At 73.6% G+C, this 45,539-nt stretch carries 29 protein-coding genes; 17 read left to right on the top strand and 12 right to left on the bottom strand.

Going from position 1 to position 45,539, the window contains the following annotated elements; translation table 11 throughout:
* Window positions 1-217 precede the first annotated feature (217 nt).
* Window positions 218-2,887 (bottom strand): DUF7824 domain-containing protein, encoded by a 2,670-nt coding sequence (locus tag ACZ3J7_RS37250; RefSeq protein ID WP_465627702.1) that lies wholly within the window; start codon window positions 2,885-2,887, stop codon window positions 218-220.
* Window positions 2,884-4,305 (bottom strand): SWIM zinc finger family protein, encoded by a 1,422-nt coding sequence (locus tag ACZ3J7_RS37245; protein ID WP_465627701.1) that lies wholly within the window; start codon window positions 4,303-4,305, stop codon window positions 2,884-2,886. The genes ACZ3J7_RS37250 and ACZ3J7_RS37245 overlap by 4 nt, the downstream gene beginning before the upstream one ends.
* Before the next feature lie 99 nt (window positions 4,306-4,404).
* On the opposite strand from ACZ3J7_RS37245, the gene ACZ3J7_RS37240 reads away from it, so the two are divergent.
* From ACZ3J7_RS37240 to ACZ3J7_RS37220, 5 genes are all read left to right on the top strand, one after another.
* Window positions 4,405-5,334 carry an acyl-CoA thioesterase gene (locus tag ACZ3J7_RS37240; RefSeq protein WP_465627700.1) on the top strand — a complete coding sequence of 310 codons (930 nt, stop codon included), beginning with the start codon at window positions 4,405-4,407 and terminating at the stop codon, window positions 5,332-5,334.
* A gap of 113 nt (window positions 5,335-5,447) precedes the next feature.
* Window positions 5,448-6,077 (top strand): TetR/AcrR family transcriptional regulator, encoded by a 630-nt coding sequence (locus ACZ3J7_RS37235; RefSeq protein WP_465627699.1) that lies wholly within the window; start codon window positions 5,448-5,450, stop codon window positions 6,075-6,077.
* Between the two features lie 124 nt (window positions 6,078-6,201).
* Window positions 6,202-7,854, top strand: a complete 1,653-nt coding sequence (locus tag ACZ3J7_RS37230) for a BCCT family transporter (protein ID WP_465627698.1) — start codon at window positions 6,202-6,204, stop codon at window positions 7,852-7,854.
* 188 nt (window positions 7,855-8,042) lie between these two features.
* On the top strand, window positions 8,043-8,234 hold the full coding sequence (locus ACZ3J7_RS37225; RefSeq protein WP_465627697.1) for a hypothetical protein: 192 nt from the start codon (window positions 8,043-8,045) through the stop codon (window positions 8,232-8,234).
* 69 nt (window positions 8,235-8,303) lie between these two features.
* Window positions 8,304-8,519 carry a cold-shock protein gene (locus tag ACZ3J7_RS37220; protein ID WP_465627696.1) on the top strand — a complete coding sequence of 72 codons (216 nt, stop codon included), beginning with the start codon at window positions 8,304-8,306 and terminating at the stop codon, window positions 8,517-8,519.
* On the opposite strand, the gene ACZ3J7_RS37215 is transcribed toward ACZ3J7_RS37220, so the two are convergent.
* Window positions 8,509-10,026: a DUF2398 family protein gene (locus ACZ3J7_RS37215; RefSeq protein ID WP_465627695.1), complete on the bottom strand. Its 1,518-nt coding sequence runs from the start codon at window positions 10,024-10,026 to the stop codon at window positions 8,509-8,511. The two genes, ACZ3J7_RS37220 and ACZ3J7_RS37215, sit on opposite strands and share 11 nt — an antisense overlap.
* An 88-nt stretch (window positions 10,027-10,114) precedes the next feature.
* On the opposite strand from ACZ3J7_RS37215, the gene ACZ3J7_RS37210 reads away from it, so the two are divergent.
* Together ACZ3J7_RS37210 and ACZ3J7_RS37205 are read left to right on the top strand one after the other, a co-directional pair.
* Window positions 10,115-10,999 (top strand): sterol desaturase family protein, encoded by an 885-nt coding sequence (locus ACZ3J7_RS37210; protein WP_465627694.1) that lies wholly within the window; start codon window positions 10,115-10,117, stop codon window positions 10,997-10,999.
* Complete coding sequence (locus tag ACZ3J7_RS37205) at window positions 10,996-11,670, top strand: lysoplasmalogenase (RefSeq protein ID WP_465627693.1); 675 nt, start codon at window positions 10,996-10,998, stop codon at window positions 11,668-11,670. The genes ACZ3J7_RS37210 and ACZ3J7_RS37205 overlap by 4 nt, the downstream gene beginning before the upstream one ends.
* A gap of 108 nt (window positions 11,671-11,778) precedes the next feature.
* Here the strand turns inward: ACZ3J7_RS37205 and ACZ3J7_RS37200 are convergent, their stop codons facing one another.
* The 4 genes from ACZ3J7_RS37200 to ACZ3J7_RS37185 form a co-directional block, all read right to left on the bottom strand.
* Window positions 11,779-12,366, bottom strand: coding sequence for a hypothetical protein (locus ACZ3J7_RS37200; RefSeq protein ID WP_465627692.1), 588 nt, complete (start codon window positions 12,364-12,366; stop codon window positions 11,779-11,781).
* Between the two features lie 238 nt (window positions 12,367-12,604).
* Window positions 12,605-14,896, bottom strand: coding sequence for an FtsX-like permease family protein (locus tag ACZ3J7_RS37195; RefSeq protein WP_465627691.1), 2,292 nt, complete (start codon window positions 14,894-14,896; stop codon window positions 12,605-12,607).
* Entirely contained in the window at window positions 14,893-15,579 is a 687-nt protein-coding gene (locus ACZ3J7_RS37190) for an ABC transporter ATP-binding protein (protein ID WP_465627690.1), read from the bottom strand. The genes ACZ3J7_RS37195 and ACZ3J7_RS37190 overlap by 4 nt, the downstream gene beginning before the upstream one ends.
* Window positions 15,576-16,103 carry a PadR family transcriptional regulator gene (locus tag ACZ3J7_RS37185; RefSeq protein WP_465627689.1) on the bottom strand — a complete coding sequence of 176 codons (528 nt, stop codon included), beginning with the start codon at window positions 16,101-16,103 and terminating at the stop codon, window positions 15,576-15,578. Before ACZ3J7_RS37185 ends, ACZ3J7_RS37190 begins: the two co-directional genes overlap by 4 nt.
* A gap of 112 nt (window positions 16,104-16,215) precedes the next feature.
* Here ACZ3J7_RS37185 and ACZ3J7_RS37180 point away from each other — a divergent pair, with 112 nt between their 5' ends.
* Window positions 16,216-16,740 (top strand): hypothetical protein, encoded by a 525-nt coding sequence (locus ACZ3J7_RS37180; RefSeq protein WP_465627688.1) that lies wholly within the window; start codon window positions 16,216-16,218, stop codon window positions 16,738-16,740.
* 96 nt (window positions 16,741-16,836) lie between these two features.
* On the opposite strand, the gene ACZ3J7_RS37175 is transcribed toward ACZ3J7_RS37180, so the two are convergent.
* From ACZ3J7_RS37175 to ACZ3J7_RS37165, 3 genes are all read right to left on the bottom strand, one after another.
* Window positions 16,837-17,640: an exodeoxyribonuclease III gene (locus ACZ3J7_RS37175; RefSeq protein WP_465627687.1), complete on the bottom strand. Its 804-nt coding sequence runs from the start codon at window positions 17,638-17,640 to the stop codon at window positions 16,837-16,839.
* Between the two features lie 117 nt (window positions 17,641-17,757).
* A complete protein-coding gene (gene ggt, locus ACZ3J7_RS37170) occupies window positions 17,758-19,554 on the bottom strand; it encodes a gamma-glutamyltransferase (protein WP_465627686.1) in 1,797 nt (598 codons plus the stop codon).
* Between the two features lie 154 nt (window positions 19,555-19,708).
* Window positions 19,709-20,767: an ROK family glucokinase gene (locus ACZ3J7_RS37165; protein WP_465627705.1), complete on the bottom strand. Its 1,059-nt coding sequence runs from the start codon at window positions 20,765-20,767 to the stop codon at window positions 19,709-19,711.
* 288 nt (window positions 20,768-21,055) lie between these two features.
* Between ACZ3J7_RS37165 and ACZ3J7_RS37160 the strand changes: the two genes are divergently transcribed.
* A complete protein-coding gene (locus ACZ3J7_RS37160) occupies window positions 21,056-22,192 on the top strand; it encodes an alpha/beta hydrolase (RefSeq protein ID WP_465627685.1) in 1,137 nt (378 codons plus the stop codon).
* A gap of 60 nt (window positions 22,193-22,252) precedes the next feature.
* On the opposite strand, the gene ACZ3J7_RS37155 is transcribed toward ACZ3J7_RS37160, so the two are convergent.
* On the bottom strand, window positions 22,253-23,848 hold the full coding sequence (locus ACZ3J7_RS37155; RefSeq protein WP_465627684.1) for a PucR family transcriptional regulator: 1,596 nt from the start codon (window positions 23,846-23,848) through the stop codon (window positions 22,253-22,255).
* Window positions 23,849-24,131: 283 nt separating this feature from the next.
* On the opposite strand from ACZ3J7_RS37155, the gene ACZ3J7_RS37150 reads away from it, so the two are divergent.
* The 5 genes from ACZ3J7_RS37150 (at window position 24,132) to ACZ3J7_RS37130 (ending at window position 30,762) form a co-directional block, all read left to right on the top strand.
* Entirely contained in the window at window positions 24,132-25,019 is an 888-nt protein-coding gene (locus ACZ3J7_RS37150) for an FAD binding domain-containing protein (protein WP_465627683.1), read from the top strand.
* A complete protein-coding gene (locus tag ACZ3J7_RS37145; protein ID WP_380329167.1) occupies window positions 25,016-25,501 on the top strand; it encodes a (2Fe-2S)-binding protein in 486 nt (161 codons plus the stop codon). The genes ACZ3J7_RS37150 and ACZ3J7_RS37145 overlap by 4 nt, the downstream gene beginning before the upstream one ends.
* 11 nt (window positions 25,502-25,512) lie before the next feature.
* Window positions 25,513-27,858, top strand: a complete 2,346-nt coding sequence (pucD, locus tag ACZ3J7_RS37140) for a xanthine dehydrogenase subunit D (protein WP_465627703.1) — start codon at window positions 25,513-25,515, stop codon at window positions 27,856-27,858.
* Window positions 27,859-28,066: 208 nt separating this feature from the next.
* Window positions 28,067-29,530 (top strand): NCS2 family permease, encoded by a 1,464-nt coding sequence (locus ACZ3J7_RS37135; RefSeq protein ID WP_465627682.1) that lies wholly within the window; start codon window positions 28,067-28,069, stop codon window positions 29,528-29,530.
* Window positions 29,531-29,595: 65 nt separating this feature from the next.
* Window positions 29,596-30,762 carry an XdhC family protein gene (locus ACZ3J7_RS37130; protein WP_465627681.1) on the top strand — a complete coding sequence of 389 codons (1,167 nt, stop codon included), beginning with the start codon at window positions 29,596-29,598 and terminating at the stop codon, window positions 30,760-30,762.
* Between the two features lie 323 nt (window positions 30,763-31,085).
* Here the strand turns inward: ACZ3J7_RS37130 and ACZ3J7_RS37125 are convergent, their stop codons facing one another.
* Window positions 31,086-37,256: an RHS repeat domain-containing protein gene (locus ACZ3J7_RS37125; protein ID WP_465627680.1), complete on the bottom strand. Its 6,171-nt coding sequence runs from the start codon at window positions 37,254-37,256 to the stop codon at window positions 31,086-31,088.
* Between ACZ3J7_RS37125 and ACZ3J7_RS37120 the strand changes: the two genes are divergently transcribed.
* The 3 genes from ACZ3J7_RS37120 to ACZ3J7_RS37110 form a co-directional block, all read left to right on the top strand.
* Window positions 37,246-37,707, top strand: a complete 462-nt coding sequence (locus ACZ3J7_RS37120; protein WP_465627679.1) for a hypothetical protein — start codon at window positions 37,246-37,248, stop codon at window positions 37,705-37,707. The two genes, ACZ3J7_RS37125 and ACZ3J7_RS37120, sit on opposite strands and share 11 nt — an antisense overlap.
* Before the next feature lie 728 nt (window positions 37,708-38,435).
* Window positions 38,436-43,004 (top strand): LamG-like jellyroll fold domain-containing protein, encoded by a 4,569-nt coding sequence (locus tag ACZ3J7_RS37115; RefSeq protein WP_465627678.1) that lies wholly within the window; start codon window positions 38,436-38,438, stop codon window positions 43,002-43,004.
* Between the two features lie 310 nt (window positions 43,005-43,314).
* A partial coding sequence (locus tag ACZ3J7_RS37110) for a hypothetical protein (protein ID WP_465627677.1) occupies window positions 43,315-45,539 on the top strand: 2,225 nt, incomplete at its 3' end.

Here is a 45,539-nt window from a genome sequence, read left to right as displayed (position 1 = left end):
TAACGAGCCCAGTTCATCCGGAGTCATACCTCCAGAGAACAGCCGAAACCCACCCGGGACCAGAGCCCACGCACCACCTAACAAAGCACTACTAGGGGGCCCGGGAGTCAGCCCAGCAGCCCCGCCGGCCTCCGCGGCCGCCCGCCGCCACGACCAGGTCGCCCGTGTTGCGCTGCGTTCCTCTCTTCCGGTCGGGTCCCGTCGAACCGGCAGGTCGTCAACCGTCGAGCAGCGCCGCCAGGTTGCGGGTCTCCGCGAGCAGTTTGGTGCCGCCCTTGCGCGCGGCGGTGCGGGTGACCGCGTCGATCGGACCGCGGGCGCCGCTGCGGCGGGCGGTGTCGACGGCGACGGCGACCAGGTCGGCGGCTCCGCGCGGCGGTGGGCCGTCGAGCAGGCCGGGGAGCAGGACGGCCAGCACCCGCCAGGTCAACCGTGGTGCGGGGTCGGCGAGTTCGCCGAGGGTTGCGGCGAGGCGGTTGGGCTTGACGGCGCCGATGGCGAGCAGTTCGAGCGTTTCGCGGGCCAACTCGCCGGGGTCGAGCTGCTGTTGGGCGGCGAGCGAGAGCAGGGCGTCGACGGTGGCGGCGCGGTCCTCGGCGTGGCCGGCGCCGAGGCCGTAGGCGAGCGCCTGGTGGACGGCGAAGCCGCAGGGGCCATCGGCTTCGGCGAGCAGCGGCAGCAGGCGGGCGTTGCCGCGGACGGGGGCGTCCCGGGCGGAGTCGGCGAGTTGGCCGGTGATCCGGAGGGCCAGTTCCTCGCGGTGGTGCGGGAGCAGTGCGGTCCAGCGGGCGCTGGCCGTGCTGTCGTCGACGGCCGAGCGGCGGTGGAAGGGGGCGGTCGGGCCGAGCAGGAACCGGACGGCCTCGGGCGGCCCGGCGTCGGGGTCGACGCCGGGCACGTCGAGGGCGGGGATCGCGAGCCGGGCCAGCTGCGGTGCGTCCAGGTCGGGCTGTTCGGGGTAGCGGCGGTGCTCCCAGTCCTGGACGCCCGGCCGCCGGGTGCCGGCCGGCACGGGGACGGAGGTCCGCCGGGGCAGTCCGCCCTCGCGCAGCCAGGCCGCCAGCTGCCGGCCGGCGTCCGAGGTCAGCCGCTCCGCCCGCTCGTCGCGGCCTCCGTCCGCCGCCGTCCGCAGCAGCGCCTGCGCGAAGTCCACCGGCCCCGGCCGGACGCCCAGCTGCTCGTAGCGCTCCAGCCGCGCCACCAACTCCCCGGCGTCCAAAGCCCCGTTGACGTGGGTGGGGGTGGCGAGCAGGAACGGGACGGGGTCGGCGGCGAGGCGCCAGGCGGTCTCGTGCAGGCGGGCGGCGAGGAACTCGCCGAGGGGGCCGCGGAATTCCCAGTGGCTGAAGATCCGGCCCCGGCGGGACCGGAGGGCGTTCAGGACGCGCGGCGCGGGGATGGCGCCGGTGGCGACGGCGGCGAGACGGCCGAGCACCTGCCAGTCGTTGTCGGGGCGCAGGACGGGGGCGAGGGCGGCGGTGAGGGCGGACCGATCCGCCCAGACCTGCCGGACCAGGCCGTCCAGGACGCGTTCGAAGCGCACGCTCTCGTCCTCGGCGGCCAGGGCGGCGGCGAGTTCCTCGGCGACCTCCGCCGGAGTCTGGGGCGGCGCGGGCACCGCCACCGGACCGGGCAGCTCCGGCAGCCGGTCCTCCCCCGCCTCCACCGCCCCCGCCGACTCGACCACCACACCCAGCAGTTCGGCCGCCACCGGCGCGTTCGCCGGGTCCAACAGCAACGCCGCCGCCCGCAACTCCACCAACAACTCCCCCTCCGCACGCCCTACATGACGCTTGAGCACCTTCAGCGCCCGCTCCTGCACCTGCCGGTCCGGATGCCCGAAGCACCCCGCCACCCCGCGCAACGCCACCCCCACCCGGCCACTACCGGCCACCCCGTCCAACCACCCCAACAACGCCCGCACCAGCTTCTTCTCCGGACGCACCGCCACCACCCCCGCCGCCTCCGCGACCTCCCCCTCCCCCAACAACCCCGCACCGTCCAACGCCACCAACCACTCCACCGCACACCCCGCGACCACCGAATCCCCGTCCAGCAACGCCAACAACGCCCGCCGGTTGTCCGACAGTTCACCCACCTCGGGCGTCAACCCACGCACCAGCTCCAGGTACGTCCGCACCTCGCCCCGGCCACCACCCCGCACCAACCTGGCGAAACCCCGTGCCAGGAACGGCCCCCGCTCGATGACGCCCTCGGCGACGAGCCGGGCCAGGACGGCGGGCCAGCGCTGTTCGGGGTCCTTGGCGGCCCAGGGGCCGGAGAGCTGCTGGACGGTGTCGGCGTCGAAGACCAGCGGGGCGAGGACGGGGGCGAAGCTGTCGGCGCGCAGCCGGGCGTACAGGTCGGGGCCGGGCGGCAGCGGGTTGCGCCAGCGGCGGGGTTCGGGGTTGCCGCGGTCGCGCATCCACTCCTGGACCAGGCCGGATTCGGCGGGCGGCGGGGTGTCGCTGCGGCGCAGCAGGTACTCGGCGACCTCGTAGGGGACGGAGGTGCCCCAGCCGATCGGGTCGGCGGGGCGGGCGGAGAGGCCGTGGGCGAGCCGGAGGGCGACGTCCCGCTGCCAGTGGGCGGGGCGGGCGGCGAGCAGGGCGAGCAGCGGGCGCTGGGCCCAGTGCGGGACGTCGAAGTCGCGACCGGCGATCCAGTCGGCGGCGCCGGAGGGGGCGGTGTGGCAGACGGCGCCGGCGACCAGCAGGGCGGTGACGGCGCCGGGCCGCGCGTGCTCGGCGGTGCGCAGTTCGCGGCGGAGCTGCTTGAGCCGGGGCAGTGCGGCCCGGCGCTCGGCGTCCGTCATCGGCTCGACCAGGTCGGCCACCACCGGGAACCTGCCCTCCCGGATCGCCACCAGCAGGTTCTCGACGCTCACTTCGACTCCTCCCCTTCCGAACCCTGCGGCCCCTGCGGCCCCTGCGAACCTTCCGGCCCCTCCGGACCTCCGAGGCCTTCGGCCCCGCCGAGCATCCGCACCGCGAGCACGTGGCTGCACGGCCCGCGGCCGCCCCGGTGCCGGGCCCACCAGCGGCAGGTGCAGCCGAGGGCCGTCCCGTCGGCGCCGACCCGGACGTGGTGGGCGTGGTCGCCGACCGTGACGACCCGGACGTCGCCGGCCACCGGGCCGACGGCGTCGGCGGCGAGCAGGGCGCGGGCGGTGCGCAGGCGCGGGTTGCGGTCCTCGATCCGTCCGGCGTCGTACGGGAGGCGGCGGTGGAAGTGGGCGGCCTCGGCGAGGTCGTAGCCGAGCCGGCCCGCGGTGGCGAGGTGGGCGAGGGCGGCCCGGACCCGTTCGGCGGTGAGGCCGGTGTCCGCGGCGAGGTCGGCGGGGTCGATCCGGGGTTCCCAGGCGAGCAGGGCGGCGAGCGCGTCGACGTCCGCGGCGGGCACGTCCTGGGCGAGCAGGTCGAGCAGGCCGCCCTCGCCGGAGAAGCCGCGGGAGCTGTCGGGCGACAGGGTGAGGGTCAACCGGCCGCCGGGGAAGGCGAGTTCCCAGGCGGAGGCGGTGGGTTCGGTGGGGGTGCCGGGCGGGGCGTAGACGCGCAGCGCGGTGGTGTGGCGCAGCAGCGGGCGGAGCGCGGCGAGGCGTTCGGGGCCGGGCAGGCAGATCGCGCCGGGGCCGGGGCGGGAGGTGGCGCGCAGGCCGGGCCCGGCCGGGACGACCCAGCGGACGGTGCCGCGTCCGGCGGCGGGCAGGGTGCGCAGGAAGCGGACGGCTTCGGCGGCGGGGAGCCCGGCGCGCGGGTCGAAGCGGGCGGTGAGCAGCTGGGTCTCGGCGAAGCCCTTGAGCCAGCGCGGCGGCAGCGGGACCTTCCGTTCGACGATCGTGCCGCCGTCGGTGCCGACGACCATCTCCTCGGCGCCGACGGCGAGTGTCAGCCGTTCGCCGGGGGCGCGCAGGCGCAGGGCCTCGCGCAGCGGGGGGTTGACGTCGACGTTGGTGGTGCCGTGGCCGGTGGCGGCGCCGTCGAGCCCTTCGGGCAGGACGTCGAGCCGGGCGTGCACGCCGCCGCAGCCGGAGAAGGACTCGAAGCGCAGCCGGTCGCCGTCGGCGGTGACCACGGGGTCGAGCGAGGGGCCGCCGCCGGAGCGGTGGTAGCGGGTGGCGGCGACGTCGGCGACGGCGAGCAGGGCGGCGGCCGCGGCGTCGGGGTGGCGCAGCGCGCCGTCGAAGAACCGGGGGTGCTGGACCGCGCCGCGCGGGGTGGCGCCGCCGCTGGTGGCGAGCTCCAGCCGACTCGGTCGGAGCGCGGAGGAGCGCAGGTAGCGCAGGGTGTGGACGGTCGCGGTCATGGACGGAACGCTAACCTCCGCCCCCGACAGGCCCGGCGGGCGCCCGTGGTCCGGCACGTGACGCGCCCCACGGTCCCCGCCGCTGCAACGTGTTCTAGCATGAGCCGGGTGACCGTCCCCGCCGCTCCGACCCCCGATTCCCGCGCCGGGCTGCGCTCCTTCGCCGAGCTGCTCGGCATCGAGGAGTTGGAGCGGAACCTGTTCCGGGGCCACTGCCACGCGGGCGCGCCGCTGCGCGCGTTCGGCGGGCAGGTCGCGGCGCAGGCGCTGACCTCGGCGGGGCGGACGGTGGATCCGGAGCGCCGGGTGCACAGCCTGCACGGGTACTTCCTGCGGCCGGGCGACCCGCGCCGTCCGATCGTCTACCAGGTGGACCGGGCCCGGGACGGGCGCTCGTACGCGACCCGGCGGGTGTCGGCGGTGCAGCGCGGCGAGGTGATCTTCACCATGTCGGCGTCGTTCAAGCTCCCGGAGCGGGCGGGCGACCGGCAGCGCACCATGCCGCCGGTGCCGGGCCCGGAGGAGCTGCCGGACCCGTACCTGGCCTGGCAGCGGGACGCGCCGGAGGAGTTCGCGGGCGCGGCGGCCTTCCGGTCCCTGGAGATGCGCTTCGTCCCGGCCGACGCGCCCGGTCTGCCGCCGGAACTGCCGGGCGTCCCGCAGCAGTTCGTCTGGCTGCGGACGGGCGGCGCGCTGCCGGGGGACGATCCGCTGCTGCAGGTCTGCGCGTTGACGTACCTGTCCGACCTGACGCTGGCCTCGACCACGGCGCTGCACCTGCAGCCGCACCGGGTGCACCGGGTGGCGGAGCCCCGGGTGGCGCTGGCCTCGCTGGACCACGCGATGTGGTTCCACCGGCCGTTCCGGGCCGACGAGTGGCTGCTGTTCGCGCAGCGCAGCCCGTCGGCGTCGGACGGGCGGGGGCTGGCGATGGGCGAGTTCTACGACCGGGACGGGGTGCTGGTGGCCTCCGCGGTCCAGGAGACCCTGCTGCGCGAGCTGCGCCCGGCGGAGCCGTCGGCCCGCTGACCTGGGCCGCTCCCGGTCGCTCCCGGCCGCTCCCGGTGGGTGGCGGGTCCGTCACCCACCGGTGACCTGTCGTGTCATACCGCGGCGAGGGGCCGCCCCGTATCATGGTCCGGGTGACCAAGGTTGACCTGTCACCTCGTCCGGTGGAGGCGATGTCCCCCCGTCAGCTCGAACGCCGCGGCTCCCTCCTGTCCGCCGCCCTGGCCCTGGTGACCGAGATCGGCGTGGAGCGGCTCCAGATGAAACAGGTGTCGGAGCGTTCTGGCGTGGCCCTCGGCACCGCCTACCGGTACTTCTCCTCGAAGGACCACCTGCTCGCCGCCGCGATAGCGGACTGGCACCGGCTGCTGCTCGCCGACCTGGTCGGCGAGGTGGGGGCGGGGCGCAGCGCCTCGCCGACCGAGCGGGCGGTGCGGTTCGTGCGGCGGGGGATGCGGGCGTACCAGCGGCAGCCGGAGCTGGCCCGGCTGCGGGTGGCGGTGGCGACGTCCACGGACCCGTTCGCCAGCGAGGCGCTGCAGGGCCTGGCCCGGGCGGACCGGGCGGCGCTGGGGACGGTGCTGCCGGAGGTCCCGCCGGCCCCCGGGGAGCTGGTGCGGCACATGGTGGGGCACGCCTGGCAGGGCGAGTTGACGGCCTGGGTGACCGGCCGGACGACGCTGGACGACGCCCGCACCCGGCTGGAGGAGATGGTCCGGCTGGTGCTGACGCCGTACGAGCCGCCGCCCCCGCTGTCGACCTGAGCCGGGCCGGCGCGCCGTCCGGCGGGCGGTCCGCCGGCCCGGCCCCGCGCCGCCCGGGCCGACCGCCCGGCCGGTCCGGCGCGCCGCGCCACCCGCATGCCGGATTGTGGACATAGTGCCTGGTATGTCCACATCTGCCGAACCTGCCGAGCCCCCGACGGACCGTCAGCCCACCGGGCCGGACCCGGACGCCCTCCCGCTGGACCGGGTGGTGTTCGGGATCGGCGCGGCCGCCGTGCTGGCGGTGGTGGCCTGGGGGGTGTTCGCGGAGGACTCGCTGGGGCGGGCCTCGGACACCGCGCTGGCCTGGGTGCTGCACAACTTCGGCTGGCTGTTCGTGGTGGCCGCGGACGTGTTCCTGCTGCTCGCCGTCGTCATCGCGGTCAGCCGGTTCGGCCGGATCCCGCTGGGCCGGGACGGCGAACGGCCGGAGTTCTCCACGCTGGCCTGGATCGCGATGATGTTCTCCGCCGGCATGGGCATCGGCCTGCTGTTCTACGGCGTCGGCGAGCCGCTGCAGCTCTACGCGCAGCCGCAGCCGGGCTCGGGCGTCCCGGCGCAGACCCCGGCGGCGGCGCAGCGGGCGCTGGAGTTCTCGCTCTTCCACTGGACGCTGCACCCGTGGGCGATCTACGCGGTGGCCGGTCTGGCGCTGGCGTACACCACCTTCCGCAGGGGCCGGGGCAACCGGATGTCGGCGGCGTTCGTGCCGCTGATCGGCGAGCGCGGGGCGAACGGCTGGCAGGGGCGGCTGATCGACCTGCTGTCGGTGTTCGCGACGGTGTTCGGCTCGGCGACCAGCCTGGGCCTGGGCGCGATCCAGGTGGCGGGCGGCCTGGGCTACGTGACCGACGTCCGGGCCACCGAGGGCGTGGAGCTGGTGGTGATCGCGGCGCTGGGCAGCGCGTTCGTGCTGTCCGCGATGTCGGGCGTCCACCGGGGCGTGAAGTGGCTGTCGACCACCAGCGTGGTGCTGGCCTGCGTGCTGATGCTGTTCGTGTTCGTGGTCGGCCCGACCGTCTTCGTGCTGGACGCGCTGCCCTCGACGGTCGGCGGCTACCTGTCCGACCTGGCGGTGCTGGCCACCCAGACCGGGGCGTTCACGGACGAGGACTGGCTGGGCTCCTGGACGGTCTTCTACTGGGCGTGGTGGCTGTCCTGGGCGCCGTTCGTCGGCACCTTCATCGCCCGGATCTCCCGTGGCCGGACGGTGCGCCAGTTCCTGGTGGGCGTGCTGCTGGTGCCGAGCGGGGCGACCGCGGTGTGGTTCGTGGTGATGGGCGGCTCGGCGATCCGGCTGCAGGAGACCGGCGCGGCCGACCTGGTGGCGACCATCCCGCAGGGCGCGGACGCCGGGCTGTTCGAGATGCTGGAGGCGCTGCCGCTGGGCGCGGTGACCAGCGTGGTCGCGGTGGTGCTGGTGATGCTGTACTTCATCACCTCGGCCGACTCGGCGTCCCTGGTGCTGGGTTCGCTCTCCTCCGGCGGCGCCCTGCACCCGCGCACCTGGCTGGTGGTGGTGTGGGGCGTGCTGATGGCGGGGGTGGCCGCCGCGCTGCTGCTGGCGGGCGGGCTGACCGCGCTGCAGAACGCCACCATCCTGGTCGCCCTGCCGTTCGTGCTGGTCATGCTGGGCCTCTGCGTGGCCCTGGTGCGCGAGCTGCGCACCGACCCGGCCGCGGGCGGGTCCCGCCACCGGCCCGCGCACGGCCTGCGCGACGCGGTCGGCACCAGCGTCGGCCAGGAGTACCCCGACCGGCCCCGGCTGCGGGAGTGAACCCGCCGGGGCCCACCGGCGGGCCGCGTCGCGACCGCCGCCCCCCCGCCCACCCCGCGCCTACGCGCGTCGACGATCAGTCGCTCGACCTGCGCGGATGCGGGGGCGGCGGTTCCGACGCCGAGATCCCTTCCAGACTTCACCCGCGTTTCGCGACCGCGTAACACCCCCCTGGCAGGCTCCGGGGCATGAACGCCCGTACTGCCCCGGCCGCCCGAGGACCGCGCTTCCCGCTGCCCCGGCGCCACCGCCGTCTGCTCGCCTGCGCCGCCGTCGCGGCCTCCGTGGCGCTGGGTTCGCTCGGCGTGGGCGCGACCGTGGAGACCGTCCGCCACCAGGCCCCGGCGGCCCGGGCCGCCGGTCAGCAGGGCGGCCGCTGAGCCGGACGGGTGGTGGGCGCCGGGGCCCGGGCCGATACTGAGGGTGACCGGCCCGAAGGGAGTCCCGCCATGGAGACCGGCACCGTGAAGTGGTTCGACCCGCACCACGCCTACGGCTACATCAGCCCGGACGGCGGCGGCCCGGAGGTCGCCGTCTACTACGACTCCGTCATCGCCGACACCGACGCGCACCGCCTCCTGCGCCAGGGCCAGCGGGTCCGCTACGACGAGACCGTGCAGGAGTTCCGCCCGGTCGCCGAGCGGGTCCGACCGGTCACCTACTGAGCACCCGTCCCGGCCCGGGCACCGGGGCCGGGCGGGAGTGCCGGCCCCGGCCGGCCGGGGGTTCGGGTTCGGCGCGCGGGGCGTAGCGGGCGGCGGGGGCGCGCAGCAGCCAGGTGCGGCCGGCCGGCGCGGCGAGGCCCATCCGGTGGAGCAGGTCGAGCGCGTCGCGGCGGAAGAGGGCGAGGTCGGCCAGGTAGCCCGCGTCCCAGCCCGCGCTCATGCCGTAGTCGTCGGTGATGTCGCCGAGGGTGCCGTCGATGAGCGCGTCGGGGACGAGGACGGCGGGCGGGGCGGTGTCGGTGTCGGCGGGGCGGAGGTCCTCGACCAGGCGTTCGGCGAGCAGCAGGGCGGCCTGGGCGAGGGTGCCGGGGCCGGGCAGGGCGAGGTCGGTGAGTTCGTCGGCGGGGTCGAGCAGGGCGGCGCCCTCGGCGCGGAGTTCGGCGGTCAGGCCGAGGAAGTCGGCGAGCCGTTCGGTCTCGGCGGGGGCGGCGGCGAGCAGGTGGGCGCGTTCGGCGGGGGCGAGGTCGTGGTGCAGGACGACGGGGGTCTCGGCGAGCAGGCGGCGGACCGTCATCCCGGGCCCGGCGGCGGGCAGCGGGGGCGCGGTGAGCAGGTCGGCGGCGAGCGCGGCGGGCGGGCGCCAGTCGTCCAGCAGGGCGCGGACGGCGGCGGGGACCGGGTCGGGGCGGCCGGCCAGTGCGCGGACCAGGGCGGCGTAGCCGGCCGGGTCGAGGCCGGGGAGCGGGCGGCCGGGCAGCGGGGCCTTGTGCAGGCGGGCGTGGTCGGGGCCGAGGGTGAGCCGGTAGCCGAGCAGGGTGTGGAAGCGTTCGGCGAGCGCTTCGGCGTGCCGGCGGACCAGCGGGAGCCCGGCGGCGTGCGGTCCGTCGGCGGTGACCAGCGGATGGGCCATCAGCAGCCGGGCGGCGGTGCGCAGCTCGGTGGTGGGGCGTTCGGGTTTGCGGTGCCGGCCGCCGCCGGTGGGCCGGGCGCCGGGCTGGGCGGGCGCTTCGCGGCGTATCCGGCGGTAGCCGAGCGGCCGGAACAGCGGCGAGGTGCTGTGGTGCACGGTGGGGCCGTGCCACCAGCTGGTGCCGGGCGCGGGTTCGGCCTGCCGGGGCGCGCCGCCCAGGTGCCGGGCGCCGTACGCGCCGAACACGGCGGTGGCCAGCAGGTCGGCCTCGGCGGGTTCGGCGGCGGCGAACCGGGCGGCCAACTCCTCGGCGGCAGCGGTCAACTCCTCGGCGTCGGCGGTCGGTTCACCGTCGCCGGCGGCGGCCGGTCCGCGGGTGGCGGCGGCCCGCGCCTGCACGAGGGCGGTCAACTCGCGTGCGGTGGCGGCCCTGCGCTCGGCGTGGGCGGCCAACCCCTGCTCCCGGGCGGTCACTTCGGCGCCGAGCGGGCCGTCCGGGCGTGCCTGGTCGGCGAGCCGTCCCGCCCCGCCCGCGCGCCCCGTCCCCGATCCGCCGGTCGCCGCGACGGCGCCGGCGGCTGTTCGCTGCCGCTCCATGTCGCCCCCAGCCTAGACGCCGCACCGACCGCTACGCGCCGGTAACAACCCCTTCCGCCGGCCGCCGCCGTCGCCTAGGGTTCCGGGCATGCCACACCTGCCCGATGTCGTGCTCTGGTCGATACCGGCCTTCGTGCTGCTCACCGTCCTGGAGATCGTCTCGTACCGCTTCCATCCGGACGAGGACGAACGGGGCTACGCCGCGAAGGACACCGCGACGAGCCTGACCATGGGGCTGGGCTCGCTGCTGTTCGACGCGGGCTGGAAGGTCCCGATCGTGGCGGTCTACTCGTTCCTGTACGAGTTGACGCCGCTTCGGGTGCCGGTGCTGTGGTGGACGGTGCCGCTGATGCTGCTCGCCCAGGACTTCTTCTACTACTGGTCGCACCGGGGCCACCACGTGGTCCGGGTGCTGTGGGCGTGCCACGTGGTGCACCACTCCAGCCGGCACTACAACCTGTCCACCGCGCTGCGCCAGCCCTGGACCTCGGCCACCAGCTGGGTGTTCTTCGTGCCGATGGTGCTGGCGGGCGTCCACCCGGCGGCGCTGGCGTTCTGCTCCTCGGCGAACCTGGTGTACCAGTTCTGGATCCACACCGAGCGGATCGGCCGGCTGCCCCGCCCGGTCGAGTACCTGTTCAACACCCCCTCGCACCACCGGGTGCACCACGCCTCGCAGGGCGGCTACCTGGACCGCAACTTCGGCGGCATCCTGATCGTCTTCGACCGGCTGTTCGGCTCGTTCGCGGCCGAGGCCGAACGCCCGGTGTACGGGCTGACCAAGAACATCGGCACCTTCAACCCGCTGCGGGTCGCAACCCACGAGTACGCGTCGATCGCCCGGGACATACGGGGAGCGACCACCTGGGGCGACCGGCTGCGCCACCTGGCGAAGGGACCGGGCTGGCAGCCCGCGCCGCCCACCGCGACCCCCGCCACCGCCGCCACCGGACCGGAGAGTGCCGCCGCATGACCGCCCTTCGTGACCCGCGCACCGCGCGGGCCCTGCTGACCGCCTTCACCGTCGTCTCGGCCGCGCACCTGCTGGCGATCGCCTTCGGGGTCAAGCCGCTGCAGTACGGCACCAAACCGCTGCTGATGCCGCTGCTGGCGGCCTGGGTGTGGGCCCTCGCGAAGCCCGGCACGCCGAGGCTGCTGGTGCCCGCGCTGCTGTTCGGGGCGGGCGGCGACATCCTGCTGGAGATCGGCGGGACGGTCGCCTTCCTGGCCGGGATGGGCTCGTTCGCGGCCGGCCACGTCTGCTACGTGACGATGTTCGTGAAGCTCGGCGCGCTGGCCGACCGGCGCCGGGCGCTGGTCGTCGCGGGCTGCTACGCGGTGGTCTGGGCGGCCCTGATCGTGCTGCTCTGGCCGGACCTGGACGCCGGGATGCGCGTCCCGGTGGCGCTCTACAGCCTGCTGCTGACCGCCACCGCGGTGACCGCCTCGCAGGTCAACGTGCGGGCGGGGCTGGGCGGCGCGCTGTTCCTGTTCTCCGACACCCTGATCGCCACCGACCTGGCCGACTGGCGGCACCTGCCCGCGCACGGCTTCCTGATCATGCTGACCTACCTGGCCGGCCAGTACCTGCTGACCGTCGGCACCCTGGAGCGCACCGGCGGCGTGGAGCGCGACGACTCCTGAGCACGCGGCGAAGGGCGGCACCCGCTCGGGGTGCCGCCCTTCGCCGTGCCGTCGGCCGCGGGGGACGCCGCGGCCCGCCGGTACGGTGGGCACGTACCGGACGGCGGCTCAGGAGGCCTGACCGGCGGCCGCGCCGCGACGGCGCAGCAGCCAGAAGCCGCCGACGCCGGACGCGACCAGCGCCGCGCCGACGGCCAGCCGGGTGCCGTCCACGCCGACCGAGCCGCCCAGGCCGGTCTCCACCGGGCCCTGCGGGAGCCGGGCGCCCTCCCAGACGCCCGCCCCGGCGGCCGAGCCGCTCGTCCCGGCGACCGCGATGGCCACCGCACCGACGAAGCCGTCCCCGTTGGGGCACTTGCCGTCGATGCCCCAGGACGAGTCGGTGGTGGTGCGCTTGGCGGCGGCCGCGGCCATCTCCTGTTCGGAGATGACGGTGGCGCTGCCCGAGTACTTCCCGTCGGGGCCCACGCGGAGCGTGGTGGAACCGCCGGCGAAGGCCAGCGAGGTCGCGGTGACGGTCTTCTCCGTGCTGCTCGCGCACGTGACACTGACCGAGACCGACTGCCCGGGCTGTGCCTGCGCGGGCGAGACCCAGGCGGGTTCGCTGCCCTTCGCGGACGCGGGGGCGGTGCCGGCCAGGCCGAGCAGGGCGGTGGTGCCGAGCAGTGCGGCGGCGGCGGTGCGCGTCGGGCGCATGCCGTACCTCCAGGGGGATCGGGACTGGAGCAGCGGAGGCGTGTGCGACCCGCTACTCCCGGTTGCCGACCACGCTAGGCAGTACCCCCCGACCCGGCGAACGCGTGAGGCCGTTCGGGGCCACCGAGTCCTCCGGACCCGAACGACCTGCCGCCCCGCCGCCGCCCCGCCGCCGCCCGACGGGCCGGGCCCCGGACGGCCCCGGGCCCGGCCGCGCCCTCCCGGCCTCCCGGGAGGGCTACTCGTTCCGGGCGGTCTCCGGCCCGGTGATCCGGCGCAGCAGCGGCAGGGTGGCGCCGATGACCGCGAGGGCCGCGCCGAGGCCGGCCGCGACGGTCAGGTAGTAGTCGGCGCCGAGGGCGTGCAGCGTGTAGTCGAGCTGGGAGCGCAGGAACAGGTCGGCGGCCAGCAGGCCGACGCCGATCGCCACCGCCGAGACCACCAGCAGCGGCACCGCGGACTCCATCAGCACCACTCGGCGCAGCATCGCCAGCGACACCCCGCTGAGCCGCAGCAGGCTGAACGGCCGCTTGCGCTCGCCCAGGGCGGCGGCCACGCTGACCGCCAGGCTGCAGCCCGCGATCGGGAAGGTCGCCAGGATGACCACGTCGGCGAGCCGCCGGAAGCCCTCCATCTCGCCGCCGGAGAGCTTCATCCCCTCCGCCAGGGTCATCGACTGCCGGGTCCCCGGGTACGCGGCGTCCACCATCGTGCGGGCCCGCTCGACGGCGGCCCGCGAGCCGTCGGTGCCGACCACCACCTTCACCAGCGGGAGCGCCGCCGCCTGTTCGGCGGTGTACGGGGCGGCGGGCCACGCGGTGGCGGAGTAGTCGCGGAACCCGGCCCAGACGAACGGCACGTACGCGGTGGCCGCTCCGGGCTCGCAGTGGCCGAAGACCCGGAGGGCGTCCAGGGCCCGGCAGTCCACCGTCTGGGCGGCCTCGGTCTCCCCGCCGGCGTCGATCGGCACCGTCCTGCCGAGCGGGTGCACCAGCAGCACGCCGTGCACGCCGGGGAGCGCGCGCAGGCCGTCGACCAGTTCCGGCGGGGCGGGGCGGCCGGCACTCCGGTAGCCCCCGTCGGGGGTGTAGCCGTGGGCGAGGTCGTTGACCAGGACGTGGTCGAACTGCGGGCCGCCCTCGGGCCGGCCGCGCTCGTCGTTCATCGCGGTGATGATCCCGATGGTGGCGCTCATCACCAGCAGGGCCAGCACCAGGCCGCTGACGGCCCGGAACCCGGCGGTCGGGTCGTCGGCGAGCCGGCGCACCGCGATCAGGGTGGCCGGGCGCTGGGTGCGCCGGGCCAGCAGGGCGGCGGCCCGGCCGGTCAGCCAGGGGCCGGCCAGCACCAGGCCCAGCATGATCAGGCCGAACGCGGAGAGGTAGCCGCGGACCTGGCCGTCGACCGTCTCCGGGTGCCGGGCCAGGAAGAACAGCAGCTCGGCCAGGCCGGCCAGCAGCGGCAGCACCCGCCAGGCCCGGGGCGGCTTCGGGGTGACCCGGCGGCTCACCCCGAGCGGGGAGATCCGCACCCGGCGCAGCGCGATCCGGGCGGTGACGGCGGCGGCGAGCGGAACGCCGAGGGCCACGCCGAGGACCTGGAGCGGGGTCAGCGCGAGGTCGGAGGTGAAGAACCGCTCGCCGGTCAGCGACATCCCGGCGACCCGGCCGCGCACCGCCAGGTGGGGCAGGAAGCCGAGCAGCACGCCGGCGGCGGCCGCGGCGGTGGCCTCGACGGCGGAGATCACCGAGACCTGCCGGGGGGTGGCGCCGACCAGCCGCATCGCGGCGAAGCGGCGTTCGCGCTGGGTGGCGGTGAGCCGGGTGGCGGTGCCGATCAGGATCAGCACCGGGAAGACCAGCGCGCCGGTGGCGACGGTCAGGATCAGCGCGGCGCCGTTGGACTTGATGCCGACCACGCAGTCGTCGCACCGGTCGGGCGAGGTGGTGGCGACCCGGTCGACCAGGGCGGCGTCCTCGATCCCCCGCAGGTCCTGCGGGGAGCGGCCGACCAGGGCGACCAGGCTGTCGGGGGCGGGCAGCGCGTCCTTGCCGAGGATGCCGATCCGGTGGCCGGGAAAGCGGTCGGCGAGCTGCTCGGGGGGCGTGGCGTCGACCAGCCGGGCCAGCGCGGGCGAGAGGTAGTACTCGCCGTCGGCGGGCATCCGGTCGACGCCGGGCGCGAGCGCGGCGGACGTGCCGGTGAGGGCGACGTCGACGCGGCCGATCTGCTCGCCCTGGAAGCTGTCGCGCCGGGTCAGCCACCACATCGGTCCCTCGCCCTGGACGAGCACCGCGCCCGCCGCCTCCCGATCGGCGGGCACGGCGGCGGGGGCGGGGGCGGCGGTCCGGCTGGTGAAGCCGGTGTTGAACCAGGCGTAGCGGTCGTTCTGGGCGTGCACGGCGTTGACCGCCGCGAGGGTGGTGAGCAGCAGTCCGACGCCGACGGCGACGGCCGAGGCGGTGACCAGCAGCCGGAGCAGTGCGTCGCGGCCGCCGCTGACGGCGAGGCGCAGGCCGAGTCGGATCATCCGGCGGCCCGCCCGGTGAGGCAGGTGGCGCGGCCGTCGCGGACGATGGCCTCGCGGTCGGCGTAGGCGGCGATCCGGGCCTCGTGGGTGACCAGGACGACGGTGGTGCCCTGGGCGCGGGCGGAGTCGACCAGCAGGTCCATCACGTGCTCGCCGGTGAGCGAGTCGAGCGCGCCGGTGGGTTCGTCGGCGAACAGGACGCGCGGCTCGGCGACCAGGCCGCGGGCGAGGGCGACGCGCTGGGCCTGGCCGCCGGAGAGCTCGCCGGAGCGGCGGCCCTCCAGGCCGTCCAGGCCGAGCCGGGGGAACCAGGCGCGGGCCCGGGCCAGCGCGGCGGCGCGCTTGGCGCCGCCGAGCAGCAGCGGCAGGGCGACGTTCTCCTCGGCGGTCAGTTCGGGCACCAGCTGGCCGAACTGGAAGACGAAGCCGAAGCTGTCGCGGCGCAGCGCGCTGCGCTCCTGCTCGCCGAGGCGGTCGATCCGGCGGCCGTCGAAGTGGACCTCGCCGCCGTCGGGGGCGAGGATGCCGGCCAGGCAGTGCAGCAGGGTGGACTTGCCGGAGCCGGAGGGGCCCATCACGGCGAGGACCTCGCCGGCGTCGACGGCCAGGTCGGCGCCGCGCAGGGCGGGGGTCTCGCCGAAGGAGAGGGTGACGGCGCGGGCCTCGATCAGGGGGGCGGTCATCGGGCCGTCACCTCCGCGGCGAGGGCGTCCAGGCGGGCGGCGGTGAGGTCGATCCAGCGCAGGTCGGACTCCAGGTGGAAGAGGCCGTGGTCGGCGAGCAGCGCGTCGACCAGGCTGCCGGAGCGCTTGACCTCGGTGAGTTCGCGCATCCGCCGCAGGTGGGCGGCGCGCTGGGTGTCGAGGTAGTGCTGGGCGTCGCGGCCGAGCATCAGGGCGAGCACGACCTTGCTGAACAGCACGGTCTGCAGGTGGGGTTCGGCGGCGACCGGCTCACGCAGCCAGTCCTCGAACTCGGTGGCCCCCGCCTCGGTGATCACGTACCGCTTGCGGTCCGGCCCGTCCCCGGCCTCGGGGTCGCCGACCACCACCTTGCCGTCCCGGGCGAGCCGCCCGAGGGTCGCGTAGACCTGGCCGAAGGGCAGCGGTTTGCCGCGCCCGAAGAAGGCGTCGTAGTCGCGCTTGAGGTCGTAGCCGTGGCTGGGCTCGCGTTCGAGCAGCCCGAGGAGAGTGAGAGGAACGCTCATGGTCGGAGCGTACGCCGCGCGTACACTCCGCGTCTATACACTCGGAGAATACTGAGGGACGGGTCTCCGCCCGTTACGCTCCCACCTGGGATTTCACGAGGGGGACGGCCTGATGAGGTTGGGCGTACCGGGCAAGGACGGGGCGAGGGCGCGGACGCCGCTCGGCGAACTGGTGCTGCACCGGACGCCCCTGACGAAGGACGTCGACAGCAGGGCCCGGGGCCTGGAGGGCTGGCGGCTGGAACTCGACGGCGGCCCGCTCGGCGAACTGCCCCGGTTCGGGCGGCCCGGCGTCCACGCCGTCGCGCTGGCCCGCGGCGGCCTGGACGGCGACTTCCGGGAGGGCCGCCTGCGCGTCACCGCCCGCAGCCGCCACCTGCTGCGCTCCGGCCGCCACGTGCGCTTCGAGTCCGGCGGCCGCACCCTGGGCTTCGTCCGCCGCGGGCTGGTCCGCACCGAGGTGCTGGAGGACGGGCGGACGGTGGCCCGCACCCGCCGGGGCGGCTGGGAGGCCGCGGAGCCCGACCCGCTGCTGGTGCTCGCCGTGGCGCTGTACGACTGGGGGAACCTCGACTGCGCCAACGCCAGTCCGGTGCTGGTCCCCCTGCTCGGGGAGCTCGTCGGCGGGCTGTTCTGAGGAGGGGCGGCACGCAGCGGCGGCCGGTGCCGGCAAGCCGCCCGGCCGGCACCGCGCGGGGTCGCGGGGTGCCGGCCAGCCTGCTCCCGGCCCGGCTCACAGGTCGAGGTCGACCACCACCGGCGCGTGGTCCGAGGTGCCCTTGCCCTTGCGGGCCTCGCGGTCCACGTAGGTGTCGGTGACGGCCTCCGCGAACGCCTTGTTGGCGTAGGTCAGGTCGATCCGCATGCCGCGGTTCTTCGGGAAGGCCAGCGCCCGGTAGTCCCAGAAGGTGTACGGGCGGTCGTACTTGAGCGGACGGGGGACGACGTCCCGCAGGCCGACCTCCTGGAGGGCGGCGAGGGTGGCGCGCTCGGGGGCGGTGACGTGGGTGAGGCCGGCGAAGGCGGCGAGGTCGTAGACGTCCTCGTCGGTGGGGGCGACGTTGAAGTCGCCGAGGACGGCGAACGGGCGCCCGCCCGCCGCGTCCTCCCGGACGGCGTCGCGCAGCGCGGCCATCCACTCCAGCTTGTAGCGGTAGTGGGCGTGGTCGACCTCGCGGCCGTTGGGCACGTACACCGACCAGACCCGGACCGGGCCGCAGGTCGCGGCGATCGCGCGCGGCTCGACCACCGGGGCGGGCGCGTCCTCGGCGAGGAAGCCGGGCTGGGCGGGCAGGTCGCGGACGACGTCCGCCAGGCCGATCCGCGACAGCAGGGCGACGCCGTTCCACCGGCCGTCGCCGTGCGCGGCGGACTCGTAGCCCAGCTCGGCGACCGCCGCGGCGGGGAACGCGTCGGTGGCGCACTTGAGTTCCTGCAGGCAGAGCACGTCCGGCTTGGCGGACTCCAGCCACTCCAGCAGCTTGGGCAGCCGGGCGGTGACGGAGTTGATGTTCCAGGTGGCGATGCGGACGGTCACGGCGGCCTTCCCTCGGCGGTGCGGACGGACGGGGCCCCGGCGCGCGGGCCGGGCACCCCGTCCGAACATACCGTCCGCCACCGACGGCGCCCGGCAGCCGACCGGGCTGACGGGGGCTCAGCCCGCCGGGTGCACCACGCCCGCCGCGCCGCCGCCGCGCCGGACGGGTTCGGCGGCGGCCAGCCAGCGGCCGTCCGGCAGCCGTTCGACGCCGGTGGCGGCGCCGATCTCCGGGACCGGCGCGAAGACGTGGCCGAGCGCCTGGAGCTCGGCCGCCTCGGGCGAGGCCAGGAAGGCCGGTTCGGCCTGGGTGGCGGCGGTGTTGCGCTGGCTGGCCCGGGGCGCGGCGATGGCCTGCTCCAGGCTCAGCCCGCGGTCGACCCGGCCGGTCAGCACCTGCAGGACGGTGGTGATGATGGTCGCGCCGCCGGGCGAGCCGAGCGCCAGGTAGGGCTTGCCGTCCCTGAGCACGACGGTCGGCGCGATCGAGGACCGGGGCCGCTTGCCGGGCCCGGGCAGGTTCGGGTCGGGGACGCCCGGGGTGAGCGGCGCGAAGTCGAAGTCGGTCAGCTCGTTGTTGAGCAGGAAGCCGCGCCCGGGCACGGTGATGCCGCTGCCGCCGGTCTGCTCGATGGTCAGCGTGTACGCCACCACGTCGCCCCAGCGGTCGGCGACGGTCAGGTGCGTGGTGCTCTGGCCCTCGTACGGTTCGGCGACGGCCGGTCCGGCGACGGCGCAGGGCGCCGGGTGGTACGGGTCGCCGGGGGCGAGCGGGCTGGTCAGCGCGTGGTCCGGGTCGATCAGGCAGGCCCGGGCGGCGGCGTAGCCGGGGTCGAGCAGCTGCCGGGTCGGGACCTGGACGGCGCTCGGGTCGCCGACCCAGCGGTTGCGGTCGGCGAACGCGATCCGGCTGGCCTCCAGGTACCGGTGGTCGTACCGGGCGGGGTCGGTCAGGTCGGCGGCGCGGCCGGCGGCCAGGACGTTCAGCGCCTCGCCGACCGTCGTGCCGCCGGAGGAGGACGGTGCGGGGCCGTACACGTCCAGGCCCCGGTAGGAGACGTGGGTGGGCTCCTGGACCCGGACCCGGTAGGCGGCCAGGTCGGCGGCGTCCACCCGGCCGGGGCGGGCGGTGCGGCCGGAGGCGGGGTCGACCGGCGGGTGCTGCAGGGTGCGCACCACGTCGGCGCCGATCGGGCCGCGGTACAGCGCGTCGGTGCCCCGGCGGCCCAGCTCGCGGTAGGTGGCGGCCAGGTCGGGGTTGCGCGCGGTGGAGCCGACCTCCGGGAGCCGGCCGCCCGGCAGGAACAGCTCCCGGCTGGCCGGGAAGTCCTGGAACCTGGCCTGGTTGGCGGCGGTCTGGTCGCGGAAGGTCTGGTCGACGGTGAAGCCCCGTTCGGCGATCCGCTCGGCGGGCTTCAGCACCTCGGCCAGGCTCCGGCTGCCCCAGCGGCGCAGCGCCTGCTCCCAGGTCGCGGCGGTGCCGGGGACGCCGACGGACAGGCCGCTGGTGACGGCGTCGGCGAACGGGATCGGGGCGCCGTTCTCCTGGAACAGCGTGCTGTCGGCGGTGCGGGATGCGGTCTCCCGGCCGTCGATGGTCTCGACCCTGCCGGTGCGGGCGTCGTAGTGGACGAAGTACCCGCCGCCGCCGATGCCGGCCGAGTACGGCTCGGTGACGCCGAGCGCGGCGGCGGTCGCCACCGCCGCGTCCACCGCGTTGCCGCCCCGGCGCAGCACCTCCAGGCCGGCGGCGGTGGCGTCGGCGTCCACGCTGGACACCGCGCCGCCCCAGCCGACCGCGACCGGCCGTTTGCCCGGCGGCGCCTGCCCGGCCCCGGCGGGCGCCGCCGTGCCCAGCAGGCCGGCGGCGGTGACGAGCGCGAGGACGGGGACGAGACGGGCGCGGGCGCGCATGCGGCCTCCTGGGGACGGCGTCGGGTCCCCGTTCTCCCACACCCGCCGCGCACCGGACAACGACCCAACCGGCCAACCCGGCGCGTTTTCACGCGGCGTTGACGCGGCGTCAACTCCCGTCCACGGAGCAGCGGGGCGGCGGGCCGGCCCGCCGTCAGGCGCCGCGTTCGATCCGGCGGCGCTTGACGGTGCGGAAGCGGCGGGCGACCTGGCGGGCCAGGTCGGCGGCGCCGACCAGGCCGGCCTCGTTGCCGAGGGCGGCGTGCACCAGGTCGGCCTCGGGGCGGAAGCCGCGGCCGGTGAGGGTGCGGCGGAAGGCGTCGCGGGCGGGGCCGATCAGCAGGTCGCCGGCCTCGCTGACGCCGCCGCCGACCACGAAGCGGCCGGGGTCGAGCGCGGCGGCCAGGTTGGCGATGCCGACGCCGAGCCAGCGGCCGACCTCGTAGAGCAGTTCCACGGCGACCGGGTCGCCGTCCCGGGCGGCCTCGGTGACCAGCGGGCCGGTGATGCCCAGCGGGGTGCCGCCGGCCCGGGCCAGCAGCGGTTGCACCACCGGGGACTCCTCGGCGGCCAGCCCGCGGGCCTCCCGGACCAGCGCGTTGCCGGACGAGTACTGCTCCCAGCAGCCCCGGTTGCCGCACGGGCAGCGGTGGCCGCCGGGCACCACCTGCATGTGGCCGAACTCGCCGGCCAGGCCGTGCCTGCCCCGGTCGACGTGGCCGTTCCGGACGACGGCGCCGCCGATCCCGGTGCCGAGGGTGATCATCACCATGTGGTCCTCGCCGCGTCCGGCGCCGAAGCGCCACTCCGCCCAGGCCGCCGCGTTGGCGTCGTTCTCCACCACGACGGGGAACCGCAGCCGGGAGCTGAGCGCCTCCCGCAGCGGTTCGCCGCGCCAGTTCAGGTGCGGGGCGAACAGCACGGTGGAGCGCTCGGCGTCCACCCAGCCGGCCGCGCCGATGCCGACGGCGTGCACGTCGTGCCGGTCGGCGAGCTCCAGCACGAGTTCGACGATGACGTCCTCGACCACCTTGGGGCTCTTGCTCTTGTCGGGGGTCTCGGTGCGCAGCCGGTCCACCACAGTGCCGTCGCCGTCGACCACGCCGGCGACCACCTTGGTGCCGCCGATGTCCACGCCGATGGTGGGGAGCCTGAGCACGCCGGCGGGCAGCGTGCGCCGGCGGCGCTCGGCGCGCGGGCCGAGGCCCAGCAGGTTCGGCAGGACGGGGCGGGCGGGGCGGGCGGGCTGGTCGGCACGGGTCACGGAACGAATGCTCCTTGATCGGGTAAAGGTTGCGGTCCGGTGGCGGCGGGCTGTGGGCGAACTGGCAGACTGTGGGCACAGCACCCAGCGGATTCTCACGAAAAAGTGATGTTCCTCTCAGGTTTCCGCTGGTGTCGACAGCAACTGATCGACTGTGTGACGCAGTCTGACAAGTGTGATGCGTGAACCGGGGGACCTTGCCCCGGACGGCCGGACGACCCGATTCGAGAGACCTCCATGCAGCTGACAGGCACCCCGTTCCTCCTCCTCACGATCGTCCTGGTGCCGGTCTCGATCGTGGTGGCGCTGCTGCTCTGGGGGCGGGTGCGCGGTCCGAAGCCGGTCCAGGCGGTGTCCAGAATCGCGATGCTGATGTTCTGTCAGCTCACCGCCGTCCTGACGGTGTTCGTGATGGTGAACAACGCCAACCTGATCTACGGCAGTTGGGACGACCTGCTGGGCACCGGCAACCACGTCCGGGCGGTGCCGAACGTGCAGGCGCAGACCGACGAGGGGGCGGGCTCCGGCGCGCAGCCCGGCAACGACACGCAGCACGCCAAGGTGATCCAGCAGTTCAGGTCGGTCGGCGACCCGAAGGTCCCGGACGACGTGCGGACCACCGACCTGAAGGGCGCGGTCTCCGGCGTGGACGGCGAGGTGCTGGTCTGGCTGCCGCCGCAGTACGACGACCCGGCGTTCAAGGACCGGACCTTCCCGGTGGTGGAGCTGCTGCCGGGCTGGCCGGGCTCCTCGAAGACCTGGTTCGGCACCCTGAAGGTGTCCGAGCAGCTGAAGCCGATGATGCAGAGCGGGCAGGTCGCCCCGTTCGTCCTGGTCTCGCCGCGCACCAACCTGCTCGGCGACAGCACCGACACCGGTTGCGCGGACGTCCCCGGCAAGGTGAACGCGGACGCCTGGCTCTCCCGGGACGTCCCGCAGATGGTGCTCGACAACTTCCGGGTCGACCCGTCGCCCGAGCGCTGGGCGGTGGCCGGCTACTCGGCGGGCGGGCACTGCGCGGCGAAGCTCGCCCTGGAGCACCCGAACCGCTACCGGGCCGGGATCAGCCTCTCCGGCTACAACGACCCGGCCACCGAGGACCGGTCGCTCACCGCGAAGGACCCGCACCTGCGGGAGGCCGCCAACCCGCTGAACATCCTGAAGTCCGCCAAGACCCCGCCGAAGACCGCGCTGTACGTCAGCGGCAACAGGGGCGACGGCCTGGAGGCGGGCGAGGCGCTGCGGGCCGCCGCGAAGGCGCCCACCACCGTCACCGTGCAGGAGACCGCCGGGGCGCACAGCAGCGACGTCTGGAAGCCGATGGTGCCGGGCGTCTTCACCTGGCTGACCGGCGTGATCCCGGCGCAGCGCTGACCCGCCCGCGGGGGGCCGGAGGCGGTGACGCCCCTCCGGCCCCCCGCGCGTTCCCCGCCCTCAGGAGAGTTCGAGGGCGAGGTAGAAGTCGACCCGGTCCTCCAGGCGGGAGAGGTCGCGGCCGGTGAGCTCCTCGATCCGGCCGATCCGGTAGCGCAGGGTGTTGACGTGGACGTGCAGCTGGGCGGCGCAGCGGGTCCAGGAGCCGTCGGAGCGCAGGAACGCCTCCAGGGTGCGGACCAGGTCGGCCTGGTGCTCCAGGTCGTAGGCGATGACCTTGTCGAGGAGGCGGCTGCGGAAGGCGCGGCGGACCTCGTCGGGGACGGCGGCGAGCAGCAGGACGTGCGAGGCGAGCTCCTCGGGGCCGGCCACGCAGACCCGGCCGACCCGGGCGGCGGCGATCCGGCGGGCGTGCCGGGCCTCTTCGAGGGCGCCGCGCAGGCCGCCGGACTCGGCGGCGGGGGCGCAGACGCCGACGGTGATCCGGCCCTCGGAGCCGAGGCCGGCTTCGAGCGGGGCGAGCAGGGCCCGGACGGCGTCGGCGGGGACGGGCGCGTCGAGGGCGGGCAGGACGACGACGGCGCCGGTGGGGCCGAGCGCGGCGACCAGGGCGCGGTCGGTGGCGGCGGCGAGCGCCTCCTCGAGGACGGGGCGCAGCGCGCCGTCGGGCAGCCCGGTGGCGTCGGCGGAGAGGACCAGCCACTGCGGGTGGGCGCCGGAGGTCTCGGTGGAGCCCTCGTAGCGGGCGGCCATGGTGGTGGAGGCCTGGAGGGCGCGGCCGATCTCGGCGGGGTCGGCGTCGTGCTGGAGCAGGGCGAGGACCTCGTCGGCGATCCGGCGGCGCAGCCGGCGGCCCTCGTCGCGGCGGGTGCGTTCGGCGGCGACCAGGCGGGCCAGGTTCTCGGCGAGCTGCTGGCGCTTGGGGGTCCACTCGGTGACGTCGCCGGCGACGGCGAGGATCCAGTCGGCGAGGGGGGTGTCGGCGTCCCGGCCGTCGGCGGCGGCGGGCAGCAGCGAGTAGGTGCCGTCGGCGAGGCGGACCCGGTGCGGGGGGCGGCGGCGCTGGCGCTGGGCGGCGAGGTGGGCGCGGGCGAGCTGGTCGCGGTCGGCGGCGGGCAGCCGGCCGGCGGGGCCGGCGACGACCCGGCCGGTGGGGGTGAGGACCCAGCAGTCGAGGTCGAGGTCGCCGCCGAGCAGGTCGAGGACGGCGTCGAGGCCGCCGGCGCCGGCCGCGGAGACCAGCAGGCGGTGCCGGTCGACGAGGGCGGCGAGGTCGGCGGCGCGGTCGGCGGAGACCTGGCGGCCGACGTACTCGGTGACGGTGCCGAAGGCGATGTCGTCGGGGACGGCGAGCAGCGGCAGCCGGTGCCGGCGGCAGGCGTCGGCGAGGTCGGCGGGGACGGGGCCGACCTCGGCCTCGCCGGCGCCGAGCGCGGCGGCGCCGCCCGCGACGATGGTGCGGACGAAGCGTTCGGAGTCGGCGGCCCCGGCGCGCCAGAGCATGCCGGTGAGGACGAGTTCGCCGCCGTGCAGGTAGCGGCCGGGGTCCTGGAGGTCGGTGGTCATGACGCCGGTGACCTGCCGGTCGAGCTCGTCCTCGCCGGTGAGCAGGCGCAGGCGGGGGGCTCCGGGGGCGAGCAGGTCACGGACGCGCATGGGCAGCCCTTCTTGGTCTGTGAGGGTGGGACCGCGGGGTGGAACGGCCCAGTGTGCACGAGCTGAGCTGGAGGATCGTCCACCTTAGAGGAACGTACAGGACGGTGCGGTGGGCCACCGCCGGGCCTCATGCCATCGGTGACTGCCAGTGGCCCGGGTCACAGCGGTTCACTTGCCAACACGCCGCCGGACTGCACCTCGGCGCCCGACCGGGCACCGGTTCCGGGCGCCGGCAAGGGCGCAGTGCCCACGTCCGTCGGCGACGACTTGAGGAGTTACCCGCATGGAGTTCCTTCGGCCCGCCACCTGGGACGAGGCACTCGCGGCGAAGGCCGAGCACCCCACCGCGCTGCCCATCTCGGGCGGCACGGACGTCATGGTCGAGATGAACTTCGACGTGCACCGGCCATCCGCGATCCTCGACCTGAACCGCATCACCGAGCTCACCGAATGGAGCAGCGACGGCGCGGCCGTCCGGCTGGGCGCGGCGGTGCCGTACGCCCGGATCATCGAGGAGCTGTCGGGGCCGCTGCCGGGGCTGGCGCTGGCCGCGCACACGGTCGGCTCGCCGCAGATCCGCAACCGCGGCAGCGTCGGCGGCAACCTGGGCGCGGCCTCGCCGGCCGGTGACTCGCACCCGGCGCTGCTGGCGGCGGGCCGGGACGTGCTCGTCGAGGCGCACTCGGTGCGCGGGGTGCGGCTGGTGCCGATCGACGAGTTCTACGTCGGGGTGAAGCGCAACAGCCTGGAGCCGGACGAGCTGATCCGCGCGGTGCGGATCCCGGTCGCGGACGGGCCGCAGCAGTTCTCGAAGATCGGCACCCGCAACGCGATGGTGATCGCGGTCTGCGCGTTCGGCTTCGCGCTGCACCCGAAGGACGGCACGGTCGGCACCGGCATCGGTTCGGCCGCGCCGACGCCGCGCCGGGCGGTGGAGGCCGAGGAGTACCTGCGGGGGGTGCTCGCCGAGCGCGGCCTGTGGGAGTCCGGCGAGCTGCTGGGCCCGGAGGTGGTGCGGCGCTTCGGCGAGCTGGTGAGGGCCGCGGCCTCGCCGATCGACGACGTCCGGGGCACCGCCGACTACCGGCGGCACGCGCTGGCCGTGATGGCCCGGCGGACCCTGACGTGGTGTTGGAACGACTATCGCAAGCAGATCAGGAGCGCGGCATGAGGGTCACGTTCAGCGCGAACGGCAAGCCGGTGGAGGCCGACGACGTGTGGGAGGGCGAGTCCCTGCTGTACGTCCTGCGCGAGCGGGTCGGCCTGCCCGGGTCCAAGAACGCCTGCGAGCAGGGCGAGTGCGGCTCGTGCACGGTCTACCTGGACGGGGTGCCGGTGTGCTCCTGCCTGGTGGCGGCGGGCCAGGTGCAGGGCCGCGAGGTGCGCACCGTGGAGGGCCTGGCCGGCCCGGACGGCGAACTGGGCCTGGTCCAGCAGGCGTTCGTGGACGCGGGCGCCGTGCAGTGCGGTTTCTGCACCCCCGGGCTGCTGGTGCAGACCGACGCCCTGCTGGCCGCCGACCCGCAGCCGTCCGACACCGACATCCGCGAGGCGCTGTCGGGCAACCTGTGCCGCTGCACCGGCTACGAGAAGATCATGGACGCGGTGCGGCTGGCCTCGGCCCGCACCTGTGCCCGGGGGGCCGAGAAGTGAGCGCGCGCACGATCCAGGGCCAGAAGAACCTGCAGAAGATCAACCAGGCGTCCAAGGACGGCGTCGGCGGCTCCCCGCTGCGCCCGGACGGCACGCTGAAGGTGAAGGGCGAGTTCGCCTACTCCTCCGACCTGTGGCACGAGGACATGCTGTGGGGCACCGCGCTGCGCTCCCCGCACCCGCGCGCGAACATCCTGTCCGTGGACGTCTCGGAGGCGCTGGCCGTCCCCGGCGTGTACGCGGTGCTCACCCACGAGGACGTCCCGGGCGAGAAGTACTACGGCCTGGAGATCGCCGACCAGCCGGCCCTGGCGATCGACAAGGTCCGCTACCACGGCGAGGCGATCGCCCTGGTCGCGGCCGACCACCCGGAGACGGCCCGCCGCGCGGTGAAGAAGATCAGGGTCGAGTACGAGGTGCTGACCCCGATCACCACCGAGGAGCAGTGCCTCGACCCGGAGACCCACGGCTACGTGCACGAGCCGCACGAGTACAAGTCGCACGCGTACGGGAACGTCTGCCACGAGCAGAGGCTGGTCTCCGGCCTGGGCGTCACCGACGAGGTGCGGGCGCTGGCGGACGTGGTCGTCTCCGGCGAGTACGAGGTCGGCATGCAGGACCAGGCCTTCCTCGGCCCGGAGTCCGGGCTGGCGGTGCCCGCCGAGGACGGCGGCGTCGACCTGTACGTCGCCACCCAGTGGCTGCACGTGGACCGCCAGCAGATGGCGCCCGTCCTGGACCTGCCGCTGGAGAAGGTCCGGCTCACGCTGGCCGGGGTGGGCGGCGCGTTCGGCGGCCGCGAGGACCTGTCGATGCAGATCCACGCCTGCCTGCTGGCGCTGCGCACCGGCAAGCCCGTCAAGATCGTCTACGCCCGCGACGAGTCCTTCTTCGGGCACGTGCACCGCCACCCGGCGCGGATGCGCTACGAGCACGGCGCCACCCGCGACGGCAGGCTGGTCTTCGCCGACTGCCGGATCGTGCTGGACGGCGGCGCGTACGCCTCCGCCTCCCCGGCGGTGGTCGGCAACGCCGCCTCGCTGGGCCACGGCCCGTACGTCATCCCGAACGTGCGGATGCACGCGATCGCGCTGTACTCCAACAACCCGTCCTGCGGGGCGATGCGCGGCTTCGGCGCGGTGCAGGCCGCGTTCGGCTACGAGTCGCAGATGGACAAGCTGGCCGAGGCGCTCGGCATGGACCCGGTCGAGCTGCGGCAGCTGAACGCCGTCACCCAGGGCGACCGGATGCCGACCGGGCAGGAGATCGACGCGCCCGCGCCGGTCGCCGAACTGCTCCAGCGGGTCAAGGACATGCCGCTGCCGCCGCCGCTCGACCTGGAGCACCTGGACGTGCGCACCCTGCCGGGCGCGCTGTCCAACACCACGCACGGCGAGGGCGTCGTGCGCGGCGTCGGCTACTCGGTGGGCATCAAGAACGTCGGCTTCTCCGAGGGCTTCGACGACTACTCGACCGCCCGGGTCCGGCTGGAGGTGATCGGCGGCGAGCCGGTCGCCATGGTGCACACCGCGATGGCCGAGGTCGGGCAGGGCGGCGTCACCGTGCACGCCCAGATCGCCCGCACCGAGCTGGGCGTCGAGCAGGTCACCATCCACCCGGCCAACACCGAGGTCGGCTCGGCCGGCTCCACCTCCGCCTCCCGGCAGACGTACATGACCGGCGGCGCGGTGAAGCTCGCCGCCGAGGCGGTCCGGCACGAGCTGCTGGAGCGCGGGCGGCACCGCTACGGCTGGACGCAGGACGACCTGTCGCTGGTCGGCGGCAAGGTGGTCTCGGCCTCCGCCGGGGTGCTGATCCCGGTGGTCGACCTGCTCGGCGACGACGCCATCGAGCAGACCCGCGAGCACCACCACCGCCCCACCGTGCCGTTCGACAAGGAGACCGGGCAGGGCTTCGGCCACGTCCAGTACACCTTCTGCGCCAACCGCGCCGTGGTCGACGTGGACGTCGAGCTGGGCCTGGTCAAGGTGGTCGAGCTGACCGCCGTGCAGGACGTCGGCAAGGCGCTCAACCCGCTCTCGGTGGTCGGCCAGATCCAGGGCGGCTGCGCGCAGGCGCTCGGGCTCGCCGTGATGGAGGAGATCGTGGTGAAGGACGGCAAGGTGCGCAACGCCTCCTTCACCGACTACCTGATCCCGACCATCCTGGACACCCCGCCGATCCCGGTGCAGATCCTCGAACTCCCCGACCCGCACGCCCCGTACGGCCTGCGCGGCGTCGGCGAGGCCCCCACCGTCTCCGCCACCCCGTCGATCGTCGCGGCCATCCGCCAAGCCACCGGCAAGGCGCTCACCCGCATCCCGGTGCGGCCCGAGCACCTGACCGACACGCTCTGACGGTGCCCTGAGAACGTCCCCGGGGGCGGCGTCACGGCTCTTCCCCGCCGCCCCCGCCGCCCCCGGGGCACCTGCCGTCGGCCTCGCCGGGCCCGGCAGTCGGCACCACCCCCCACCGTGAGTCGAACCAGTCCCCCTGCGTACCCCACCTATCGGGCATTCAGGTCGGCTCGCCCACCCCAACCCCCTGTGAACCTTGGGAGTGGACATGACCCGGACCTCCACGGAGCCCGGCCCCACCGAAGAAGCGGCCCCCACCGCGAACGGCACGCCCCCGCGCGGCGCCCTCGACGCCTACTTCAAGATCTCGGCACGCGGCTCCACGCTGGGCAACGAGATCCGCGGCGGCCTCACCACCTTCATGGCGATGGCCTACATCGTCCTGCTCAACCCGATCATCCTGAGCGGCGCGGACGTCACCGGCGCCAAGCTGGACCACGCCCAGCTGACCACCGCCACCGCGCTGGCCGCCGCCGTCACCACGGTCCTGATGGGCGTGGTCGGCAACGTGCCGCTGGCGGTCGCGGCCGGGCTGTCCGTCTCGGGCGCGATATCGGCGCTGGTGGTGCCGCACACCACCTGGGCGCAGGCGATGGGCCTGTGCGTGGTCTACGGCCTGCTGATCGTGCTGCTGGTGGTCTCCGGGCTGCGCGAGAAGATCATGAACGGGATCCCGCTGCCGCTCAAGCACGCGATCACCATCGGCATCGGCCTGTTCGTCGCGATCATCGGCTTCTACAAGGCCGGGTTCGTGCACACCGGCGGCCCCACCCCGCTCTCGCTCGGCCCGTTCGGCGAGCTCCGGGGCTGGCCGGTGCTGATCTTCGCGCTCACCCTGCTGACCGTCTTCGTGCTGCTGGCGCGGAACGTCCGGGGCGCGATCCTGATCGGCATCGCGGCGGGCACCGCGGTCGCGCTGGTCGTCGACCGGGTGGCCGGGCCGACCGCGGCGGACTGGGGCGGCTCGGCGCCGAGCTGGCCCGGATCGCCGGTCTCCGCACCCGACTTCGGCCTGTTCGGGCACGTCGACCTGTTCGGCGCGTTCGGCTCGCACGGGCTGGGCGCGATCAGCGCCTCGGTCGCCGTCTTCACCCTCGTCCTGGCCGGGTTCTTCGACGCGATGGCCACCATCATCGGCGTCGGCACCGAGGCCGGGCTCGCCGACTCCAAGGGCCGGATGCCCGGCCTGTCGAAGGCGCTGTTCATCGACGGCGCGGGCGGCGCGATCGGCGGCCTGTCCGGCGCGTCCGGGCAGACCGTGTTCGTCGAGTCCGCGACCGGCGTCGGCGACGGCGCCCGCACCGGCCTGGCCTCCACCGTCACCGGCGGCGCGTTCGCGCTGATGCTGTTCTTCTCGCCGGTCGCCGCCGTGGTGCCGGTGCAGGTCGCCTCCGCCGCGCTGGTGGTGATCGGCTCGATGATGATGAGCCAGGCCCGGCACATCGACTGGTCCGACCGCGAGATCGCCATCCCGGCGTTCCTCACCTGCGTGCTGATGCCGTTCACCTACAGCATCACGGCGGGCGTCGCGGCCGGCGTCGTCTCCTACACCGTCATCAAGGCCGGCACCGGCAAGTGGCGCGAGCCCGGCCCGCTGATGTGGATCCTGACCGGCGTGTTCGTCGTGTACTTCGCGCTCGTCCCGATCAAGTCCTGGTTGGGCGTCCACTAGCCCTCCCCCGCCGCCCCGCCGAACCCTCCGGCGGGGCGGCGCCGTCCCGTCGCGAGGAGCAACCCGTGCACGACATCGCCGCCCAGTTGCACACCTGGCACGCCGCCGGGCGCCCCTACGCCGTCGCCACCGTCGTCGGCGTCTCCGGCTCCGCCCCGCGCGAACCCGGCGCCGCGCTGGCCGTCGGCCCGGACGGCGAGGCGGTCGGCTCGGTCTCCGGCGGCTGCGTCGAGGGCGCCGTGTACGAGCTCTGCCGCACCGCGCTGGAGACCGGCACCCCCGTCCTGGAACGCTTCGGCTACAGCGACGAGGACGCCTTCGCCGTCGGCCTGACCTGCGGCGGCCTGCTCGACGTCTTCGTCCAGCGGGTCGTCCCCGGCGCGGACCCCGGCCTGGACGCCGCCGTCACCCACCTCGCCTCCGGCACCCCCGTCGCCGTCGCCCGGGTCGTCGACGGCCCGCCCGCCCTGCTCGGCGCCACCGTCGCCGTCACCGCCGACACCCACCACGGCTCGCTCCCCTCCTTCCGCCTGGAGCGCGCCGCCGTCGCCGAGGCCCGCGCGATGCTCTCGGCCGGCCGCACCGGCCGCCTCGCCCTCGGCCTCGACGGCCGCCCCTGCGACCCGTCCGGCGACGGCCCGGGCACCGTCACCGTGTTCGTCGAGGCGTACGTGCCGCCGCCGCGGATGCTGGTCTTCGGCGCGATCGACTTCGCCTCGGCCGTCGTGAAGATCGGCAAGTTCCTCGGCTACCACGTCACCGTCTGCGACGCCCGGCCGGTCTTCGCCACCGCACGCCGCTTCCCCGAGGCCGACGAACTCGTCGTCGACTGGCCGCACCGCTACCTCGACACCCAACTCGACCGCCTCGACGGCCGCACCGTCCTGTGCGTCCTCACCCACGACGCCAAGTTCGACATCCCGCTGCTGGAGCGCGCCCTGCGGCTGCCCGTCGCCTACGTCGGCGCGATGGGCTCCCGCCGCACCCACCGCGACCGTGACGCCCGCCTCCGCGAAGCCGGCCTCACCGACCCCGAACTGGCCCGCCTCCACTCCCCCATCGGCCTCGACCTCGGCGCCCGCACCCCCGAGGAGACCGCCGTCTCCATCGCCGCCCAACTCGTCGCCGAAGCCCGCGGCGGCTCCTGCCTCCCCCTCTCCACCACCGCCGGCCCCATCCACCACGACCTCGCGCCCCCGCCCGCGACGGACAGCTCCCCGCACGCGGCCTGACGGCCGATCATGCCGCGTGCGGTGCAGGACGCCACTCCAACGTGGTCAGCGCACACGCCGGCGACGACACCAACCGCAGCCGCGCCGCGTGGTTGCCGCCCGGCGTCCCCAGCGTCGTCGGTCCCGGCCGCGTCGGCGGCCCGTCCTTGCCCGAACGCATCGAGCCGACAATGGACAGCGGAGTTCGCCTCGAATGATGCTTCAGTGCGCAGATGCTCTGGCGCGCTGCGACAGGTCACCGGCGCCGAGGGCGGCGGAAAGGCCTCGGGCCCGGCCACCAGGGTGCGGTGGCCGGGCCCGAGGGGTTCACGTGGGTCGGATCACTACTTCTGTTCCAGCAGCCTCATGCCCTGCGTGGACTTGACCGCGATGAGGTCGTAGCCGATGAGGCGGGTCTCCACGCTGCGGTTCTCGACTCGGTTCTCGCCCGAGACGAAGACCTGGGTCACCGTCTTGGTCTGGACCATGGGAACCCGGACCACGGTCCACCCGATCTGCTCGGGCGGGCTCTCCTTGGGGTCCCAGGTCTCGTGCGTGACCGTGGACGTGCTCTCCGAGCTCGCCCAGGTCTGCTCGTTGGTGAGTTCCACGCTGGCACTGATGCTCGCACCGGCCAGCTTCGCCAGTTCACCCGACTCGATGGACACGCCGAAGCTCTCGCTCACCGCGTGCTGGTACTCGCTGGAGTGCTCGACCGACAGGTCCCTGGAGAGCTGGTGAGCCGGGTTGATCTTCCCGATGTACTCCCCGATGGTCATGTTGGGGTAGACGTCGCTGTACTCCTCCTGCTGGACGATCACCTGGAACTCGCAGAACATGTTGTGTTCCAGGCAGAACGTGCCGTACTTGCCCATGGCGTCCTCCGACTGGTTGTACCAGACGGTCTGCGGCTTGTACTGCTCGTAGCCGACGCACTCCGGGGTGGCGCAGTGCGCGACCCGGCTGGTGTACGAGCTGCCCTGGTCGGTGTTGCCCCGGGAGCCGCCGCCCGTACCGGCGCTGCCGTGGCCGCTGGTGCCCTTGCCGCTGCTACCGGTGCTGCCGGTGGAGGTGGACGTCGGGCTGCTGGTCCCGTTGCCGGCCGGTGCCGGTTGCGGCGTGGTCGTCGCCGGCGTGTTCGATCCGCCCGTGGCTGCCACGCAGCTGGGAGTCACGCACCAGGCGCCGTAGAGCCCGTCGGGGTCGACGCGGCTGATCGGGTTGGCCGCCGCGTAGCTGTAGCCGCCGAGCTGCTGGGACGCCGCCGGGTCGAACAGCGGGTCGACGCTGATGAAGCGTCCGGTGACCGGGTCGTACTGGCGGGCCCCCAGGGTGGTGAGCCCGGTGGCGGCGTTGGTGGGCTTGTTGAGGAAGCCGCGGTTGTCGAACCAGGTCACCGCCGTGCCGCGCGGGGCGCCGTAGGGGGTGAACTGGCGCCAGACGGGGTTCTGGCCGGCGTTGTCCAGGGACAGGCCGGCCGTGCCGTGCGGGTCGGCGATCTCGAACTTGTAGTTGGCGCCGAAACCGGTGCGCACGACGGTGCCGCCGCCCGGGAGCGTGATGTAGCGGGTGCCGGTGACCACGCCGCCGGCCAGCGTGAGCTGCTGCCCCGGCAGGTAGAGGACGGTCGAGGCGGCGCTCTTCTGGAGCAGGACCTGGCCGTCGGCGTCGTACACGTAGGTGGTGCTACCGGACGGGCCGGCGACCTTGTTGAGGCGTCCGGCGTCGTCCCAGGTGAGGGTCTGGGCGCCGTTGGCGGGGGTGGTGCGCTGGGTGGTGTTGCCGGCGCTGTCGTAGGCGATGCTGGTGCCGCCGGTGGTGGAGGTCAGGGTGTGGGGCTGGTTCTTTCCGTTGCCGTTGTAGGTGTAGGTGGTGGTGGTGTCGGTGCCGGGGACGCCGGTGGCGTGCTCGGTCTGGCTGGTGCGGTTGCCCAGCAGGTCGAACTGCCAGTCGGTCCAGTAGGCACCGCCGGTGACCGCGTCGCCGACCTGGGAGTGACTGAGCGCGGTGGGGTTAGCGGCACAGGAGTCGGTGGCGGTCCAGGCCTGGGTGAGGCGGTCGAACTGGTCGTAGGTGAAGCACTGCGTCTCGCTGGTGGCACCGAGACGGGTGGACACCTGTCGGGTGACGTTGCCGGCGAGGTCGTAGTCGTAGTGCTGCTTGTCGACGTCACTGGCCCCGGCGCTGGTGGAGCGGGAGACCAGCTGGTCGGTGAGGCGGCCGGTGTGGGGGTCGTAGGTGTTGGTGAGGTAGCCCAGGCCGCCGGTGTCGCCGAGGGTGGCCTGTTCGACCCGGCCGTAGGCGTCGTAGCTGGTGTCCTGGGCGTAGCCGAGGCCGCCGCTGACGCCCGCGCCGTTGGGCAGGTCGAAGGCGGTGGCGTAGGTGCGGTTGACCTTCTCCAGCGGCAGGCCGCCGCCGGCGGGCGAGGTGTCGCTGAGCGGCAGGCCCTTGATGGTCGAGTAGGTGTGCGAGAAGGTGTACGGCTTGGCGAGCAGCGCGTCCTCGGTGGCGGACGGGATGGTGATCGTCTCGCCCAGCGACTTGCCCATCGTGGTGAAGGCGGTGATCTGGGTCGTGTAGGGCTGGCCGCCGTCGTAGGAGGTGACGGTGGTGGCGTGGCCGATCGGGTTGGTGACGCCGGCGACGTTGTTGTCGTTGTCGTACACCCAGGAACCGAGCTGGTTGGCCGTGCTCTTGGAGGCCAGCGGGGCCGCGTAGGTGGCGGTCCTGCGGTTCAGCGCGTCGTAGGTGGTGCTGGTGGACTTGCCGCGCGAGTCGGTGGACTGCACCAGGCTGCCGACCGCGTCGTACTGCATGGTGACGGTGCCGGCGTCGGGGTCGTTCTTGGACGCCACCCGGCCGAGCAGGTCGTAGGTGCTGGTCCAGGTGGAGCCGGCGGCGGTGACGGTGTTCTGCTTGCCGTGGCCGTCGTAGCCGTAGGTGATGGCCTGGCTGGTGCCGCCGCTGACGGTGAAGTCGCCGGTGAAGGTGTTCGCCGGGACGGTCACGGTCGGGCGGGCGGTGTAGTCGTCCAGTTCGCTGGTGCGGCCCAGCGGGTCGACCACCGTGGTCTTCACCGTACCGCCGACCGGCGGGATCACGGTGGTGCGGTCACCGCCGTAGACCGTGGTGGTGACCTCCTTCGGCTGGGAATACTGGTACGAGGTGGAGACCACCGTCCGGCCCAGGCCGTCGAACGTGGCCAGGGACTGGTTCGGGATCTTCGAGTCCTGCACCGAGGCCACCGACAGCGACGGCGCGTTGTCCGGATCCCAGTACGAACCGTTGGTCTTCCACACCCAGCCGCGCGAGTCGTAGAACGACTCGGCGATCAGCCGCCCGCCCTTCGGCGTGGAGGACTGGGTCTGCCGCGGACGACCGAGCGAGTCGGCGATGTTGTACGAGGTGACGTAGCCGAGCGAGTCGTTCAGCGTCTGGGTGGTCGACCCCGACGCGCCGGTCTGCGAAATGGTGTACGAGAAGAGGGCGTTGGCGGGCGCGCTGGTGGGACGCGAGTCCGCCCACACCGCCGTCGGACGGCCCAGCACGTCGTAGCGCAGGACGGTGCCGACGTTGTTGGCGTCGGTCGACGTGAGCTTGAGCCCGCGAGCCGGTGCCAGCGTGGCACTGGCCGTGTGGTTCTTGGCGTTGGTGACGGTCTGACCGGTGGTCAGACCCACCGCGTTCACGGTGTAGGCGGTCGTGGTGGTGTTGCCGTTGGCGTCGTAGCTGACCAGGACGCGCCCGTAGCCGTCGTAGGTGGAACGGCCGGCGGTCTGCCAGACGAACGAACCGCCCGCGTGGTCCTTCGCCTGCTGCGACATCGTGATGTTGCCGGTGCTCGGGGCGGTGGTCTGCGGGAAGGCGGTGCTGTAGGTGCTGTCGTCGTAGAAGGTGCGGGTCGCGGAGACGACCTGCGCCGGGCGGTTCACCGAGGACGGCGCGCCCAGCGTGTTGACCGAACCGGGCACCGACGGCTTGGTGCCCGCCGTGTAGCCGGAGCAGGCCACCGAGTCGGTCTCCCGGGAGGCCTCCAGGCCGACCAGGTTCTTCGCCGTGTTGGCCGGCGCGTACGTGATGGTGGTGCAGGAGTCGTACGCCGGGTCCACCGGCACCGTGTGCGTGTACGTGGCCTTGAGCAGGCCGAAGTTCACGTCGCCGACGGTGTCGTTGTAGCTGCTGTCGGTCTGGGTGTAGCGCCACCCGGAGCCCACGGCCTGCCGGGTGAACGCCTCCACCCCCGCGACCCTGTTGGCGGTCAGCGCGGGCAGGCCGGTGCGCGAGCGGGTCGCGGTGGCCGGGGAGACCCAGTAGGAGGTGATGGTGGAGCTGTCGACGTTGCCGCCGTCGCCCTTGTACGCCGTGCTCTCCAGCACCGAGCCGCTGATCTGCGAGCTGTCGGTGTGGACGCCGCCCTGCGAGTCGGTCACCGTCACGCTGCGGGTGGTGGTCGACGTGAGGTAGTCGCCGTCCATGCCCCGGTAGTAGGAGGTGGTGTTCTTGGTCTTCGGGTTGTTGGTGCCGTCACCGGTGCGGGTGGTGACGGTGGCGTAGCCGCGGAACTGGCCCCAGGTGCGGTCCTTGGCCTTGACGATCTCGTTGTCGTCGTAGTGCCAGGCCGCGCCGCCGCCGTACTCGTAGCTGGTGTTCTTCTGCAGGGCGCCGCCGGTGGCGTCGGCCTCCAGGACCTGGGTGACGGCGTACTTCTGGAACCAGTCGGTGATCGGCGCCGTGTAGAACTTCGGCGTCCAGCGCACCGGGTAGCACGAGTTGGTGTTGGCCGAGGCGTTCGCCGACGCCACGTAGGAGGCGGTGCAGGGGTTCGGCAGGCCGTAGCTGACGCCGGTGACCGCACCGAGTTCGGTGGTGATCGAGGTCAGGCGGTAGCGGAACATGCCCGGGTAGTTGGCGGTGTCGACGCGGTTCTGCATCGTGGTGCCCGCGAACTTCACCGGCGGCATGACGATCGTGCCCGACCCGCCACCGGAGGTGTCGCTCGCCGTGCGGGTGACGGTCGACAGCCACAGGGTCGGCGAGGTGCCGTCACCGGTGGGCGGCTCGGTCTGCGCCAGGTCGTAGGTGTCGATCGGCTTGTACTGCGAACTCGCCGTGTCGTACTGCCTGGTGGTGATCTGCTTGAGCCGCACGGTGGAGAACATCGACGGCGACTTGGGGGTGCAGGTGGCGCCCTGGTTGCAGATCAGGTCGAACGGCACGTCCGGGTACTGGGCCGCGTTGTTCGAGGCCGAGATCGGATCGCAGGTGGCGGCCACGCAGCGCGAGCCGGTGGTGAACACGACCTGGTCCGGGACGGTGCCGTACGCGCCGCCGTCCTTGAACCCGTAGTCGATCCGGGCCAGGTACGAGTCGCGCACGTACTTGGTGTTCGACGCGCCGTTGTTCTGCCCGTAGTAGTTCGTGTCCTGCGTGTAGTAGTACGCCATCGCGGAGCCCTGGACGTCGGTCACGTAGTCCAGGTGCCACCGGTAGGCCGTCGTGCACACCGACGCGTCGAAGCCCGAGGCGTTGTAGCACGGGTTACCGGAGTGCGAGGAGTACACCGGGACGCTGTCCACCGAGTTGGTGACCGCCTTGCCCGAACTCCACCCCGGCAGCTGGTTGCGCCCGAAGGAGTAGACGGTGCCGGAGCGGTCGGTGACCGTCCAGTAGTCCGTGTTGTACGTCCCCGTCCCGTTGTTGGAGTTGGTGACGTGCACGATCTTCGAACCGTCGTCAGTGGACGGTACGAACGTGCTCTTCGACGCGTCCCACACCAGCGACGTGGACGAGCCGTTCAACGAGAGCGTCAGGATCGGGCCCGCGTAGCAGAGGTCGCCGGTGGACTTCGGCGAGGCCGAACCCTCCGGGTCCTCGGAGCAGGAGGTGAAGGTCTGCTCGATGAACGAGTCCGGCGTCGACCAGCCGTCACCGACCCAGGACGCCTGGGCCTGGGTGCTCGCCGTCTTCCCGTCCACCGCCGCCGAGCTGTAACTCAGGGAGGGCTTCGGTGCCATGCCCGTGGTGGATCCCGGCGTGACTAGGTCGTACGAGTAGGTGAACGCGCCGGCCGAACCGCCGCCGCTCCACGAACCGCTCGGGCTCAGGGTACTGGCGGCGTACGAACCGGCTCCCGTACCCGCGTCACCGGACGACGCCGCGACGGCCAGCACCACCGGGGCGGAGGCCGAGGCCGCCTGGGTGACCGAGGCGTTGCCCGACCACACCGCGGAGACGACCTTCGACTCCGACGCACCCCCGGTGTTCGCCTTCACCGCACCGGCCGAACCGAGGTCGACCTCGGCCGAGACGGACTTGCCCGCCGCGTCCCGGTCGGTCGCCAGCGGCGTCTGCACCCGGCAGGACGCCACCTCCGGCGTGGTCAGCGCACACGCCGGCAACGACACCAACCGCAGCCGCGACGCGTAGTTACCGCCCAGCGCCTCCGCGAACGACGAGTAGTCGACACCCACCCGCGCCTTCCCGCGCGCGTCACCGCCGTCCACCGTGAACACCACACCGGAGAGCCCAAGTTGGGCACTCCTCGCCTGGTCCAGCACCTTCACGTCCACCGCCGGAGCGGCAGCGGAGGAGGCCCCCTGCACCCACACCGGCGTCCCCGACGCCTGGGACTTCGCACCCGCCGCGGCCGACGCCGCCCGACCCGAGGCCGCCTTCGGCCACGCCGTCGCCTTCGGCACGAAGGAACGCTGCGCGTCCCCCGACACCTCGATCCTCTTCACCCCGAGGGACTTCACCCCCTTCACCGCCGCCGCACCCGCCACCGCGGGCTTCGCCGGCCCGGCCGGCGCCGCGAACGCGGGCGCCACCGCCAACGAGACGACCAACGCGGCGGAACAGAGCGTCCCCAGCGTCCTCACCGCCGTCGACCCCGGCCGCGTCGGCGGCCCGTCCTTGCCCGAACGTATCGAGCCAAAAATGGACATACGAAAGAATCCCACCCTTTGAGCTGCCAGCGACAGCACCATGCCCGGCATATACCGGCTCGGCAGCGACTATGACAGTGCACGACCCGTCGAATCACCGGGGTCCCACAAGAGCAAAGTTACCTTTGCCAAACTTTTACCATTCGCGTGCGCCGTAAATCGGTCAAAGCAGCGGCAAGGCGGCAAGAGGGAGGAGGTTCACTCTTCGTCCCCGATCCCCGCCAATCGCCCCACCGAGTCCGAGCCCCCCTTGAACTGTCCCTATTCCGACAGACCGGGGGCCTTGTACCACGACTTGGCCAATGCCGGCCACCACCCCGACCAGGCTCACGGTGAAACCGCAGCAACCACCCCAAGCGTCAGCTCGCCCACACTTGTCATCATCGCCGCACAACCGGAACAGCGAGCTCCGACAGGAACGGCCGCCGGAACGACAAAAACGCCGACACTCGATCAGCCCCCCATACAAGCATCCAAACCGGACAAGGTGACAGAACCGGATGCGGCGACCGGCAGATCGATCGCAAATCGATTGGCATCGGATTACCGCCGAAGAAAAAGTCGACTCTTTGCCATCCTTTGGCTCTGCCATTGCGCCGCAAGTCGGACAAATCAGCAGGAACATTACCCTCCGTCAGCTGGCTGCTCGAAAACGGTAGCCGTTCGTCCGACCCTCGTGGCAGGCTGCTTCCGCTCGACCACGAACTGGCCGCTGAGCTGGCCTTTTTCGACGAATAGGGACTGTTCACCATGTCTAGACCCATACCGGTCTCCCCGCCCGGACGGCTGCTGGCCGGCGCGGTGGCCGTCACTCTGGCGGCCGCGACACTCACTGTCTTCACCGCCACCGCGCAAGCGGAACCCGCCGCACCGGCCAAGGCCGCCGCGGGCAAGGCCGAGCCGCTGACCTCCGACCAGGCGTCCGCGCAGGCCCGCAAGACCGGCAAGGCGGTGAAGGCGGACGCGGCGACCACCGCGACCGACGAGCTGACCGCCAACCCCGACGGCACGTTCACTCTGACCCAGCACGTCACTCCGGTGCGCCGCTACCAGGACGGCGCCTGGAAGAACCTCGACGCCACCTTGGTCAAGCACAAGGACGGCAGCATCGGCCCCGCGCTGGCCGCCACCGACCTGGCCCTGTCCGGCGGCGGCACCGGCCCGCTGGCCACCATGAAGTCCGGCCCCGCCTCCCTCGCCCTGGAACTCCCGGCCGGCCTCGCCGCCAAACTCCCCGCGCCCACCCTGGACGGCGCCACCGCCACCTACGCGCTGCAGGACGGCCTCGACCTGAAGGTCACCGCCGACACCCTCGGCGGCTTCTCCGAGGTCTTCGTCGTCAAGAACGCCAAGGCCGCCGCCAACCCCGCCCTGAAGAAGCTCGCCTTCAAGACCACCGCCAAGGGCGTCGACCTGGCCACCGACCAGGGCGGCAACATCACCGCCAAGGACAAGAACGGCAAGACCCTCTTCTCCGCCCCCGCCCCCGGCAACGGCGTCTGGGACTCCACCACCGACCCCACCGCCGCGACCGTCCCCGACGCCCGCACCGGCCTGGCCCTGGACGCCAAGTCCGGCTCCCCCGCCAAGTCCTCGCACCTCGACCCCGGCGCCCACGCCCGGGCCGGACAGCTCAAGAGCGAGTACCGCGACGGCGCCATCACCCTCACCCCGGACGAGGCACTGCTCTCCGGCAAGGACACCGTCTGGCCGCTCTACATCGACCCCACCTACTCCGCCGGCGGCGGCCTGCAGAACTGGACGTACGTCAGCTCCGCCTTCACCACCACCAGCTACTGGCGCACCAGCGACGCCACCGGCCTGCGCGTGGGATACAACGGCTGGGAGTCCCCGCTCTACGTCGGCCGCGCCTTCGCCCAACTGAGCGTCCCCTCCCAGCTCCAGGGCGCGCAGATCACCAAGTCGACGTTCTACGCCACCGAGACCTACGCCCCCTCCTGCAGCGGCCGCAACGTCGAACTCTGGTCGACGGGCGGCATCGGCTCCGGCACCACCTGGAACAACCAGCCCGGTTGGAACAGCTGGCTGGACACCAAGAACGAGGCCCACGGCTACAGCAGCAACTGCCCCACCGCCGGCCTCGGCTTCAACACCCTCGGCGCCGTCCAGAGCGCCGTCAACAACGGCCAGTCCAGCCTCACCCTGGGCCTGCGCGCCTCCGACGAGTCCGACAAGTACGGCTGGAAGAAGTTCCAGCCCTCGTCCATGTCGATGACCACCGAGTACAACCACGCCCCGACCACCCCGACCAACCTGAGCACCTCCCCCACGACCTCCTGCACCGCCAACCCGCCGACCGCGGTCGGCAACGGCGACGTGACGCTCTACGCCAACGTGGACGACGCGGACGGCGGCAGCCTCAACGCCACCTTCACCCTGCGGAAGGACAGCACCGGCGCCGTCGTCACCTCCGGGACCCCGGCGGCGTGGGCCGGCAGCACCAGTGCCTTCCTGATCCCGCGGGCGACCCTGGCCAACGCGGCGAACGGTGGGGCCGCCGTCTTCGCCTGGAGCGTCTCCGCCAGTGACGGCAGCGCGAACAGCCCGACCAGCACCACCTGCAAGTTCACCTTCGACCCGACCGTTCCCGGCGCGCCGACGATCACCCAGTCCGCCAACCCGACCTACACCGTTGGGACGGCGGCGAACTTCACCTTCGGCGCGAACAGCACCGGGAGCACGCCCGCCGGTTTCCTGTACCAGCTGAACGGCACCGCCCCCGTCGCGGTGTCCAAGGACGCCGGTGCCGCCGGGGTGCAGATCAAGCCGACCCGGGCCGTCAACACGCTGACCGTGACGGCGACTTCGCCGGGCGGCAACATCGGTGACACCGCGACCCTGATCTTCAACGCGGCCGCGCCCGCGACCGCCGCCGAGAACGACCTCACCGGCACCGGCCGCGCCGACCTCACCGTCGTCGGCGGCCAGGCCGGCCTGCCCCCGGGCCTGTGGCTGGCCAACGGTTCGGCCGCCAACACGCTGAACACGCTGACCACCAACATCGGCGTGCAGGGCACCGGGAAGAACGCCCCGGCTCCCGGCGCGACGGCCGACTGGAACGGCGCCCAGGCCGTCACCGGCCACTTCCGCACCGGCGCCGGCTTCAACGACGTCCTGCAGTACTCGCCCACCGACGGCCTCGGCCACATCCTCTACGGCAGCGGCGACGGCTCCGCCCTCTCGCCCAACTCCGGCTCCCAGGTCAACGTCGGCCTCCAGACCTTCACCAGCGGCAGCAAGGCCACCCAGGTCGCCAACGCGGGCGCGCTCTACCAGACGGCCAACGCGATGCCCGGCACCCGGCCCGGCCTGCTGCTCCTGCTCAACGGGCAACTCACCCTCTCCGCGTCGACCGGCACCCCCGGCGGCTTCGAGAACGCGGACGACAGCATCCCGCTGACCACCACCAACCCCACCGGCGTCACCAACAGCGACTGGAACGGCTGGACCATCCACACCGCCCTGGTCGACAACGCGCCCGCGCTGTACGCCCGCAACACCACCACCGGCGAACTCTGGTACTACAGCCCCACCGTCCTGCAGAACATCGCCGCCGTCCCGTTCACCGGCACCACCACCCTGCCCAACACCCCGGTGAAGATCGCCGCCAGCGGCTGGGACACCACCGCCAAGCCCGTCCTGCAGGCCGCCGACATCAACCGGGACGGCACCGTCGACCTGTGGGCCGTCGACCCCGCCGGCCAGGCGGTCGCCCACCTGTCCAACGGCACCGCGCTGACCGCCCAGACCTCGCAGACGCTGACCGGTCCGACGCACGCCTGGCAGCTCAACACCACCGCCGACCGCACCGACGTCGGCACCGCGAAGGACTCCTCCGGCAACCTCGACCTGACCGCCTCCGGCACCCTGTCCGCGGCCAACGGCGGCGGCCCGGCCGTCACCGGTCACGTCGGCGACCTGTTCAGCCCGGACGTCCTGATCAACACCGCCACCCCGGCCGGCTCGACCCAGCTGGTGCCGGACGCCAACGCCACCGGCACCCTGGCCGGCGGCACCAACGCGGTCGACACCCGCAAGAGCTTCACCGTGGACCTGTGGGCCAAGCCCACCAACTACGGCGGCGTCGTCGTCTCCCAGGACGCGAGCCGGGCCTCCGGGTTCATCGTCTACGCCGAGGACGTCTGGCGCTTCGGCATGGCCACCGCCGACAACGACTCCTGGCAGTACGACCTGGTGAGCGGCCCGCCGGTCACCTTCGGCGTGTGGGCGCACGTGACCGTCGCCTTCAACGCCGACAACAGCACCATGTACCTGTACGTGGACGGCAAGCTCGCCGGCACCGCCCGCCACACCGCGCGGGTCGAATCGGCCGGCACGCTCCGGATCAGCGGCTACAAGTACCAGAACGTCCTGACCGCGCGCTACAACGGCCAGGTCGCCGACGTCCGCACCTACGCCCGGGCCCTGAACGGCACCCAGGTGCAGTTCACCCGGGCCGCCGACGGCAGTTGGGGCAACAGCGAGACCGTGGCGTTCATCCCCGACACCACGCAGGCCGGCGCCGCGCTGCTGCCCAACGGCGACACCGTGTACGTCACCCTCGCGGGCGGCAAGGAGTACGCGCAGTGGCACTACCGCAACGGCACCTGGAGCACCCGGACGGCCGTCCCCACCCAGGGCACTGACGGCGTCCAGGTCACGGGCATCACCGCGCTCGCGGTGACGGCCGACAGCAGCGGCGCGGTGCAGGTCCTGTCGATCGCCAACGGCGGTCTGCGGCACCAGACCTGGAAGCCCGCCGGCGGCTGGTCCAAGGACGACGTCCCGGCCGGCAGCGGCACCGGCGTCACCGCGATCGCCGCGACCGGCGGTTACGGCGACGGCAGCGCCCAGTTCATGTCCGTCATCGGCGGCGTGATGTACCACCAGGCCCGCTTCTCCGACGGCACCTGGAGCCCCTTCAACCAGCTCGGCGGCAGCGGCGTCACCGCCGTCTCCGCGGCGGCACTGCCCGACGGCAGCACTCAGTTCGTGGACGTCATCGGTGGCGTGATGTACCACATCACCCGTCTCGCGAACGGTAGTTGGACCGGAAACAACCAGCTCGGCGGCACCGGCGTCACCGCCGTCTCCGCCATCGGCATGGCCAACGGCGCCGCACAGTTCGCCTACGTGGGCAACAACAACGCCTACTGGCTGATGCGCAACGCCGACGGCACCTGGACCACCACCCGGCAACTCGCCACCGGTGCCTCCGGCGTGACCCTGATCGGCTACCCGCTGGCACCCGCCACCGACCCCTCCTACAACGCCAGCACCACCCTCGTCACCAGCTGATCCTTCCACCGGACCGTGCGCCGCCCCGCCGCCCGCCAGGGTGGCGGGGCAGCGGCGGCGCTACCGGACGAACGGGCGCCGAGCGAGCAGGAACGCCACCCCTCGGGCCCGGCCGGACTTCTGACGCGGCCACACGGGAATCCCCGCGCACCGGAAGAGCAAATGAGACATTCCCCCTCCGGTCCGGTATTTCGCCGTTGCCAGTCTCCATAAAGTTCCCACACGTGCCCACTTTCATGGCAGGCTGCTCCCGCTCGACCACGAACTGGCCGCTGAGCTGGCCTTTTTCGACGAATAGGGATTGTTCATCATGACTCGACCGATACCGGTCGCTCCACCGGGACGGCTGCTGGCCGGCGCGGTGGCCGTCACCCTGGCGGCCGCGACACTCACTGTCTTCACCGCCACCGCGCAAGCGGAACCCGCCGCACCGGCCAAGGCCGCCGCGGGCAAGGCCGAGCCGCTGACCTCCGACCAGGCGTCGGCGCAGGCCCGCAAGACCGGCAAGGCGGTGAAGGCGGACGCGGCGACCACCGCGACCGACGAGCTGACCGCGAACCCGGACGGCACCTTCACCCTGACCCAGCACGTCACCCCGGTGCGCCGCTACCAGGACGGCGCCTGGAAGAACCTCGACGCCACCCTCGTCAAGCACAAGGACGGCAGCATCGGCCCGGCCCTGGCCGCCACCGACCTGGCCTTCTCCGGCGGCGGCACCGGCCCGCTCGCCACCATGAAGTCCGGCCCCGCCTCCCTCGCCCTGGAGCTCCCGGCCGGCCTCGCCGCCAAACTCCCCGCGCCCACCCTGGATGGCGCCACCGCCACGTACGCGCTGCAGGACGGCCTCGACCTGAAGGTCACCGCCGACACCCTCGGCGGGTTCTCCGAGGTCTTCGTCGTCAAGAACGCCAAGGCCGCCGCCAACCCCGCCCTGAAGAAGCTCGCCTTCAAGACCACCGCCAAGGGTGTCGACCTCACCACCGACCAGGGCGGCAACATCACCGCCAAGGACAAGAGCGGCAAGACGCTCTTCTCCGCCCCCGCGCCCGGCAACGGCGTCTGGGACTCCACCACCGACCCGGCCGCCGCGACCGTCCCCGACGCCCGCACCGGCCTGGCCCTGGACGCCAAGTCCGGCTCCCCCGCCAAGTCCTCGCACCTCGACCCCGGCGCCCACTCCCGGGCCGGGAAGCTGAAGAGCGAGTACCGCGACGGCGCCATCACCCTCACGCCGGACGAGGCACTGCTGTCCGGCAAGGACACCGTCTGGCCGCTCTACATCGACCCCACCTACGCCATCGGCGGCGGCCTCCAGAACTGGACGTACGTCAGCTCCGCCTTCACCACCACCAGCTACTGGCGCACCAGCGACGCCACCGGCCTGCGCGTCGGTTACAACGGCTGGGAGTCCCCGCTCTACGTCGGCCGCGCCTTCGCCCAGCTGGGCGTCCCCTCGCAGTTGCAGGGCGCGCAGATCACCAAGTCGACGTTCTACGCCACCGAGACCTACGCGCCCTCGTGCAGCGGCCGCAACGTCGAACTGTGGTGGACGGGCGGTATCGGCTCCGGGACCACCTGGAACAACCAGCCGGGCTGGATCAGCAAGCTCGACACCAAGAACGAGGCCCACGGCTACAGCAGCAGCTGCCCCACCGCCGGCCTCGGGTTCAACGCCCTCGGCGCCGTCCAGAGCGCCGTCAACAACGGCCAGTCGAACGTGACCCTCGGTCTGCGCGCCTCCGACGAGTCGGACAAGTACGGCTGGAAGAAGTTCCAGCCCTCGTCGATGTCGATGAGCACCGAGTACAACCACGCCCCGACCACCCCGACCAACCTGAGCACGTCTCCGGCGACCTCCTGCACCGCCAACCCGCCGACCGTGGTCGGCAACGGCGACGTGACGCTGTACGCCAACGTCGACGACGCGGACGGCAGCAGCCTCAACGCGGTCTTCAACGTGGTCAAGGACGGCACCGGCACGAGCATCGCCTCCGGGAGCCCGGCCGCGTGGGCCGGCACCACCAGTGGCTTCCTGCTCCCGCGGACCACCCTGGTCAACGCGGCGAACGGCGCGACCACCACGTTCGCCTGGAACGTCTACGCGACCGACAACAGTGCGAACAGCGCGACCAGTACCACCTGCAAGTTCACCTTCGACCCGACCGCCCCCGGCGCGCCGACGATCACCCAGTCCGCCAACCCGACCTACACCGTCGGGACGCCGGTCACGTTCGGCTTCGTGCCGAACAGCACGGGCAGCGCACCCGCGAGCTTCCTCTACCAGCTCAACGGCGCCGCTCCCTCGACGGTGAACCTCGTCTCGAACACGACGACCGTGACGATCAAGCCGACCCGGGCCGTCAACACCCTGACCGTCACCTCGGTGTCGGCAGGCGGCAACGTCGGTGACACCGCGACCCTGATCTTCAACGCGGCCGCACCCGCGACCGCCGCCGAGAACGACCTCACCGGCACCGGCCGCGCCGACCTCACCGTCGTCGGCGGCCAAGCCGGCCTGCCCTCCGGCCTGTGGCT

It is taken from the genome of Kitasatospora sp. NPDC015121, from assembly GCF_055562955.1.
Note: the sequence above shows the minus strand (reverse complement) of the source record. Positions and strands in the feature narration are given on the sequence as shown.

Coding starts and splice junctions, on each gene's coding strand:
- ACZ3J7_RS37245 (WP_465627701.1), bottom strand. CDS start 4,305: ATGACCGCGACCGTCCACACCCTGCGCTACCTGCGCTCCTCCGCGCTC.
- ACZ3J7_RS37240 (WP_465627700.1), top strand. CDS start 4,405: ATGAGCCGGGTGACCGTCCCCGCCGCTCCGACCCCCGATTCCCGCGCC.
- ACZ3J7_RS37230 (WP_465627698.1), top strand. CDS start 6,202: ATGTCCACATCTGCCGAACCTGCCGAGCCCCCGACGGACCGTCAGCCC.
- ACZ3J7_RS37225 (WP_465627697.1), top strand. CDS start 8,043: ATGAACGCCCGTACTGCCCCGGCCGCCCGAGGACCGCGCTTCCCGCTG.
- ACZ3J7_RS37220 (WP_465627696.1), top strand. CDS start 8,304: ATGGAGACCGGCACCGTGAAGTGGTTCGACCCGCACCACGCCTACGGC.
- ACZ3J7_RS37215 (WP_465627695.1), bottom strand. CDS start 10,026: ATGGAGCGGCAGCGAACAGCCGCCGGCGCCGTCGCGGCGACCGGCGGA.
- ACZ3J7_RS37210 (WP_465627694.1), top strand. CDS start 10,115: ATGCCACACCTGCCCGATGTCGTGCTCTGGTCGATACCGGCCTTCGTG.
- ACZ3J7_RS37205 (WP_465627693.1), top strand. CDS start 10,996: ATGACCGCCCTTCGTGACCCGCGCACCGCGCGGGCCCTGCTGACCGCC.
- ACZ3J7_RS37200 (WP_465627692.1), bottom strand. CDS start 12,366: ATGCGCCCGACGCGCACCGCCGCCGCCGCACTGCTCGGCACCACCGCC.
- ACZ3J7_RS37195 (WP_465627691.1), bottom strand. CDS start 14,896: ATGATCCGACTCGGCCTGCGCCTCGCCGTCAGCGGCGGCCGCGACGCA.
- ACZ3J7_RS37190 (WP_465627690.1), bottom strand. CDS start 15,579: ATGACCGCCCCCCTGATCGAGGCCCGCGCCGTCACCCTCTCCTTCGGC.
- ACZ3J7_RS37185 (WP_465627689.1), bottom strand. CDS start 16,103: ATGAGCGTTCCTCTCACTCTCCTCGGGCTGCTCGAACGCGAGCCCAGC.
- ACZ3J7_RS37180 (WP_465627688.1), top strand. CDS start 16,216: ATGAGGTTGGGCGTACCGGGCAAGGACGGGGCGAGGGCGCGGACGCCG.
- ggt (WP_465627686.1), bottom strand. CDS start 19,554: ATGCGCGCCCGCGCCCGTCTCGTCCCCGTCCTCGCGCTCGTCACCGCC.
- ACZ3J7_RS37160 (WP_465627685.1), top strand. CDS start 21,056: ATGCAGCTGACAGGCACCCCGTTCCTCCTCCTCACGATCGTCCTGGTG.
- ACZ3J7_RS37155 (WP_465627684.1), bottom strand. CDS start 23,848: ATGCGCGTCCGTGACCTGCTCGCCCCCGGAGCCCCCCGCCTGCGCCTG.
- ACZ3J7_RS37150 (WP_465627683.1), top strand. CDS start 24,132: ATGGAGTTCCTTCGGCCCGCCACCTGGGACGAGGCACTCGCGGCGAAG.
- ACZ3J7_RS37145 (WP_380329167.1), top strand. CDS start 25,016: ATGAGGGTCACGTTCAGCGCGAACGGCAAGCCGGTGGAGGCCGACGAC.
- ACZ3J7_RS37135 (WP_465627682.1), top strand. CDS start 28,067: ATGACCCGGACCTCCACGGAGCCCGGCCCCACCGAAGAAGCGGCCCCC.
- ACZ3J7_RS37115 (WP_465627678.1), top strand. CDS start 38,436: ATGTCTAGACCCATACCGGTCTCCCCGCCCGGACGGCTGCTGGCCGGC.